The organism is Marivirga sericea (genome assembly GCF_900177665.1).
In the GTDB taxonomy this organism is placed as follows: Bacteria; Bacteroidota; Bacteroidia; order Cytophagales; family Cyclobacteriaceae; genus Marivirga; species Marivirga sericea.
Genome location: NZ_FXAW01000009.1, coordinates 115,344 through 173,014, shown reverse-complemented (window position 1 = coordinate 173,014; position 57,671 = coordinate 115,344). Strand labels below are relative to the sequence as shown.

Below are 57,671 nucleotides of genomic sequence, written 5' to 3'. Positions count from 1 at the left end.
TCCTTGGTCAAACGTTCTTATCTTTCGAGAATTATCATAATCGAAAAGGGATGTACAATTAAAGATGCCGCAACGTTCAATGGTTGGTAGATCGTTGCAATACATGGTCATTAAGAAACACATGAAAGAATTAAAGCACTTAAATAAATATCTTTTAAAGTATAAATATCTGTTATTGCTAGGCATTCTCTTTATGATAGTGTCAAATTTCTTTGCAGTGTTCCCAGCCCAAGTTGTTAGATATGCTTTCAATTTGGTAAAAGAGAATATCGAAATGTATCGGATGTTTGAAAACTTTGATCTACAATCTGATTACTATGAGATTTTTGCTTCTGCCATTCTTATTTATGGGGGCTTAATTATCCTTTTGGCATTAGGTAGAGGTTTGTTTCTTTTCCTAGTACGGCAGACCATTATTGTAATGTCAAGGCATATTGAGTATGATTTAAAAAACGAAATTTATAATCATTATCAGAAGCTTCCTCTAAGCTTTTACAGAAGGAATAATACAGGAGATATTATGAACAGAATATCTGAAGATGTAAGTAAAGTCCGGATGTATTTAGGGCCTGCTATCATGTATTCAGTGAATTTGGTTACACTTTTTTGTATTGTAATTCCGATCATGTTTTCGGTAAATGCCACCTTAACTTGGTACTCTTTAATTCCATTACCTTTTTTATCGATTAGTATCTATTTTGTAAATAATCTGATCAATAAGCGTTCAGAAGAGATTCAAAGAAGCCAATCGCAACTTTCAACTCTAGTGCAAGAAGCTTTTTCAGGTATAAGAGTTTTGAAATCCTTTGTCAGAGAAGATGATTCTCTTCAGAATTTCAGCAAGGAAACTAATAACTACAAATTCAGAGCATTGAAATTAACCTTCATACAAGCTTTGTTCTTTCCTTTAATCATGGGAATGGTAGGATTGAGCATTATTTTGGTAGTTTATGTTGGAGGTGTTGAAGTTATGAATGGAGCCGTAAGCGCTGGTAATATCGCAGAGTTTATAATATATGTAAACTTATTGACGTGGCCTGTAACTTCTGTGGGTTGGGTCACCAGTATTATTCAGCGAGCAGCTGCTTCTCAGAAACGTATAAATGAATTCTTGAGTACCAAAACTGAAATTGTATCAAACAAAAATCTAGATAAAGAGCTCGTAGGAGAGATCGTTTTTGATAAAGTGAGTTTTACCTACCCCGATAGTGGCATAAGAGCCTTAAAAAAAGTGAGTTTTTCAGTTAAGAAAGGCGAAACTTTAGCCGTGATTGGGACTACGGGTTCTGGAAAAAGTACGATCGCCAATTTAATTACTCGAATGTATGATCCCAATGAGGGAACAATTACGATTGATGGTATTCCAATTGCAGATTACCGAGTTGAAAATCTAAGGAGTCAGGTTGGCTATGTACCGCAAGATGTTTTTCTATTCTCTGATTCGATTCGAAACAATATAACCTTTGGAAGTACTGGATTGAGCGAAGAACAGATGTTGAAAGCTTCCAAAGATGCCGATTTGCATGGTAATATATTAGATTTTCCGAGAGGATATGATACCGAATTAGGCGAGAGGGGTATTACATTGTCGGGTGGGCAGAAGCAAAGAGTTTCCATTGCTAGAGCGATTGCACGGGATCCCAAAATCATGATATTGGATGATGCATTATCTGCTGTAGACACCAAAACGGAAAATGCTATTCTTAATGCGCTAAAGAAAATAATGGAAAATAGGACAAGTGTTATCATTTCTCACCGGGTTAGTTCGGCAAAATTGGCGAATCATATAATTGTTTTAGATGATGGCGAAATAGTGGAGCAAGGAACTGAGCAGGAACTATTGGACAGAGAGGGACCCTATAAAGCATTGTACCAGAAGCAACTTCAAGGAGATACGGTGGAAAAGGATTGACTCAAGTTTTGAAATAAACAGTTAAGGCAAATATATTGCGTTTGTTTGAATTCTCTTGAAAAATACCGATATTTGTCAAAGAGAAAAAAGCCATGGAAATCGCAATTAAAGCAGAGAATATATTAAAATCAAATGGTTTGCGCAAGACGCAAATCCGCTTGGAAATGCTCCAGATTTTCATGGGCTCCAAACACGCTCTGTCTGTAAATGATCTTGAAAAGGATTTAAAGTCAAGTCATGACAGGGTTACGATTTATAGGGCTTTAAATTCCTTTGAAGAGAATGGAATCCTCCATCAGACACCTGATCCCAATGGGAATATGCGATATGCCATTTGCTCAGAAAGTTGCCCTGAACATGTGCACCAAGACAAGCACGCACATTTTATTTGTGAAGAGTGTAATCAAACCTATTGCTTGGAGGATGTTAAAATACCAAATGTTGAATTAGAGAATGGCTATCAACTGAATAGTATAAGTTATACCATGAATGGCATTTGTAAAGAATGCCAGCCAGCTTAGCTGTTATCTAAAAGCCACTCCTTAGCTTCTTCCTCATTCTGGAAAATTTGATAATCGAAACCTCTTTTACGGCATATAGATTCCCAAAAGCCTCCGATTTCTGCAGTTCTTGGATTAATAATTGCAGCCATTTTTACTTCCTTAAACTCAGTTAATTTCAGTTCAAATACCTTCAGTAGATTAAAAGCTTCATTGTGAGGCATTTTGAAAATTGTAAGCCGATAGTCTAAAAGTATTAATCTTTTATCAGAAGCTTGAATAGCATTATGGATTTTCTCGGCATTTTGTAATACCACGCCAAACTCAGTTCGCTCTCCCTGACTAATGACTTTGAGGAAATCCTTTTCTTCACTGATTTTTATGCTTCTTGTAAAAAAACTGTTCACGGATAAGTTGATAGTAATGGAAAATCAAAATTAGAGATAAATTTTGGATTTTATGAAGATTGATTGGCTTTAAAATGACAGATGTAATTTTTTTGAAATTTTATCATTACTTCTTTCTTTTAATATTATTTGAAGGTAATGATACTATAAATCCAGCTTTTTCAAATAAGGAAAGGCTCTTTCTATATCTCCATTCTTAATTAACTCATTAGGGGTTCCACATTTCATATTTTCACCACAATTAGCCAACCAAATTTCATCGGCCATTTTAAGTGCTATCTCTACTTGGTGTGTACTTATGAGAATGGATTTCTGCGTTTCGTCAACTAGGTTTCTTAGTAACTTTAGTATAGTATAGCGATTATTGGCATCTAAATGAACTGTTGGTTCATCTAATAACATCAATTCTCCATCTTGAGCTAATGCTCTTGCAATCATGGCTTTTTGTAATTGACCATCACTGATTTCTGTAATTTTTTGTTCTTTTAAATAGCTGATCTCACATAATTGGATTGCATTCTCGATTTTTTCTTGGTCCAATGGCATAAGCTTGCCTGTCCAGTTGGTGAAAGGAAAGCGACCCATCTCTACAAGTTCATAAACAGTCAAGTTTCCGCTTTGAACTGGGTCAGTCAATACTAAGCTTAATTGTTGCGCAAATTCTTTTGATGCATATTCTTTAATATTCTTGCCTTTTAAACAAATTTCACCTTTCAAGATCGGATGTAAATTAGCTAATGTTCTAATTAAAGTGCTTTTACCTACTCCATTAGCCCCTAAAAGCGCTATGAATTTCCCTTTTGGTATACGGAGGGTTAAACTTTCCATAAGGGTATTGACCGATTTCCCATTCTTATAGCCAACAGATAAATCAGTAGTAGTCATTATATGAGAGAAATTATCCAAAGGTTTTACTTATGTTTTTTCTCCTTAAAATTAGCCAAATGACCACAGGAGCACCAAAAAGTGAAGTTACCGCATTGATTGGTAATATCAAATCTGAATAAGGAACTTGAGCAATGATGTCGCAAACCAAAAGTAGACAGGCCCCTAAAAGCAAAGTGGCCGGAATTAGAACAAAATGATTGGAGGTCTTAAACAGTATTCTACTAATATGCGGAACAGCTATACCCAAGAATGCAATAGGTCCACAAAACGCGGTCACTATTCCCGCTAAGATGCTTGTAGAAATCACTAAAAATAAGCGGACATTCTTGATTCTCAGCCCCATGCTTTGGGCATAATAATCACCCATTAAAAGTGCATTAAGAGGTTTTGCTTGCCAATAACCGAGAGAAATCCCGATAATAATGATGGGGATAAATATTTGTAATTCGGTCCAGCTTAGATTTCCAGTGGCACCAAAGGTCCAAAAAAGGAAATTTTGAATATCTTCTGCAGTGCTGAAATACTGCATCACGCCCACGATAGCTGAAGTAAAGGCGCCAAACATTAAACCAACTAATAGTAACGACATGCTGTCTTTTAATCTAACAGAAACCAAAACAACCATCAAAAGTACGGTTAAGGAACCTACTATTGATGCAATAGCCATACCCCAATAAGCTAACGCACCATTTATACCGACACCTAAAAGAACCAGTAGTGCAACCCCTAGGCTAGCACCAGAGCTTATACCAAGTACAAAAGGACCTGCTAAAGGATTTCTAAAAAGTGTTTGCATTTGTAAACCAGCAAATCCTAATGCCGCACCGGCAAATACAGAAGTCAAGGTTTTTGGCAAACGATAAGAGAATAGAATATTATAATTGGCAGTATTCTCAGTTGGACTGCCTAGCAATATCTTTGCAATCTCAGCTATAGAAATGTTGACAGATCCCAAACTGATGGAAAGTATTATTAGTACCAACACAAATGGAATTAGTAATCCAATGACTTTATATGAAGACGTTTTTCTCAAGGGTTTAGTACTTCAAAGTAGGTGGTTGTCGAATCATCCAATAAGCGAGGATGCAATAGGTTTACATAATCTTTTAGGACTAAGTCTGCACGTAAAAAACCAGATTCTAAGTAATCATTTGCACCATTTTGATTTACTCTTTTTGTATAGGAGTAGACTTTTTGATGCTGGAAGGCATCAAACAGGGTATATTTATTGTTTGAGTTTTCTAAATCTTTTAAGCTGGTAAACGAAGCCGCACCTATCCAGTACTTTGCGTTCTGGGCAGTGGATAGTACACTTTCGAAGCTGAGTTCTAAACTACCGGATTCGGAATTTTCTGACCACAGATAGTCACCCCCAGCATCTTTAATAAAATGAGCGGCAAAACTTTCTCCTCCCGGCACATACCAGATATCTCCATACATCATACCCGCTAAAACAGAAGGTTGATCCGCAATTTTTGCCACTGAAGATTTAATTTTATTATAGGCTGCTTCAATAGTTCGGAATAAGCTGTCACCCGCATGATATTGATTCAATAAAACAGCTGTTAGTTTTAACCATTCGGTTCTACCAAGAGGGGAATTTTCTAAGTAGTCGACATTTAAAATAATGGGAATTCCTGCTTTTTGTAAAGGCTTTAATTGCTCCATGCTGCTACCCATAGAAAATGCCATAACTACATCTGGTTGAATTGTCATTGTTTTTTCTACATTCACTCCGTTTTTACGACCCACATCTTGAATTTTACCTACATCTACCAATTGCAATAGCTCTTTATTAAAAATAAGATTAGTGTTTGGAAAACCTGCTAGAGCACTTTTGTTTAGGATCGTGAAGGGGGGGAGATGGGAGGTTGATAAGCAAACAGCCTTTTTGATAGGGATTTGAATGTATGCATCTCCTTCTACTTTCGGTTTTTCATTTGGATGCAGTATGTAGGTGAAAAAGCTGCTATCAGTTGAGCTAGAGTTTAGAACCCTTACTTTATAGTAGTTTTCAAATTCATCAATACTTAATTTTTTACTGTATTGTATTAAAGGTTTTCCAATTTCAGTTTCATCTACACGCTTGGGTTGACTGCAGGCCAAAAAGAGAATCGGAATAATAAATAGGTTAAAGCTTGGTCTCATGTGAGGTAAAATTAATCAAAATGATTTGATTGTCTATTGAATGCAACACAATTCCCTGATTAAGCCTTAATTTCAAAATATTTTACAATTTTTGCAGTTCAAGAAAGTTAAAAAGATCAAATGAAACAGATAGATGTTTGCCTTACCCCGGATTTACTGCACCAGTACGAATTAAAAAATAAGATCGTAGTAGTCGTAGATATTTTAAGAGCTACTTCCTGCATGGTGAGTGGCATGGCAAATGGAGTAAAGGAAATTGTACCCGTAGCCACTCTAGAAGAATGTAAGGATCTACAGGATTTAGGTTATTTGGCTGCAGCAGAACGTAATGGGAGCAAGGCGGATGGTTTTGATATGGGGAATTCTCCTTTTGAATATATGGAAGAAAAAGTAAAAGGGAAAAAAGTGGCGGTTACTACTACAAATGGAACCTTGGCAATCCATAAGAGTTTAGCTGCAAAGGAGATTTTAATCGGAGCATTTTTGAACTTAAAGGCAGTATCAGAGTATTTAAAAAACAAAGAAGAAGATGTTATAGTTTTGTGTGCCGGATGGAAAGGGAAGTTTAATTTGGAAGACACACTTTTTGCAGGAGCTCTGTGCCATCACTTAAGAGGTGTGTTTGAATTTGCTTGTGATGCCCCTTTAGCTGCGGAAGCAATGTATCTTATTGCTAAGAATGATATGATGAAGTATATGCAGGATTCTTCTCATGCTAAAAGGTTAGCGAAGTTGAATGTGGTAAAAGATATTGAATTCTGCATTCAAGAAAGCATTTACGATATTATTCCTTACCTATCAGGTAAATCACTTTTGGGCAAGAAATAAATTTAATTGCAACTGCTAATGCTTTCGATATTTCCTTTTATATATGACTATAAATGATAAAATTGGCTTTTTGATATGTTAAACACCACCAATTCTCCTTATTGGCTAATTTTATTTATAATTCTGGGACTAGGATATGCGTATTTACTTTACAGTAAAACGAAAACGCCATGGACTCCTATTTGGAATAAGGCATTATTTGTACTTCGTTTTTTAGCTGTCGCTTTCATTTCATATTTACTACTCGAACCATTTATAACTATACAAAAGACAAAAAGTGAGCCTGCCAATATTATATTTATTTGGGATAATTCAGAATCAGTTGTTAGAGGTAAATCGGAACTGCCAGAATACTTCCGCTCATTGAAGACAATCAAGCAAGCAATAGAAAAGGAAAAGGAAGTATCTATTCCCATTTATGGGCTAAATGGAGATGAATTAACAGATGTTGACAGTATAGATAATGATTTAAGGTTTAGTCCTCTAAACAGTGCCTTGAAAAATATTACCGATAAGGTTGATAAAAAGCTTATTTCAGAGGTGGTACTTTTTTCGGATGGAATTTATAATCAAGGAATTGCCCCTGATTACTATGCCTTTCCTTTTCGTCTATCAACGGTAGGTCTAGGCGATACAACCCAGAAGAAAGATATAATTTTACAGCAAGTTCGTTACAATAAGGTAGCATATGAGGGCAATAAATTTCCAATAGAAGTAGATGTTTTACAGAATGGCTTCGCAGGCTCAAACATTACTGTAAAATTAAAAAGGAGGGGGGCATTGGTTAATTCGAAATCAATTAGGTTTAAGGAAAATGATGAAATGGTATCTGTTCAATTTCTAGTGGAGGCAAATAGCACAGGTTTCCAAGATTATGAGCTTGAGGTAGAGCCACTGATTGATGAATTTAATCTTAATAATAACAGTAAAACTGCATATGTGAATATAGTGGAAGGTAAAAAGCGAATCTTATTGCTAGCACCGTACCCTCATCCAGATATCAAAGCCTTGGCTGCTTCAATTAATCAAAATGATAATTATGAATTTAAGATGGTTATTGATGGAATTGATTCAAAATCTGTTCAAAATATTGAAGAGTATGACCTAGCGATTTTATTCCATTTACCATCTTCCAAAAGCGCTTTTAATTCAGAAATCACTAAACTCAAAAATTTAGCTACTCCCTTGTGGTTTATAACTGGGCCAAAAATGAATTTCAGTTTGCATAATCAAATGAATAAATCAGTTGATTTGCGTCCTTCTGATGAAATTGATGAAGCATTTACATACATTAATCCAAAATTTGAGCTTTTTGAATTGGATAAGGAACAATCAGAGGTGATGGATAAGTTTCCGCCAGTTTATTTACCATTTGCGAATCATCAGTTTCATCCATTGTCCAAAGCATTTATGATGAAACAAGTTGGCAAAGTACTAACTCAACAGCCTGTTTTTGTTTTTTTTGATGATGGTGATATCCGACAAGCTACTACACTTATTCAAAATTTTAGAATTTGGCGCATGGCGGAATATTTGAATACACAAAGCTTTGAGTTTTTCGATGATTGGGTCATGAAAACTATTCGTTATCTGACGGTTAAAAACCAGAAAGATAGGTTTAAAGCGTTTCCTATTAAAGATGCTTTTGCTGATAATGAGGTAGTGAAATTTCAAGTCGAAATGTACAATCAGGTTTTTGACAGAATTTATGGGAATCCAGTACGTTTGACACTGCAAAATGAGCAAGACAGCAGTTTTAATTTCGAGTTTACTCCTGATCGTCTCAAGCCGAATTTTGAAATAGGTAATTTGCCAGGAGGAGTTTATGAGTACATGGCGACTGCCAGTATACAAGGCAAAAAATTTGACGTTAAGGGGCAGTTTGTGGTAGACGAATTCGATATTGAAAGCCAAAACCTGCAAGCTGACTATAATTTATTGAGAAGGTTAGCCCAGAAAAACGATGGGAAATTTTTTAGATCAGAAGACTTGGACCAACTCAATGCTTATTTCTTATCAAAAAGCTATCCAAAAGTATTGAGCGGGGAAAATGAAGTAACTCCAATTACTCAAAGTATACTTCCCTATGTGTTGATTTTTCTATTATTATTTAGCGAATGGTTTATTAGACGTTACTTCGGTTCTTATTAAAAGGTGTTTTACTTGGTAGGTCTATCTGAATAAATAGCTTTCAAGGATGAATATTAAGTGAAATACGCATAGCTAAACCGTAAATTGTTTTTACATTTGGAAATATATCAATAAAAGGCTTTAAATTTTAAATAATAACTTTAAAATATAGTGTCTAATCCATTGAGTTTTAATAAAATATAGTAATATTGCAAGGAGCTTTAAGAAATTAGAATAAAATGATGAGAAAAATTTTTAGTGCGGTCGTAGTTTTGGCAGTTATGTCTCTTGCTTATTTTTATACTTTTGAATACAGTGCACTGAGTGTAGTTGAATTAAAAAAGGAAGTTAAATCTGACTCGATTTCCAAAGAAGTACTCCAAGTTGCTCCCACTATTTTATACGGCATTGTAGTAGATTCCTTTCAGGTAGAGGAGCGTTCTGTGCAGCGTAATCAAAGTATCTCTGATATCCTGTTGGCCTATAATGTTTCACATCAAACCATCTATCATTTAGCAAATGTGGCTAAAAACGTATTTGATGTTCGAAAGATAGCTCCAAATAAAAAGTATACTGTCATCTATCAAGATGAGGATTCTTTGCCGTCTGCCACGGCTTTGGTTTATGAACCTAATCCTGAGGAATATGTAGTATTCAATTTGAAAGACTCTATTAATGTTTATGTAGAGAAAAGACCAGTGGAGATTAAAGAAAAAGCCATTAGTGGTACTATTCAGTCTTCTCTTTATGAAGAAATATTGAAAAATGGAGGTACTCCAGAACTTGTCGATTTAGTAGCAGATATGTATGGGTGGCAAATTGATTTCACAAAAATTTATCCTGGTGACCAATTTAAAGTATTATTTACTGAGAGAACTATTGAGGGAAAAGCTGTGGGCGTTGAAGAAATTATTGGAGCAGAATTGATTCATTATAATAATCCATTTTTATCCGTTGCATTTGATCAAGGCGATGGCGTTGATTATTTTGATGAAGAGGGAAAGAGTTTACGAAAAGCTTTTTTAAGGTATCCTGTGAAATTCACGAGAATCAGTTCCCGATATACTGCAAAACGGTTCCACCCTGTGCAGAAAAGATATAAAGCACATTTAGGAACAGATTATGCAGCACCTACAGGGACTCCCATTTATGCAGCAGGTGATGGTGTAATTACTAAAGCAGTTTATGAAAAGTTCAATGGCCGAAATGTTAAGATTCGTCATAATTCAACTTATTCTACTCAGTATTTACACATGAATGGTATTGCAAAAGGAATAAAGCCTGGAATGAAAGTTAAACAAGGGCAATTGATTGGTTACGTTGGTAAGACTGGCTTAGCCACTGGGCCACATTTATGTTATAGATTTTGGAAAAATGGCAGACAAGTGGATGCTATGAAAGTTGACTTACCTCCTTCGGAACCTATCAAAGAAGATTACTTATCCAATTTTAATCGCTACAAAAGCTTTGTTAAGGAAAAATTGGATAAAATAGCTTATCCAGAAAGTGATGAGGAAGTTTTAATGGCTGGTATGCAATAAATGTGCATTCAGTTCTTTATCTTTTGATTTAATGTGTTAGAAGATAAAAACTGAGTCTAATGAATGTCATTAAAAAGCTTCTATTTTTTATAATTTTTTTAAGCCTGCACCAAGTTGTTTTTTCTCAAAAGGTTGGTTTAGTTTTAAGCGGTGGTGGTGCCAAGGGATTAGCTCACGTAGGAGTATTGAAAGCCCTGGAAGAAAATAATATCCCTATTGATTACATAATGGGTACCTCCATGGGAGGTGTAGTTGGAGGTTTTTATGTTTCAGCTTATAGCCCAACAGAGATAGATTCTATTGCTCGCTCCAAAGATTTCCAAAACTGGATTGATGGTAAATTCCCTGATAATTTTAATACGTTCTACTACAAAAATGATCCAAATCCGCAATGGTTTGAGATTAATTTAGGTGTAGACTCCACATTTGATGCCAATCTAAGACCCAAACTCGCTAATGATTTAATATTGAATTTTGCATTGGGTGAATATACCGCAAATGCAAATCAGGTAGCCGATGAAGATTTCAGTAATTTATTTGTGCCCTTTACAGCTGTAGGATCAGAAATATTCACGCAAAAATCTGTTTATATGGATAATGGAAATCTAGGGCAAGTATTAAGAGCTACCATGTCTGTTCCTTATGTTTACAAACCTGTTAAAATTAAGGGAGAATTTATATTTGATGGAGGGATTTACGATAATTTTCCTGCTTCTCGTTTGAAGGAAAAATTTGATCCCGATGTTATGATTGGCGTTAATGTCGCTACCAAGATTTTTGAAGAATATCCAGAGGATGACAAAAAGTTGATTTCAAATTCTCTTTTATTTATGATAATGGATAAGGTTAATCCTAATGACTTGGGAGATTCAAGCATTTTTATTGAGCCCAATACGGATGATATTACTGGCTTTGATTTCGATAAAGCCGGTGCAATTATAGATAGCGGCTATGCTGAGGCGATGAGGTTAATGCCGGACATCTTGAATAAAATAGAGAGACGAAAAAGTGAGGAAGAATTCAGTCGTGCTCGGCAAGAATTCAAAAGCCAATATAAGCCTCTGAGGTTTTCAGAATTCAATTATGAGGGATTTCGGCCAGGAGAGGTGCGGTATATTAATAAGATTCTCAATCCTGGAAATAAATCGCAAGTTGACATAAAGGAACTAAAAGCTAATTATTACAAACTAATAGCGGATCCATACTTTAGTGGTGTCTTCCCAAAAATTGTATACGAGAATGAAAAGGAATCTTATGCGTTTAGGCTTAAATCACAAGGTGAACAGAATATTAGGCTTCAATTTGGTGGGAATGTAGCCACAACGGGTTTGAGCAATTTTTATATGGGAGCAGGTTATGATCACCTGAATTATTTTTTATTCAATCATAATACATCTTTAAATATTGGCCAATTCTATAAGTCTTTTAGATACAATGCTAAAATCCACTTTCCATTTGGATATCAATTTTATGCAGAACCTTTTTTCTATTACAACGGATGGGATTATTTAAATACAGGAAATTTTCTTGATAACAGGAGGGTTTCACCCATCAATCAGTTCGATAGAAATTACGGAGTGAATATAGGTGCTCCGATTTTTAATAAAATGAAGATTGCCTTGAGGACTAGTTTTCTTCGAAAAGTTAATGAATTTACAAATCGAGAAGAGTATGTATCTTCCGATACTACTGATTTCAGTAGGTTTTATGGTTTGCATCATCAACTTTCATTTAATTACTCAGATTTGAATGAGAAACTATTTCCTACTAAGGGCTTTGAAATGGGGTTGTATTTTACTCATAATTATGGAGATGAATTGTACATTCCTGGCTCAACTTCAGAAATAGATCGAAAAGAAGAGCTTCATAATTGGATTCAAATTGAAGTCGGGGTCGAGAAATATTTTCCGCTGAAATATGGAGATTTTGGATTTTCATTAACGGGTAAAGCCAGTAGTATTCAGGCATTCAGTAACTATCGAGCTACGATGCTAAATACACCTGCTTACCAGCCAACTTTTGAAAGTCAAGGACTATATTTGGAGAATTTTAGAGCTCCTGTCTTTATAGCAGGAGGATTAAAATATCAGATCGAGTTGTTTAAAAATTTTAATTTTAGAGTAGAAGGACATGCGTTCAAACCATTGTTTAGATGGGAAGAAAACGAAAACATTACTAGTTTTTCAGGTTTGATACCCGACTACCATTTGTCTGGGATGGGTGCTCTCTTTTACAAGTCTCCGATCGGCCCAATTAGCTTATCAGCTCATTATTATGATGATAATTCACCTTTCTTACTTTTATTTAACATTGGCTATTTGATGTTTAATAGAAAGCCACTCGAATAGAAATCATATATTTTCATCGAATAATTTTATGGATTTCGATAATTACACTTAGTTTTGCACAATTATTTTCATAAAAAATCAAAAGAAATTACCACATGAAAGGTTTGTTCTTTATATTAAATATTATATTTATCCTTTGCATTCAAAATGTTATTGGGCAGCCAGGGTCTAAATGGATTGACCTAGAGGGAAAAGTCATTAATGAAGCTTTAGAGGGACCCATTAAAGCTACAATAAGCTTAGAAAGTCTTCCTTACGGGGCAGACATTAGAGTCTTTCATTCTGACCAAGAGTCGGGTGAGTTTTCTTTTAAAGTTAAAGAAAATAAGGAGTATAAAGTAAAAGTCGAAGCCAAAGGTTACATATCCATAGAGGAAGTAATATCCATCGAATCGGAAAGTAAAACTAAGCTATTTAGCCTCATGCCATCTGGTTCAGGCTCGATTTTAAGATTAGATATAAATTTCAAACAAAGTAAGGCAGAAATTTTAAAGGAATCGTATAAGGAATTGGATAGATTGTTAAATATGCTTGAGAACTATCCAAAAATGGAGATTCAATTAGAAGGGCATACAGATTTTAGAGGTAGTGCTTCAGCAAATATGAGGTTAAGCGAAAAAAGAGTGAAAGCTGTAAAATCCTATTTGACATCCAAATCCGTAGATTCTGATAGAATTAAAACTAAAGCATTTGGAGGTACCCAACCATTAAGTAAAAACAACACCGAAGAGGCAAAACTTAATAATAGACGAGTTGAAGCTCGGATATTAAAGACCGAATAAGAGAAAATGAAAAAACTATATTTAGCACTACTGACATTATTATTTGTTCATTTTTCACAAGCTCAAGAGACAATGTGGGCTGATAGAGTGATTGAATTTTCATCCGAATTAGAGGAAACTCAGTACTCCGTAAAACAATTATTGGGTAAACCTAATGTTTACCCTTGGGGTGATGGCAGCCCAAGCGCTTGGACTCCAAATCGTCCTGGAAGGGAAGAATTTGTGAAAGTGGGTTTCGATAATCCAAAACCTATTAGGCAAATCGCTATTGCAGAATCATATAATCCAAGTGCACTAACAAAGATTTATTTTTATGATGAAGCTGGGAATGAATATTTAATGATCGAACGGGAGCCGGTAATTGTCAATCAACCAGGACGGTTCTTAAGATTATTTACGGAACTCACGGAGTTTAATGTAGCTGCCGTGAAATTGGAATTTGATGGGGGAGCAGTGCCTGGATATTATAGTATTGATGCTGTTGGAATTACAGATTCTGAAACACCCATTGATTTACAGTTGGAGCTAGTACCCAACGTTAAGAAAGAATTGGTTTCTGAACGTTTAGATGAAAGAGTTAATAGCCCATATGAAGAACTGAAACCAATCTTAAGCCCTGATGGTAAGCAATTGTTTTTTGGGCGAAAATTTCACCCTGACAATGTAGGCGGAATTGAAGATTACGAAGATATTTGGGTAAGTGATTTGGATACTATAAACAATGAATGGCAAGAAGCTATAAACATAGGTGCTCCATTAAATAGTGATGGACCAAACTGGGTAAGCTCAATCACTCCTGATGGGAATACATTGGTTTTACTCATAGGAAATGAGTATGATGAGAAAAGAAATAAGATGTTTTCGGGAGTATCAGTTTCCTCTAAGGAAGGAAAAAGTTGGTCAAAGCCTGAAAACTTAGAAATAGATGATTTTTATAATATGTCTGAAAAGGCAAATTTCTATTTAGCCAATAGCAGAAAGACTATGATCATGTCCGTTAAGAGAGATGACTCATTTGGCGATAGGGATTTATATGTAAGCTTTGAGAAGCGAGATGGGACTTGGACAGCTCCAATGAACTTGGGAGAAATAGTCAATACCGCTACTGATGAAACTTCTCCATTTTTAGCCGCTGATGATAAAACCTTGTTCTTTTCTTCCTCCGGTTATATAGGTTTTGGAAAAAGTGATATTTACATGACTCAGAGACTAGACGATACTTGGCAGAATTGGAGTGAACCATATAACATGGGTCCTCAAGTAAATTCTGCGGGAGATGATTTGTTTTTTAGTATGCCAGCGGAAGGAAATTACGCTTATTACACTAAGGAAGACTCGGTTGGTGATATGGATATCTTCCGCTTAGCGATGCCATTATTTAACGAGCTAAATCCTGTTATCACTATTTCAGGAAGAGTGGTAGATGCGGAGACTCAAGAGCCTCTTGATGCAATAGTTTCTTACGAGACTTTGGACGGTACCGAGGTAGGTAAAGTGCAGACAGATCCTACAACCGGGGAATATAAGATAGCATTACCTGCAGGGAAGGAGTATCAGTATATTGCTAAAGTGAAGGGGTACTTGCCGATTAGTGAAAACGTAGATTTGACAAATCAAAAAGAATCAAGAAGCTTTAACAATGATATGATTTTAGTCCCTGTTAAGGAAAAAGCTGAAATTGTATTGAATAATGTATTTTTTGCTTTTGATAGCTACGAGCTATTAGCCAGTAGTAAATCAGAATTAGATAGAATGGTGGACGTAATGAATGATAATGGTCAGATCGAAGTAGTGATTATTGGGCATACTGACAGCACAGGTCCAGAAGAATACAATCAGCAGCTTTCTGAGAAAAGGGCTCAATCGGTTGTTAATTACCTAACGGGAAATGGTATAGATAGGGATCGATTAGAATATTTAGGAAAAGGAGAGAGCGAACCTGCTTACTCTAATGATACTAAAGAAAATAGAGCTAAAAATAGAAGAGTTAACTTTAAGGTAGATCGAGATTAAAAGATTTCCTTAACTTTTGAAATAAAAAAAGCCGTTCAAAAACGGCTTTTTTTATTTTATTATTTTTTCCTTTTGAACCTACTGAATGTTTTTTTTACAAAGCCAAGAAAGAATTTACTTTGACCAAAAATGAAACCGTAGAAGAGTAGTATTATAAAATATACGGGAAAAATCAGGATATAATAAATGGTCGTGAAAATCCAATTTCTTTCTTCTTTAGCAGCAATTAAGGACAAGATGGGTTCCTTCAAGAACATTACAGTGAAGCCAGTACAGGTAAAGACTAATAATACAATAACTACCTGCCAACCTGATTTTAGATTCCACCTGTTTTTTAATTTATTTAGCATTCATGCCCGTTTATATGCAAATATATAATTAGATCAGGAAATATTATGTTGGCACATTGATTCTTTAGAATTTGAGTTTCCTAGCCGCTTTAGTCTAGTTCTTCTTTACTCAATAGGTTGCCACTAATAGCTAATAGATTAACTTCAGCTTGCTTTGCTAAGAAAATTGCGTTTAGCAATCTACTCTCCGCTTCAATTGCATTAAGCTGAAATTCGCGCAATTCAATAGCATTTGACCGTCCGACCCTATATCTTTCAATTGCTATATCAGCATTTTCTTTTGCAACTTCTAAATTAACTTTTTCTAATTTAATGAGATCTAGCTTATTGCGATAGCGGACGTAGGCAGATGAGAGATCACCAGTTAGTTGGTTCTCAAGCTCTGCCATGGCAATAGTATTATTTTCTACAGCAATCTGAGTTGTTTGATTTCTTCTAGAGCGGTCCAATCTATCAAAAATACGCCAAGATAGACTTAAACCGTAGCTCAAGCCAACTGATTGATTCTGAAGTAAGAAGCCAGCCTGAGATTCGAAATTTGTATAACCGTAACCCAAATTGAAGTCAAGTTGAGGCAGTAATTCGGTCATTACTGATTTATTTTGTAGCTGCAATATGTTTTCTTGTTGCATCAGCCCTAATAATTGTTTGTTTCTAACCGATAAGTCCTCTATTAATTTATTTAATTGAAGCGTTTCATCAATTTGAATACTGTCTGAAGCCATAAATTCTTGATTTGGATCTTCTCCCAGCAGGAGATTGAGTGAGACTCTCGCTTGTTGCATTACTTCGTCTTGATTCAAGAGATTACTTTTATCAGTGTTGAGATCTACTTTAGCAGAGAGTAACTCGGTCTTTGAAAATTTCCCTACTTCGTAGTTTGCTTTGGCAATTTCCAATCTTTTTTCAGAAAGCTCTACAGCAGATTCCAAAACAGAATATTGATACTGTTCAAAAACTAGTGCAAAGTAAGATTGAATAATGCTTCCCAGTGTATTCTCAACAACTGCTTGAGTTTCAAATCGACTTTGATTTCGTTCTACTTGAAGTGATTTGTAATCCAAAAACATTTTGGTCCCATCGAATAAGGTCCAGGTTAGATCACCTCTGATATTGAAATTGTTTGATCTTGCTCCATCTAAAGCATTTACATCTCCAGATCTAAACTGTTGTTCTACATTTTCAACATCAAAATTTCGAGCACCTGTTATATCGATTATCGGCAAAAAACCTGCAAATGCATAGTTAGAATTTGTCACAGCCTCTTTCTCAATATTTTTGGCAGTTCTTATAGAAAAGTTTTTTTCCATTCCGACTGCAATAGCTTCGTTTAAACTGATTTTCTGGGCATTAAGAGAGAAGCCCCAAACCATTAAAAAAAATATACTAATATACTTTGTCATAAAAATTAAGATTCAACACGTGCTGCACGTGCTTGTTTACTTGCGAAATAGGAATAGATAGCAGGAATTACATATAATGTTAAACCAGTTGCGAATATCAGTCCACCAATGATAGCAATACCCATGGATACTCTACTTTCCGAACCTGCACCTAATGCCAGAGCAATTGGTAAGATTCCTAAAATAGTAGATAATGCCGTCATTAGGATTGGGCGGAATCTAGATTTTGCTGCCTCTGATATAGATTCATTTAGACCTAAGCCTTGTGCTTTTTTCTGGTTAGCAAATTCTACTATAAGTATGGCATTTTTGGAAACCAGTCCGATCAGCATAATTATTCCGATCTGGCTGAATATATTTAATGTCTCTCCAAATAGGTAAAGTGAAAGAAAAGATCCCCCCACTGCTAACGGCACAGTAAACAAAATAATGATAGGGTCTCTGAAACTCTCAAATTGAGCCGCCAGAACCAAGTAAATCAGCACAATTGCAAAGCCAAAAGCAAACAATAAGCTTGATGAACTTTCAAAATAATCCAATGAGGCTCCCGATAGTGAAGTGCTATAAGTTTCATCTAAAATTTCAGCTGCAATGGCATCCATTGCTTCTACTCCATCACCAATTGTTTTGCCTGGTGCTAAACCTGCTGATAAGGTAGCAGAAATATATCGATTATACCTGTAGAGTGATGGAGGTGTTGAGCTTTCCCCTAAAGTTACTAAATTATCCAGCTGAAGCATTTGTCCATTTTCGGCACGAACATATAATGATCTTAAATCCACTGGTGCGTTTCTGTCATTTCTTTGAACTTGCCCTATTACCTGATATTGCTTTCCATCCATGATGAAATAATCGAATCGCTGACCACTTAAACCCAATTGAAGTGTTCGGGCGATATCGATCACTGAAATCCCTAAGGATCTAGCTTTTTCTCTATCAATTTGAATATCGATTTGAGGTTTCGTGAATTTCAAATCCTGGTCTACTACGGTAAATGTAGAGTTGTTGCTAGCTTTTTCAACAAATTCAGGTAATACCGCTTGAAGTTTATCTAGAGAAGTAGCCTGAATAACATATTGAATTGGTAGGCCACCTCTTCTTCCACCAATAGTTTGTTGTTGAAATGCAAATGCTTTTGCAGCAGGAAATTCATTGAGAATTGGAGTGTACTCATCATAGAGTTGTTGCTGGGTTTTTTCTCTTTCTGAAGCATCCACTAGCATTATTCTCATAAATCCAGAATTTGTTCCTTGAGTACCAAACCCTGGAGAGGTCACAGATATTAGGCCATCGGTAGGTAGGGTATCCATGGTGACCTCTACCAAATTATCAATATACTCCCCCATATATTCGAACGTAGCACCTTCTGGGCCGGTAGTACTGACTGAAATCATGCCTCTATCTTCTAAGGGGGCTAATTCAGAAGGAAGAACTTTAAATAATCCATATATTAAACCAATTGCACCTAAAAATAATAAGATTCCCATCCATCTTACTTTCATGAATGCATCCAAACTTCGAGCATAGCCGTTGTTTAGCCACACAAAAAATGGTTCTGTTTTTCTGTAAAACCAATTTTGCCTTTCTCTTTTTTTCAGTATCCGACTACTCATCATAGGGGTAAGTGAAAGAGCAACAAAAGAAGAAATCATAACTGCAGTGGCTACTACTACACCGAATTCGCGAAACAATCTTCCGGTAATGCCCTCCAAGAATATTACTGGCATGAATACGGCTACTAAAGCGACAGTAGTGGCAATTACAGCAAAGAATATCTCAATAGCTCCTTTTTTGGCAGCCTCCATCGGTTCCATACCATCTTCTACTTTAGCATAGATATTCTCTAATACCACAATGGCATCATCTACTACCAATCCGATGGCTAAGACAATACCCAACAAAGTCAACACATTGATTGAAAAGCCTGCCAAGTACATGACGAAGAAAGTACCAATCAGTGCAACTGGGATGGTCGCAATTGGTATAACAGTAGTTCTCCAGTCCCTTAAAAAGGCAAAAATTATAAAAATCACCAAAAGAAATGCTATGATGATGGTTTGTTGAACCTCATTTATAGATTCTCTGATATATTCGGTTTGATCAAATCCAATACCTAAATTTATGTCGGCCGGGAGGTCTTTTTTAATATTTTCAACTCTTTTATAAAATTCATCCACAATGTCAATACTGTTTGAACCTGGCTGCGGGATTAGCACTACACCAACCATTGGAATACCATCTCTCTTCAAAACCGTACGCATATTCAATGGACCTAATTCAGCATATCCTACATCAGAAAAACGCACAAAGCTGTTGTCACTTTCCGACACGATTAAATCGTTAAAATCCTTTTCAGAAGCGAGTTGACCTTGAGTCTTAACCACCAACTCAATCATTTCACCTTCAATACTTCCTGAGGGCAATTCTACGTTTTGGCTTTCTACTGCATTTAAAACATCTAAAGGGGTTAACTGATAGGCCGCTAACTTAATAGGATCCATCCACAAACGCATTGCATAACGCTTTTCTCCCCAGATTCTCACCTCACTTACCCCTGAGATGGTTTGCAGTCGTTCTTTAAAAGTATTTTCTGCGATAGCTGATAATTCTAGCAAGTTTCTTTCCTCACTATTAATGTTTAGAAATACGATGGGATCAGAGTCAGCATCTGCCTTATTAACTGTAGGTGGTTCCGCATCTTCGGGAAGCCTTCTTCTAGCACCAGAAACCTTATCTCTTACATCATTGGCAGCAGCTTCTAAGTCCTCGCTCAAATTGAATTCTATCGTAATTCTACTTCGGCCTTCAGCACTCGTAGAAGTAATAGTTCTAATTCCTGCAATTCCATTGACAGCTTCCTCTAGCGGTTCTGTTATTTGGGACTCTACAACATCAGCATTTGCGCCCGCGTAGTCAGTAGTTACAGTAATAATGGGTGGATCTACAGAGGGATATTCCCTCACTCCGAGAAAATTAAATCCAATGAAGCCAAAAATTAATATAACCAGTGATAGCACGATGGCTAAAACCGGTCTTTGAATACTTATCTTCGATAATGATGCCATTTTCTTATTTTTCCAGCTTTTTAATTTCTATTTCTGCTCTATTTTTCAATTGAGGAACCCCTGCAATTGCAACAGTATCGCCTTTACTTATCCCTTTCAAGATTTCAACTCTGGTAGATGTTCTAGCCCCTAGTTCCACGTCTTTCAGTTGTGCTCTTCCTTCTTTAATAATGAAAACTGTATGTCCATTAGCTTTAGGCATTATCGCTGTAGTTGGAATTAATATCGCATTTTCTCGGTTTTCTAAGCTTAAATTAATTCTTATAAATTGGCCCGGAATCAATGAATTATTAGGGTTTGCAGTCTGTGCTCTCGCAGACAATGTCCTCGTTACAGGGTCAATTTGAGGTTCAATGGCATAAACTGTAGCTTCTCTTTCCGTATTTTCAGCTTCAGAGGAAAACGTGATTTTACTTCCTTTTTTTACCAGTCCACTGTATCTACTTGGAACTGAAAATTCAATTTTAATGGGATCAACATTGTATAAAGAGGCGATTTGGCTAGTTGGCGTGATATAACTACCCTCGCTGACATATCTTAAACCGATAAAACCTGAGAATGGTGCTCTGATTCTTGATTTATCAATTTCAGCTTCTAGGGCATCAATTTCAGCCTGAGTGGTTTTTAAGTTAGTGAATGCAATATCATATTCTTCTCTGCTGATCGCTTCTTTTTCGAGCAGTTGTTTTTGTCTTTGCTCTGTTTGCGAATTTAGCTTGGCAGTATATTTTAGCCGCTGTAAATTGGCCTGTAAATCAGCCACGTTTGTTTGGACTAGTAATTTACCTTTACTGACAAATTCGCCTTCATCAAAATAGATGTTCTCTATTTTACCTGATATTTCACTTGCTAATTCTACAGATTCATTGGCAAGTAAAGAACCTGTTAAAACTATATCATTTTCGAAAGTCTCGTATTTTACTATTTGAGCATCAATGGCAATTTTAGAGCTTTTAGGCTCAGTTTGAGTTTCTTTTTTATTTTCCGAATCAGAAGAAAAAAGAGAAGGGAAAACCAAATAGATTATAATAGCTAAAACGGCTATCGAAGCTATAATTCGAATGATAATTTTGTTCATGATGTAATTTTAAAAAAAATGCTTAGCTAAATTAATGTACAAACATACGAATAGATAGAACTTACTTAAAGTGATAAGGTTACTGAATAAGGATGCTTTGTCTCTAGCGGTGGGAAATGGGGATGATTGGGAATTAAAAACCGACTATAGGGAAGAGTCGGCTTTTAATTAAACAGGGTATTTTCAGTGCAGAAATATCCTGACTATTCTAAAATAATTCGCTGGACTTCTTGTCTTGATTTTGAAATAATTTTTATTAGATACATTCCAGGACTTAAATTACTTAGGTCAATTCGCTCTAGATCACTTTGAAACTCTATTAATTTTATACCACTTACAGACCATAATTCAATTTTTTGAACATTACTTAGATTTTGGAAATATAGAATTCCATTAGTAGGATTGGGATAAATCGTTGCCAAAGCTTTAAGGTCTTCCTGCGCAGTAAGAATGCTTTCTCCGGACAGTAAGAATCGCGCTTCAACTGGAAAATGATCTGAAGTTGTAGTGTTAAAATCCGGAATTGAAGAATAGGGAATTACTACTCTTTCAGCTCCTAGTATATGATCATCAAATAAGTTACGATTAATCATCACATGATCAATTACATTTTCTCGAGTTATAAAAGACCTTAGTCCAGCTTTACTTAAGGGCATAGTTACACCTAAATAGTTATCAGGGTCTGAAGTGAATTTGACATAGCTGGATTCACCATTGTCTGGTACAGTAGGCTCGTTGATTGGAGCAACAGTTTGCAAAATATCATCGTTATAGTCTCCTAGCAAAATGACACTTTTATCAGCATAATATTCCTGCAGTGAGTCGTAAAGTACTTCTACATCATATCTTCTCAGTTGATATCGCGGAGTAGATGCGGATTCGCCTCCTCCATTTGATCTGGCATGAATATTCACAAGAGTTAAGTCACGTTTTATCCCACCAATAGTAGCGCTTATATCCATAGAGAAGGGATACCTGCCACTTGCCCAAAATAGACTACTATTCGATGTTGGAAAATCTTGTAGATCATTAGTATTGATATTGTTGAATAAAACTTTGGTCTGGAGTGTATCCACTGTGGCTTTCTTGTACAGAAAAGCTAGTTTCTGTGCTGATCCGAAATTACTAGATGACCCACTGGTAGCAGGAGATAGGATACCATCATAATCTTGTAGCTCAGCTACTAACAGATTCCAGGCTGGGATAGACGTTATTTCTTGGAAAGCATAAACATCAGCATCCAGCTCTTGTATCATTTGCCGTACTTTTTCTCTTTGCAAATCAGTACTAGGTGTAGTAGCATTTGTAGGATCGCCAAACCATTCAATGTTCCAAGTTACTACATCAAAGGTTTCTTCTTTATCAATAGTAGTGTGGTTAAAATATCCGAAAGAGCTTAGCTCTAGTCCATCGGTAGAAATAGAAATGCTGCCCGCTTGGGCCAAGACGGATTCGTCCTCACTCGCAATCATTCGGGTTTGAACATTTAATGTTCCCGATTCGGGGAAGTCCTCCCTATTCAGCGTTAGCTGAGAACTATACTCTTCACCAAGCGATATTTCTATTCCAGGATCGGCATTTAAGATTAATGGCGATGTTAGATTAGATGCGGAAAGCGAGAAAGATCTTGAATCCGAAGAGACCCCTGGTTCTAAAACTCCGAAGTAATAGTCTTCTAAATACCATTCATTTGTGCTAATAGTAGGTTCTGGTGCATCATTTATTGTAAAAACCGCAAAATTATCTATCATCCATTCAGCTGCACCATTTGATTCGCTTGTAGATTCATAAATAATTGCAATTGATATATTTTCTTCTTCTGCAAATGAGGTTAAATCAACTTCTCCTGTGCTTTGCCATACACCTGTTTCATTTGGGAATGAGGCTGAAAGTTCCGTCCATGTAAAGGCTTCATCTGTAGGGTCTCCAGATTGATCATAGTTGGTAGAGACAAAAATGCGTAGCACGGGCGTTCCATCAGCAAAAAAGGATCTGGATTCAAATTCCATAACTAAAAATTCTTCTGCAGATACTGTATTAGTTTCTATTGCAGGGCTTATTAGCCATGTTCGATTCTCCTGAGGTGCAGAAGTAAAACCATTCATTCTTGCTGAATATGGGTTATCTGAACTGAAGTTTTCCTCCGTTATCATCCAGTTTTGCTCTCCAATTTCTCTAAATCTTTGCCAATCAGGTAAAGTAAATAAATCAGGATTATCAAAATTTTCCTGAAAAGGAATGGTGTAAAACTCGCCTTCCAATGCAGCTGTTGAGGAAATGCTTTGCGATGGATCAGGATTGAATGATACAGATCCTTCTTCATCACCTTGGGGAACCAGACTACCAGTTGTTTCGTTGGTCTTGAAACTTTCCTGATCTAAATCAGATCCACTAAAAGTGGTTAGGGGACGATCGACATCAGCACTGAATGTAAAGCTCACTTCAGAGCTGCCCTGATTTGCAAGGATGGGATTGGACCACGATGAATTGGCTTCTAGGCGATCAGGGTGATTAAAATCCCAAAACACAAGACTTGAATTATCATGTGAATAGATGAACTGGTTTGCATTAATCCAGATACATATTAAAAATATCAGGCTTTTCTTAAGAGAAGGTAATAGTGTAAGGGACATTGTAAAGAACTTGATCATTGAGCTATATTAATCGATAAAAAACGACTTACCAACAAAGTATTTCTATAAATAATTGGCGTTATGTAAATCTGGTTAGGGATTCATAAAAATGAAAACCCGAAGTAAAAATACTTCGGGTTTTCATTTTTTCAAAATTCTACTAAGTGAGAGTTTCTTATTCTTCTCCTACTTGAATATTATCAATAGTAACTCTAGTCGCACCAGCTCCAGATAAATATCTGAAAGCAAATCTGTAAGAACCGGAATTAAAATCAGAAGGTATACTTACCGATAGGTCCGAAAATACATTATTTTCGCTAGCTGGAGGTGGGAAATTTACTTCTAAATTAGTCCAAGCTTCCATATCAAATGCAGCCTCAGCATCGTAATCCTCTTCAGCAATAACCCAAACTTCTGGACTAGGGCCGTCAAATCTACTAGCATATTTGAATTTTAGCGTATTAAGAATTACATCATTCGACTGAAGAGATGGTGAAATAATCCAAGAATCTACAATTTGAGCACCGTCAGAGAAACCATTAGCTTGAATTCCTTGTCCTTCAAATCCAAAACCAGTACATCCCCATCCAGAACCACCTTCAAGTTCAACGTTTACTACGTTCCAGTTATCCACTACAGCATTGCAAGCATCAAAATCAGCACCGAAATCTGCAGAAAACTCAATATTAAATCTGATTGGTAAAATAACTCTTGAGATTACATGAACAGTACCGTTACCTTCTGAATTAGATCTTAAAATTTCTAAATCTTCATTGGCATTGATAACAACTTCACCAGTGTTTCTGGCAATAGGAATGTTTATTCCAGATAATGTTGTAATAGATCTGAAATTACCATTTTCAATTTGGTCAAGAGATAGATTAGCCACAGCTATATGTGTTTCAAGAATCTCAACTAGATCCACATCATCATCTGCAAGTAAATCCTCAACACTGTCGTATCCGAGCTGGGCTGCTAATATTTCAAATGCATTATTAGTCGGTGCAAAAACGGTAATCTGATCTTGTGTTCTTCTACTTGTCAATGCTCCTGTTAAGCCATTTGCTTCAACAAGTGTTAACAAATTACTCAATTCACCTGATTGGTTTTCATCATTTAAGACATTGATCAACAAGTCTTTGTCTGAGATACCTACATCGGAGCTATCGTCATAATCTTCATCTATACAAGAGGTAGTTACCAAAAGTAACCCTGCAAATAATAGAGATGTATATTTTAATAAATTTTTCATTTGACTATTTATTTAATTTTTTATGTCTATTAAAAGATGTATCTAACACCAAATTGAGCTCTCCATGTTTGACTCAAATCGAAATCAGGGATAGTTACATCGGTTGGATAAGTAGACTCCCCTTGAATTGAATTGATAGTGAATTCTGCATTTCCGTTTGCATCTGTTCCTTCAAAATTCATTAAGTTTCTTTGAACAACTACTCTGCTCACTCCCCATGAGTCATTAACTAAATTTAAAACATTTTCTACGTTAGCCTCAAATTGTAATTTATGCTTGCTAGGATCTTTTGTTAAGTGAATATCTTGAGTGATAGACAAATCAAGTCTATGTAACCAAGGTAAGATAGCACCATTTCTTTCTGTTACTGAACCTCTATTTTCGCTTAAGTAAGGATCATTCTCTATGTAATTGTTTAATATATCCCACTGTTGCTCAGCAGTTTGAGTAATTGAACCTCCACTTACTCTGTCAATTAACTGCGCTTCTTCAAAGTTTGAAGGCACATACATTAGAGAACTTCCCGAACCTTCGCCATTTAAGTTGCTACTGTAAGTATACGAGAATCTGTTTTGCTCTCCGCCAGAGTAAATTAAGTTGAAAGAGGTATTATTCGTTTCATTTAATCCTTTTGTGTTAAATGTAATCAAACCTACTACTCTATTTGGTTGATCGTTACGAGAGAAACCTTCTTCAGGATTGTTTCTTCCTTCTTGCACTTCACCTGGCCATAAAGAGGCAGCTTGTGAACCACCGCTTAAACCAAAGTCTCTACTCTGACTTCTAGTATAAGCTAAGCTTGTAAAGATACCTTTGCCCCAGTTCTTTTCAACACCTAAAGTTAAAGCAGCATACGTACGGTCATTAATATTAGTTAAATAGTACAACTCATTAATGGCACCACCTAGTGCTACTTGATCATAAGTTGGATATGCATTACCTGCGATATTAATTGACTCTCCAGTAGGTACACTTGACAAATTAGCACTGAATGGAGTATTGTAATCCTTAGAGAAAATACCTTCTACAGTGAAAATGAATCCGTTATAATTGTAATCAGCCGCTAAATTACTTCTCCAAGTTTGTGGTAATCTAAAGTCTTGATCAGTAACTGATAATGAACTAGAAACTGTAGGTTCTTGCTCTGCTGGATTGGGACGGTAATAATTGATATCATCTTGGAAGCCTTCCCACTCAGGATTTCCATCTTGACCCCAATCATCCTCTAAAAGGCCTATGAAACCTCTTGTTACACCATTACCATTAATTTGGTTTGATAAGTGAACAAAGATTGGACGTCCTGCGAAAAGACCTGTTCCACCACGTACTTGCAAAGTTTTATCACCCAATGCATCCCAGTTAAAGCCGAATCTAGGAGAAAATATCGGATTAACTGATGGAAATTGATCTACTCTAGGTTCAACAAATTCACCAGCATTTCTTGGATTTTCAACACTAATTCCTAAGTCTTCTACTCTTGTATTTCTTGGAGCATCGATAGGGTAGAATGGCATTTCAACACGCATTCCTAATGTTAATTTCAAATCATCAGTAGCTTGGTATTCATCTTGTACATAAAGACCTACCTGGCCGAATTGAGTTCTATCAGTAGGAAGTGTGAATGGATTATCTTCATCATAAGTAAAACCAATAGCAAAACCAGCTGGACGAACGCTAAGATCACGATCAATTACTGCAGATACGAAATCATCATATGAATTCCATCTGTACCAAGAATCCCAAGTTGGGTTAAAGGCATTGTCGAAAGTCATGTATTCGAAATTAACACCTGCTGTGAAGGTGTGATCACCCATGAAGTAATTAAAGTTGTTGGTGATGTTGAAGGTTTTATTGTCCAATAAGTTTCCTCTAGTGAAAAGTTCAGTACCCAAAGAGGCAAAATACAATGGAGTAGAACCATCAAATTCTAATATCTCTGACATTGGGAAATTTTGATCACCAGGGATGAATCTTTGGCTAACATTGCTAGTATAACCAATGTTCAATTTATTAGCCATGTTACTACCTATAGAAGAAGACCACTCACCAACAATTGATTGAACATTTTCTTCACTTCCATAATTTCCATTTCTAAAAGTAAGCGCCTCATTACCAAAGCGGGCAGTATTTCTGAATCTTTGACTTGCAGGAAGTCCACGAATACTATTGCCGTTTATTCCAACATCTCTTCTTTGTTGAAAGCTGTTGTACCGGAGCATGATTTTATTATTTTGATCCAAATTATAGTCTAATCGGAAATTCAATCGTGTAGCGACATCTTCGAAAGGGTAATTCTCAAAAGCGCCTGTTTCATAGCCGTAAATTTCTTGCATCTGCTGCTGCACAAATTCAGCCTGGTCTGCAGTCATTCGGGCAATTCCTAACTCTAAATCAGGTAGTAATCCTTCCTCAGGTCTTGCGGCTCTACGAGTATCGCCTGGTATGGCCCTATCTTCAAACTCAAAAGCTCCAAAAAAGAACAATTTATTTTTTATGATTGGCAAGCCTAAAGTTACACCATGAATCTGTCTTGTAGATTCTGAGAAAGGCACATCTTGTCCACCATTTAAAGTGGTACCCTGCGTATTCTGATTTTGAAAAAGAGTATAGGCAGATGCTTCAACTTCATTTGTCCCTGATTTTGTAATAGCATTTACACTAGCTCCTGTAAAACCACTTTGAGTGACATCATAAGGGGCAATATTTACTTGAACCTCTTCAATAGCATCAAGTGAAATAGGATTTCCTCCTGCAAATTGCGCACTTCCTAAACCAAAGTTATTATTGTAAAGGTTACCATCAATAGTATAGTTATTATATCTATTGTCTGCACCACCAAAACTAGTCCCACTCGATTGCGGAGTAAGGGTAGTGAAATCATTTATACTACGGCTAATGGTAGGAATTGCCTCTAATTTCTCTCGAGACAAATTTGTAGAAGCACCTGTTCTATCACCATCAATCACTTGGCCTCTTGTAGAGCGCACAACAACTTCCTGTAATACAGTAGACTCTTCATTTAACTCAATATTGAGGTTTAAAGTCTGACCTAAAGAAAGATTGATATTCTCGATTACAGATTCTTGAAAGCCAACGAAAGTAACCGTTACCGTATAGGGGCCACCTACTCTTACATTTGGCATTCTAAATCTACCACTTACGTTGGTTACGGCACCGTAAGTTGTTCCTGTGGGAGTGTGCACAGCCTGGACAGTAGCGCCAGGTAATCCCTCTCCGTTATTGTCATTTACCACACCAGAAAGGCCTGATGAAGTCACACCTTGCGCAAAAGCCGATACTGTTGCAAATGCCAACAGAATCGCTATTCCACATAAACTTTGTAAAATTTTTTTCATTTTGTCTGAATTTTATTTTTTTAAAATGTGTGCAAAAATAAACCTCTAATAATTCTGTACCCGAATTACAAGGTTAATTATTGATTATAATTCACTTACTCAAAATTAACATTAAGTTAACATTAAACATGGGTTCAGTAGATTTATATTTATAAAAACTAGAAAATAGCCGCTCAAACAATTAAAAATGGCTGTCTCAGAAATTATAAGTAATTTGAAATCAAACTTTATTTATGATGAAAAATATAGCAACTATTATTTTCTATTTGGTTTTAGCGAATTCTTCTTTCGCCCAAAAATACCTGTCTTATTTTATGCCCGATAGTGTAGAGTACGACTCCTCCATACCTACCCCCGAAAGCATTATAGGGCATCAGGTGGGAGAATGGCATGTGACGCACGATAAGTTGGTGTACTACATGAAAGCATTAGCCAATGTTTCCGATAGAATCACTATAATCGAAGCAGGAAAAACTTACGAGGATAGGCCACAATTACTATTGACCATCACTCATCCTGATAATCATTCAAATATTAAAAAAATTCAACAGGAACATAAGCAATTGACAGACCCTAACTCTTCATCTGATTTGAATATTGCTGAAATGCCTTCTGTAATAATGATGGGTTTTTCCATTCACGGAAATGAACCAAGTGGAAGCAATGCTTCGATGTTGACCGCTTATTATTTAGCTGCAGCTCAAGGAAAAGATATTGAAGACAAATTAAAAAATGTGGTGGTTTTACTCGATCCATCATTTAATCCAGATGGGCTTAATCGATTTGCTACATGGGCAAATATGCATAAAAGTGAAAATTTGGTTACTGATCCGAATGACAGAGAATTTAATGAAGTTTGGCCCGGAGGAAGAACGAATCATTACTGGTTCGATATGAACAGAGATTGGTTACCCGTTCAATTAGCTGAATCCCAAAATAGAATTGCACAATTTCATGCTTGGAAACCCAATATTTTGACGGATCATCACGAAATGGGGACTAATAGTACCTTCTTTTTCCAACCCGGAATTCCGGAAAGAACACATCCGATTACACCTCAGAAAAATCAGGATTTAACAGGGCAAATTGGTGAATATCATGCTAAGTTTTTAGATAGAATCGGCTCGCTTTATTATAGTAAGGAAAGTTTTGATGATTTTTATTATGGTAAAGGCTCTACTTTCCCAGATGTACAGGGTGCCATCGGAATATTATTTGAGCAGGCCAGCTCAAGAGGACATGCCCAAGAAAGCGTGAATGGAATTCTGGAATTTCCTTTCACCATTAAAAATCAGTTCACAGCCTCATTGAGTACTTTGCAGGCAGGCTATGAAATGAGAGAGGAGTTATTGGGATTCCAACGGGATTTTTATAAAAACTCGATCAATATGGCTTCCGAAGCTGATGAACAGGCTTGGGTAGTTTCAGATCAAGATGAATCGAAATTATTTCGTTTTGCTGAAATGCTGGATAGACATGAAATTGAGGTTCATAAATTAGCTAAAAGTACGAATGGCTATCAAACCGACAATAGTTATATCATCCCTATGAATCAGTACCAGAGTAGGTTGGTAAAAGCGATTTTTGATGTGCGAACCAGCTTTACAGATAGTCTTTTTTACGATGTATCTGCCTTTAACATGGGGATGTCCTTTAACTTGGATTATGAAAGCCTTGATAAGAGAACTTACAATACATCACTTTTAGGTGATAGATTTGATGTTTCGATGAGACCTACCGGAAATATTCAGGGTGGGAAAAGCGAATATGCCTATATCATGGAGTGGCATGACTTCTATGCCCCTAAGGCATTATATAAAATTCAGAAAGCAGGCTTGAGAACAAAAGTAAACACCCAAGAGATCATGCTAGAAAACGGTACTACTTTGGCAATTGGATCTGTTTTAATTCCTGTTAAACAGCAAGAGAAATCAGCGATTCAGGTTTATCAGATCTTGGAGGAGGCAATTGAAGAGTCTGCGGTCTCTATTTATTCTGTAAAGACAGGGAATACAAATGGGATAAATTTAGGAAGTCCTTCCTTTGAATCATTGAACCAACCCAAAATAGCCATGATTATTGGAGATGGAATCAGTCCGTATGATGCGGGTGAGATTTGGTTCTTGCTAGATCAGCATTATGAAATGCCAATTACTAAAATTGATGTTAATGACTTTGGAAGGGCCGATTTAAGTAGATATAATGTTTTGATCATGCCAAATGGCTGGGGTTATGGAAGTATCGGAAGTCAAAAAAATAAAATTCAAAGCTGGGCGCAAAATGGAGGAACCATTATTGCCTACAAATCAGCAGCTAAATGGCTTTCAGATCAGAAGCTGACTAAAGTTAAATTTGTCGAAAGCAAAGCAGACACCACTGGATATGAGGCCTACGAGGATTTGGGCAATAATAGAGGCGCTCAAGTAATCGGTGGTGCTATTTTTGAAGTAGAATTGGATTTAAGCCATCCGCTTACATATGGATTGAAAAATGAGAAAATGCCTATTTTCAGGAATAGTACCTTATTCATAGAGAAATCTAAAAACCAATATGCTAATCCGCTAAGATATACAGCATCTCCCTTATTGAACGGCTATGTTTCAGAAGAAAATGCTGAAAAATTGAAAGGAACTTCTGCTGTTACGGTAAGTAGAGTAGGAGGAGGTAAAGTCATTTCGTTCACTGACAATACTAATTTCAGGGCTTTTTGGTATGGTACCAATCGTTTGTTGATGAATGCCATTTTTTACGGTCAGACGATTAGTGGCAGAGCAGGGGAGTAAGATGTTTTATTAGAGGAAATTTTAAAAGGATGGGAGCAACCCCATCCTTTTTTTGTTGTTAAGATCAAACTTCAGCATTCTCCCCAAAGTAATCTGTCAATTCTTGCAATGTTTGGTTTGTCACAGGAATATCCTTTACAATCTCGCCTTGATCCAAAATCACGATTCGTTCGCAAATTTCGGTAACATGGTTAAGATCATGGCTGGAAATCAGAAAGGTTACTGATTTCTCAGCTTGAAATTGTTGGATTATTTTTTTTAAGCGTATTTGGCTAGTAGGATCCAAGTTTTCAAAAGGTTCGTCTAATATCACTAGCTTTGGGTCACCTAAAAGTGCAGCAGCAACTCCCAGCTTTTTCTTGTTTCCTTTCGAAAGATCTCGGATGTATTTTTTCTTTCCAAAAATCTCGTCATTGAATAGCGGTTCAAATAATTTTAGATGCGATTCAACATCTCCATCACTTACGCCTCTGATTCTCCCTATAAACTGAAAGTACTCCTCCGGAGTTAAATAGCTGATCAAGAACTTTTCATCTATAAAAGAACCGGTAAAATTCTTCCATTCTTCGCTGTCAGTAACGGCCTGTCCATCTATTTCCACATATCCCTCGCTTGCTCGGATTAAATCCAATAGAAGTCGTAAAAGAGTAGTTTTACCTGCTCCATTGTTTCCTACCAGGCCGAATGATTGTCCGGCAGGTATAGTTAGTTCAGATATATTTAAAACGCTTAGTTTTTTATAGCTTTTTTGAAGGTTGTTTAGTTTAATCACAGTGCTAAATGGTTAAATCGTGAATGAGTTTGTATTTATCTTTTTTGAGCTTTTTGGCGATAGCGTTGAAAAATGTTTTTCTGAAAATTATGCCAATCAATCCTGTCACAGCTATTGCCAAAACGCCAATCTGTGGATACCAGATGTTTGCAAATAAGGAATAAACGGCTATTGGTCCTAAAATCAAAGGGATACCGACTACAAATTGAGCAGCTCCTACTCCCTGGTAATTCATCATAGAGCTTTTATCTAATTCAATTGGTTTTGGTCCCCACAAACTCATGCGCATGATCAACATACTGTTTATTCCTACATTATAAATTGCCGTGGCACCCATAATCATCATTAATTCATAACCGAAATAAAAATAAGGAAGAGAAAGAACTGATGTAATCAAAACGGAATACACTAACAAGCGGTATCTTGATTCTACCCATTGGGTATACGGATTTATTTTGGTCAGAAAGAAATCCATTTGGTTGGTATTCCAGCTCCAAAGAAATTGTCCGTATTGGATAATGAAAATCCCTGTAAAGAAAATGCTGACAAAAATAGGCATCACGTTGGATTGAGTTTCCTCTCCCATGCTGAGTATCAGTAAAGGATAAAACAGAAATATACCCGCAAAAATAATACTCTGCTTACTCCTTTTGTGTCTTAGAATCAATTTTAATTCTTGAACAATAAGCGTATTCATTAATCCTTTATTTTCCCAGCCACTTAATCTGCTAGTAAATTGCTCACCTGACATCATTTTTGCATCAAATAAATCTTCTACATATAAGTTTTGGATGAAAAACTGGAAGCTGGTATATATTAAATACCCCAATAAAGCTAAAGGTATTACTAAAAGCCAGGGAGCTTGATAAATAGCTATTGCCCAATCTCCTAAAGGGATTAATGTGAAGTTGAAATACTGGTTTCCAGCGTAATTAGCAATGATTAATGAGATAAAAATAACCCAAACTATATTCTTGCTCTCCAACTTTTTCTTTAAAAGGATATTGAAAAAATGAAGACAAAGAGAAATTAAAAGTGTAAAAGTTAACCATATTAAGCCTTTTTGTATCCCGACAGCAGGAATGAAAGTGCTGATGCTGAGCGGGATGAAAATTGCAGGGGCAATGAGGTTGTACGGGTTGATAATTGATTTGAAAACTAAAAATCGGGTAATTAACTTCCTTCTTACAGGCAAATGCAAATAAGGCTCTATATCCAAAACGGGTACAGTTTGCATGATATACCTTATCGCTAATTCACTTACGAAATAATAAAGTAAGAATTGATTCACCAATTGAGTGGGTTCCGTTTCAATACCTAATGCCGCTATCATTTCATTTAGATTAGCACTTACTACTATCAAGTTCATTATCACAAGAAAGCCAAGCAACGCAAGGAAAATCTTAATCCCTAGATCCTTTTCAAAGGAAGGAGATCTTCTGAAACTGAGCCATTGGTGTCTTAAAATCCATTTCATGTTAATAGGGGTTGATAGCAATGTGAAAATTAATTGAAACAGCCTTATGATCAAAGAATTTTTTTGATAATCGAAAGCTACGGATTTGAAATATGACCCATTTTAATTCAGAAATGTGTTTAGTAATCAGAACCAATAAATACAAAAGCCATGAAACAATTAGCTCGAATAATATTATTTCTAATCTTAGGGTTCGCCTTTAGCTCATGTGGTGGGGATGAAATTGATGCATGTGTAGGTGCTGCTAGTGATCCTGTGACTTATGACATTGATTGTGACGACTGCTGCAGAGATAATGGATATAAAAGGGGAGTCATCACCACAAGTAGTTCTGCAGGGACCACTACCACAAGGAAATGTAAATGTAGCGGAGATGCCGACTGAGTAAGTAGATACTGTCATTGTAGCTTCTTAATGAATCTACAATGACAGCTTTTGGTTAAATTAAATCACGCCCTGCGCCTTCATGGCCTCAGCTACTTTCAAAAAGCCAAAGATATTAGCTGAAGCTAAATAGTCGTGATCATTCAAATCATATTCTTCAGCAGTTTTGACACAGTTATCGTGAATACCTTTCATGATACTCTTTAATTTTTCGTCCACTTCCTCTCTTGACCAGTATACGCCAATTCGGTTTTGACTCATTTCCAAGCCGGAAACTGCCACACCTCCAGCATTAGTAGCCTTGCCAGGAGCATATAATATTCCTGATTCACAAATAATATCAATAGCTTCAGTGGTTAAAGGCATGTTTGCACCTTCAGTCAGCAGTTTAATACCGGACTTTTTTAAATTTTCAGCATCCTTTTTGTTGATTTCATTTTGAGTGGCACAAGGGAAAACACAATCTGCCTTGACCTTCCAAAGTGGATTATGATCTTTCTCTGAATCCACCTCTTCATATTTAGCATCAGGATATTTTTCTAGGTATTCTGAAATCCTGCCTCTATTGATATTTTTTATCTCTTTGATGAATTCCAATTTTTCGTTGTCAATTCCATCCTCATCAAGTATGTAGCCAGAAGAATCTGATGCGGTGATGGGTTTGGCACCTAGCTCAATTAATTTTTCCAATGTATATTGTGCCACATTTCCTGAGCCAGAAACCAGGCATTTTTTATCCTTTAGTGTGTCCTCAGCTTTCTCTAGCATATATTGAGAAAAATATACCAAGCCATAGCCAGTTGCTTCAGGCCGAATCAAACTACCGCCCCATTCTCTTCCTTTTCCTGTAAGCACCCCCGTGAACTCATTTTTTATTTTTTTATAAGCACCGAAAAGATAGCCTATTTCTCGTCCACCAACGCCAATATCACCTGCCGGTACATCTGTGAAATGCCCAATATGGCGTGATAATTCTCCCATAAAGGCTTGACAGAATCTCATGATTTCAGCATCTGATTTTCCCTTTGGATTGAAATCAGCTCCTCCTTTTCCACCCCCTAGTGGCAAGCCGGTCAGTGCATTTTTAAAAATCTGTTCAAAGGCCAAAAACTTTAAGATGGATTGATTTACGGAAGGATGGAATCGTAAGCCACCTTTGTAAGGGCCTAATGCACTGTTCATTTGCACCCGGAAGCCTCTGTTGACTTGCACTTCACCATTATCATCCAACCAGTTCACTCTGAAGGAAATCAGTCTTTCAGGTTCCGCCATCCGTTCTAGCAATTTCAAGCGGTGATATTCAGGATTTTTTTTTAAAACAGTTCCTATAGAGGAAATCACTTCTTCCACTGCTTGAATGAATTCGGGTTCATTCGGGTTTCTTTGCTTGATTGTTTCGAGTAGTTCGTTTTCCGACATAATATGTGATTGAATATCAATTAATATTTAAAGATGAGAAAAATTATTAAATCTATTAATCTTGTTCTTGAATTAGTATTTAAATGTATCTATTTGCTAAAACACAATCACATCTAAGTACTCTCTGAACACATTATTGTTCCACTTTGGTCCGATTTTTGATTTTGTCAAATAAGTAATCAAAAATCAGCCCTATGAAAAAGCTATCATTTTTACTACTGATTGTTATAGTGATCACCTCTTGTACCGATCGCGGGAGACTAGAAAGAAGAGAAGACAGGATTGAAGGCAGCTGGTACTTCGATCGAGCTTTTTACAAAGAAGATTTGGCCTTGTTCAGGGATAATATTATTAGAGATTTCAGGGGAGACCAAATTACTTTCTATGAGGAGGGTTATGCCGAATATTATGATGCCTCACTAGATGCCTATTTTAGTGGAGATTGGTTTTTAACACTACATAAAACCCAATATCACGATGGAAATGAAAGACTTTATACTCTTGATATGGAGTTCTTAGATCATATCCATCGTGAAAGGTTTAGTTTTTATAGCAATGCCACTAGAATTGGTTTTAATAACCTTAATCTAGAAGTTTATGATGATTTTGGCTTTTATACATTTAGGCTCAATAAATTAGACTAATAAACCTTGTTGTATTATCAGCCAAGCCCATCAAGTATCAGTACCCACTTTGTCAAGGTTAGGTGAATGCAGTTGTAAGGAAAAATAAGTAAGTGAAATAATCACTCTTTCTCTGATAATTTTTTGACTAATGCCGTCACCCAACTCCTAGGAGTAAAACGCACACTAAAGGCCATCAATTTATTTTGAAATCCATGGATGGCAACTCTTTTTCCTTTCATCATGGATTCAAAACCGTACTTTGCTACTTGGGCTGAGGTTGGTAATTTCTTACCCTTAACTAATTTAGAGTCTCCTAAATCTGCGGCATTCTGAAAACCCGAAGCGGTTGGACCAGGGCAAAGTGCTGTAACCGTGACACCTTTTCCATTCAACTCCTCCGCTATCGCTTCCGAAAAAGCTAAAACATAATGCTTCGTAGCGTAATAAACAGCCATAAGTGGACCAGGCTGAAAAGAAGCTGTGGAGGCTAGTTGCATAATTTTTCCTGATTTTCTTTTAACCATACCATCTAAATAGAGCCTAGTCAAAATAGTTAAGCTTTTAATATTGAGACCTATCATTTCTAAAGCTTTGTTTAAGTCTGATTTATGGAATTCCTCAAAATCACCAAAACCAGCATTATTGATCAAGTAGTCAACTTGAATATTGTCCTTTTCAGTTAATTCAAAAAGTTGGTGGGCAGCTTCAGGATTAGAAAGATCCGATGATATAACAGTTGCTGTGATTTTGTACTGACTTTCTAATTCCTTTTTGAGGTCATTTAGCTTTTGTTCTGACCTAGCGACTAAAACCAGATTGTGCCCTTTTTGTGCGTGAATTTTTGCTAGCTCCAAGCCTATGCCAGAGGAAGCTCCTGTAATTAATGCAGTTTTCATGATATTATTATTTTGTGATTGAATGTTCATTCGGTTTAAAGACAAAATTTTTATGCTTTGGCTGCTTGCCAGGCAAATTGTGCTAATTCGTTAATAGCGATTTTGGAGAGCTCTTTTTGTTGATGAAATATTTTTGCGGCCGAAACTACTGTTCCATGCACCATTTCAGTTAAGATTTCTACATCTATTGATTTTAAATATCCTTTTCTTATTCCTTGTCCAAGAAAATCAATGATCGGCTGATAGTGCTTTCGTTGCTCTTCTTTAGTTTCTTTTCTGATAAAAGGAGATTGAGCATATTGCTCCAAAAACTGAAATGTTTTGCTATTGTCCGCATAGAAGATAAATAGTGAAATCCATATGGATTTATAATCAGCTTCATAATTCTCTCCATTAACTGTAGCCAATTGCATGGCTCTTCCCATTTTTCCCTTCGATTCTGTATACAATGCTTCTAACAGAATTTCTTTGTTTTCAAAGTGATGATAGATTGTACCAGCCGCTACTTTAGCTTTTTTGCTAATCATTGACATAGGAGTGGCATGAAAACCATGTTCAGTTATTAAATCTAGTGTAGCTTCTAATATGAGTTCTCTTTTATTCATTGATGCAAATATACGAATGAATGTTCATTCGGTTTTGTTAATTGCTAATTTTTTGATTAGAAAATGCTTTAATTCACTTAGTTTTCGATCAAGGCTTTATAAAAGATCATGAAATGACCAAATAGCAGGTACAAAAAATAAGTGTTCATGCTTGAATTTCTGGAAGAGCTATGCTGATTGCTACTTTGTAATTTATAATTTCTCTTTCAAGAATTTGGCGGTATGATTATCCTTTAGCTTAGCCATATCCTCCGGAAGTCCTTCAAAAACCACTTCGCCACCTTTTTGACCACCTTCTGGCCCTAAGTCGATGATCCAATCGGCTGTTTTTATCACTTCCATATTGTGCTCGATGATGATGACTGAATTGCCTTGTTCTATCAATGCGTTTATGGATTCCAGCAGTTTTTTTATGTCGTGGAAATGTAAACCTGTGGTTGGCTCATCAAAAATAAAGAGATTGTGATCATTTTTTGTACTTCCACCTTTACCCAAATACGAGGCTAATTTCACTCGCTGTGCTTCTCCACCACTCAATGAATTAGAAGATTGACCCAAACGAATATAGCCCAAGCCAACATCAAATAATGGTTGTAATTTATTGATAACGGGATTATTTCCTGCGAAGAATTCTAAACTTTCCTCTACGGTCATATCTAAAACATCCGCTATATTCTTATCCTGATATTTTATCTCCAGGATTTCGTTTTTGAATCGCTGGCCTTTACAACTTTCGCAGGTGAGCTCTATATCGGCCATAAATTGCATCTCAATTTTTTGGATACCCTCTCCTTGACACATTTCGCATCTACCGCCATCCACATTGAAACTGAAAAAGGCAGGTTTGTAGCCTCTCTGCTTCGCTAATGTCTGATCAGAAAACAACTGCCGGATAGCATCATAGGCTTTCACATAAGTCACTGGATTAGATCGAGAAGATTTTCCGATCGGATTTTGGTCAACGAATTCTATGGATTTTACCTTTTTGTAATCTCCATCAAGCTTTTCAAATTTTCCTGTGGCTTCACTGCTTCCTTGCCCAATCATTTTGGCCAATGCCGGATTTAAAATCTTTTTAATTAAAGTAGATTTACCAGAGCCACTAACTCCTGTTACTACAGTCAAAACTTCCAATGGAATTTTGACTTCCTTGATATTCAAATTATTTTCCTTTGCTCCTTTAATGGAAATGCTGTTTTTCCATTTTCTTCTACTTTTGGGAACGGCTACTTCATTACTGCCATTTAAGAATCGGGCAGTGTGTGTATTATCGGCTTTCTTTAATTCTTCCAGATTGCCTTGAAACACCAACTCTCCACCATGAGCACCGGCATCCGGACCAATATCAATGATTTCATCCGCTTCAATCATCACTTCTTCCTCATGTTCTACCACGATAACGGTATTGCCCAAATCCCGTAAAGTCTTGAGCACTTTCACCAATCGAGCAGTATCCCTCGGGTGCAAACCAATGGAAGGTTCATCTAAAATATACATAGAGCCTACCAAAGCACTTCCTAAAGAAGTGGCTAATTTAATGCGCTGAAATTCGCCTCCTGACAAAGTGGAAGTCAAGCGGTTTAAGGTGAGATAACCTAGCCCCACTTCTAGCAAATATTCTAATCGGCTGTTAATCTCTTTTAGAATTCTACCTGCTATTTTCTGTTCATTTTCAGATAATTTGATTTTCTCGAAAAATTCCAGCAATTGGTCAATAGGTTTCAATACCAATTCAATAATGGAAGCATCATTAATTTTTACATAGCCTGCATCTTTCCTTAATCGTGTTCCTTTGCAATCCGGACAAGTAGTTCTTCCTCTGTAGCGGGAAAGCATAACCCTGTACTGAATTTTATGCATTTTGGACTGCAAATGCTCGAAAAAAGCATTAAGTCCTTTGAAGTATTTATTGCCTTCCCAAAGTAGGTCGTATTCAGCTTTCGTTAATTCTTCAATAGGTCTGTGGATAGGAAAATCGAATTCAATTCCGTGTTTTAATAGTGGTTCTGCCCATTTTTTCATGGTTTCGCCCTTCCAGGGAGCTACAGCTCCTTCATAAACCGAAAGTGTTTTGTCTGGAATTACTAAATCTTCATCAATTCCCAATATTTTCCCAAAGCCTTCGCAAGTTCTGCAGGCTCCGTAAGGGTTGTTGAAACTGAATAAATTTATGGTCGGCTCTTCAAATTGAATTCCGTCTAATTCAAAGCGATCGTTAAATTCCTTTTTCCCGTCTGATGCTACATAATCAATAATACACTCGCCATGCCCTTCGAAAAATGCTGTTTGGATCGAATCTGATATTCTGAATTGATTATCTTCATCTTCTTTTTGCACGGAAGTTCGGTCAATCAGAATATATAAGTCTTTTCTTTTCAGAGATTGGTTTTCCTCTAAAATATCTTCTATCTGTAAAACCTCTTCTTTATGAACAACTCTGGTATATCCCTTGCTCAATAGCAATTCCAATTCTTGCTGCAAGGTTCTGCCTTTGGGAACAATCAAAGGAGCCAATATCATGAATTTTTCTCCTTCTTGATGATGATGGATTTCATCTGAGATACTTGAAACCGTATCTCTCGTTACTTTTTTTCCGCTTTTAGGAGAATATGTAGTCCCTATTCTAGCGAACAGAAGTTTCATGTAGTCGTAAATCTCAGTAGTTGTTCCTACCGTAGATCGAGGGTTTCGGGTATTTACCTTCTGTTCGATGGCAATGGCCGGAGAAACACCTCGGATAAAATCTACTTCAGGTTTCTCCATTCTTCCTAAAAACTGGCGAGCATAAGAACTTAAACTTTCCACATACATTCTTTGGCCTTCAGCAAATAAAGTATCAAAAGCTAAAGAAGACTTTCCGGAGCCCGAAAGTCCAGTAACGACTACTAATTTATTTCTAGGAATGGCAACGCTCAAGTTTTTTAGATTATTAACTCTAGCGCCTTTAATGATAATATATTTTTTAGGGTCAAGATTTTCGAAATCAACTTGACCATTAATTTTTTCGACTACTTCCATAAGTTTACAAAGATAAAAAGCTAACCCGAGAAAAGTGAATTTGTTGGGAGGATTAGTTAAAGGACTCCAAACTATGAGAAGTAAGATTTAAATTCAAATATAAGTCTGGTGTTTTCGTGTTACATATCTTGGACTAGCAGCTTGCCAATTTTATAATGAAGATTTATCATTTTTTCGTTAATATAGCACTTGACAACACCCCATATTTTCAAAGATAGGAATGGATTATAATCAACTTAATTGGGATGACCTTATCAACATTGGTTTTGTAGGCATTATGTTTTTTGTCCTCTTGTATGCGCTAGGCGTATATGCATACGAGAAAAAGGTAATTTATTTCTATTATTCTCTCTATATTTTTGTGCTTGGTATTTATCTGTTTTCAAGATCTGAATTTGTGTACAACAATATAATCAGTGGAATAGAAGCTTATTTGCCTAGAGTAAATTTTTTAATAACGGATACTTTTCAATATATAGCTCATTTTGCAGCACTTCAATTTGGAATATTGTTTTTGCATGCAAAAAAGGATTATCCTATTTTCTACAGAGCTGCTTACTACGTCAGAATTTTCTTTTTTACCGCCATAGTATTATCTATTCTTAATATAGGAACTTCCAATAATTTGGTATTTAATGATTGGCTATCAAATATAGAGCGGACCATCGCTACTATTGCAACCATATATATGCAAATAGTAATTTTGGCGCAGCGCAAGAATAGACTTGTTATTTTTTATATGGTTGGGTCCATTTTATTTTTAGTTGGAGCTGTTGTATCTGTTTTTGCTTTGGATGTAATTTTCATGCGAATCGGTACACTGTTAGAAATACTGTTGTTTTCACTAGGTTTAGCTTATAGATCTAATTTGATTCAAAAAGAGCGAAATATATTTAAGGAGCGGATGATTTCTGAAACCCAGGAAAAAGAGGAATTGTTGAATAGATATAATGAGGATTTGAAAAGACAGGTGCTAGAAAGAAGTGAAGCTCTCATTAATGAGCAGCAGCTTTTTGAAAGGGAAAAGCAAAAGGTTTTGAAACTTTCGCTTGAAAAGGAAATCGATAGGGTGAAAATGACTGCTCTAAGAAGTCAAATGAAGCCCCATTTTCTATTTAATGCTCTAAATGCCATCAGAGCTTTAATAATTAAAAATGATGCACATCAGGCTTATGATTACTTGACGGATTTTTCTAGACTTGTGAGGTATATTCTAGAAAGTAGTGAAAATGATTATGTAAGTCTAGAAGAGGAATTGAAAATGCTTAAAATATATGTTAGAATCGAGCGAATGCGCGCTGATAATGGTTTTGAGTATTCTGTTAATGTAGATAGTTCCATTGATAAGCGAGCGATTAGCATTCCACCCCTTATTCTGCAACCTTTTTTGGAGAATGCTATAGTACATGGGGTAGATACTGCAAAAGAAAATCAAATAATTAGCCTAAAAATAAGCTTATTATCTAGTTCTATTATTAAGTTCGAGGTTCAAGACAATGGTAGGGGACGGGAAAAAGAGAGTAATGAAAATAAATTTACTGAACTAGGGAAGAAAAAATCGATGGCCGTGGAGCTCACAAAAAAGCGTTTAGATTTGCTCGATAGTGATCAGGCAAAATTAGAAATAGAAGATATTTATTTAGAAGATGGATCAGCCGGAGGAACAAAAGTAGTTTTATATTTACCATTAATTAAATATGGAAAGAAAATTGAAAGCAATATTAGTTGATGATGAACTTCATTGTCTGGAGACCTTAAGATTTGATCTCGAAAGATTTTGCAGTGATCAAGTTAGTATTGTTGGAGAAGCGCAAAATTTAGTAAAAGCTACAGCGATGTTGATTGCTGAAAAGCCAGATGTTCTCTTTTTGGATATTGATTTTCCCGGAATGAATGGCTTGGAATTTTTAGAAACTATCGGAGATATTAAGGTGCGTGTTATTTTTACAACTGCACATAGTAAATATGCGATTCCAGCTTATAAATTTAAGGCAGAAGCTTTCTTATTAAAACCCATTGAAGCATCAGAATTGAAAGAAGTAGTGTCAAAACTTTTTCATGAAACTAGTAATGAAGAAAAGCATTTTATTCATGACAGATTGGCTATAAATGATATGCATGGCACTACCTATATTCCCTACCAGCAGATAATGGCCTGCGAGTCGAATAATAATTATTGCATCATTCACCTGAAAGGTGGAGCAAGTCAAACAGTAAGTAAAACGTTGAAACACATAGAACAGACGATAAACTCCACTACTTTTTTAAGAATCCACCAATCCTATCTTATTAATACAGAATATATTAATAGATACCTCAAAAGTGATGGTGGTTCAATAGAAATGATAAATAAAGAAATTTATCCTATTTCAAAAAGCTATAAGGAAAGAGTTCATAAATTTTTGGAGCTTTAAACAGCATACTCACTCAAGTGCACCGCTGACTCAGTGAGACCAATCATGCACTATTTATAAGTTGTAAGATACATTTTTAACCTCTATAATTGTTATATATTTAGATTAATTTGCATTAATAATATATTTTATGAGGACTCAATTAGATAATTTTTGATTATCCTTGACCCGATTAAAGAATTATTGGTGTGTAGCTAAATGAAAGGAAAAACTATATCTAAACAATTATGAAAAATTTAAAATTATTCAACAAATGGACAGTGCTTTTATTAGCACTAGTATTCACGCTTGCGTGTAAAAAGGATGATGAACCTAGTGTTGGTGAACCACCAAGTGCAGATGCGGGGACAGACGCTGATGCTTTTGTGGGAAGCACCGTTTCATTAAATGGTAGCAATTCTTCAGATCCTGAAGGCGGAACATTAACTTTTAGCTGGGAATTGACTTCCGCTCCAACTGGAAGTGACGCGAGTATAAATAGTGCTTCAAGTGAAAGAGCGACATTCATTCCAGATGTAGCAGGTGATTATACCGCGACATTAACGGTAGAAGACCCTGATGAGAATACAGATACAGATGATGTAATAATAAGTGTAACTGAAAATCAGAATGAGGCTCCTGAAGCTATCATAAGGGATGCTGAAAATGATGCAATATCTCCAGATAATAATAACAATGTAGTGAATGTTGGAAATGTATTCCAGTTATCTGGCGCTAATTCAACTGATCCGGAGAACGATGCATTAAGCTACTTATGGGAAGTGACAGCAGCTCCAAGCGGTAGTGCACCTATTTTAGAGAATGCAGAGACTTCTACTTTAGATTTTACTGCTGATGTTCCGGGCGAATTTACGATTGCGCTAACTGTAGATGATGGAAATGGCAATCAAAATACAACAGATGTAACAATTGAAGCTGAGGTTTCACCTGTTATTATTAATTCGAATATTACGGAAGATACAACCTGGGAAGACATTTATGAAGATCCTAGTTTACCAGATTATCGTGTTACAAATGCCATTTCAGTTAATTCAGAAGTTACACTAACTATTGAGCCTGGCGTAGTAATAGAGTTTGAAAGTGATAGAGGTTTGCAGGTTAATGGAGCCCTGATTTCAGATGGTTCAGAGTCTAGTAAAATAGTTTTTACAGGTACAACAAAAGAAAAAGGATTTTGGAAGGGTATAGCCATTTATTCGCCTAACATAAACAATCTACTGAACCATACTATAGTAGAGTATGCCGGTAGTTCCGAATTCGGTTTTGGAGTCCCTAAAGTAAATGTAGGAGTAGAAAATGGTGATAAACTTAAAGTGACCAATTCCACATTCAGCAATGGTGCAGGATACGGATTGTTCTTTGAGAACGGTTCGGATATAGAGGATTTTTCAGGAAATACTTTTTCTGATAATGATGGCTTTCCTCTTGGACTTCCTATCAACAACGTAGGTGAACTTGACATAGCTTCCACATTTAGCGATAATGGTGATAACGAAGTAGCTGTATTCGGTTCTACTTTAAACCAAACGAATGAAATTGAGTGGAAAAACTTCGAAGATAATACGTCCTTCCGGGCCCTTGGAAACTTAACTGTTAATTCAGGTTTATTGATTTCCGAAGGGACTACTATCAGTTTCGCTTCAGATGTTGGTCTCGAAGTGAGTGGTGATGGTTATTTAATTGCAAAAGGAACAGAAACTGAAAAGATTACATTCACGGGAGTCATAGAAGAGGCCGGCTTTTGGAAAGGAATTGTAATTTATAACAATAACATTAATAATGAACTTGATCACACCATTGTATCTTATGGAGGTAGCACAGCCTTTGGCTTTGGTATTCCAAAAGTAAATGTTGGTATCGAAAATGGGGATAGGTTAGCTATTACTAATTCAGAGATTTTCGGCTCAGCGGAATATGGTGTATATGTGGAATTGGGTGGTGAATTGTTAGACTTTGCAAATAATGACCTGCACGATAATGGTTCATATCCTATAGCTTTATCAACTTTTAATGCTGCGAAAATTGACGCTGCATCTGTTTTTAATGTTGGTAATGGAGATAATGTTGTCAATATCTTAGGAAACACATTAAATGAGGGTGCAACTGAACTGAGCTTGGTTGAATTGTCAAACGGGACAAGCTATTACCTTACTGATAATTTAGACATTAATTCAGGACTAGTGTTGCAAGATGGTGTTAAAATTGAGGTTGCAATTGATAAACTGATTGAAGTTTCAAATGATGGATACCTAATAGCTGATGGTACAGCAAGTAAAGGAATCTCAATTACTGGAAAAACAAAAAGCCCAGGTGCATGGAAGGGTATAGCAATTTACACCAATGATGTTCGAAATCTTTTGAATTATGTAACTGTTTCGCATGGAGGCAGCACAGAACAGGGTTTTGGTATTCCAAAAGTCAACATTGGAGTTGAAAACGGAGATCGATTAACGGTTACAAACTGTACAATTACAGATTGTGATGGTATTGGATTATTTGGAGAGGCAGGATCAACTGTGACTCAATCTGATAATACTTTTAGCAATAATGTAACTGATATTGAAATAAATTAATTTAAAAAAAGAAGAGGAGATAGTAGATATACTCTGCTTTTCTCCTCTCATAAAATATAGCTATGAAAAAACTAACATTACTATTAGCGTTCATTAGTATCGTTTCAATTGTTGCAAAGGCACAAGATGACGATAGCGATGGAGTTGTCCACCAAAAAGGAAATAATTTATTCAATGCAGGAATTGGATTAGGTTATTATGGATACGGATTACTGGGTAATCAAACTTATAGTTTACCTGCTCTTACTGCCAATTATGAAATAGGGGTTCATGACTATTTTGGAGTAGGACCCTACGTAGGTTATAAGAGTTATAGGTACTCCTATTTGAATGATGATTACGGTTTCAATCTAATCGCTTTTGGAGCACGAGGCTCTTTTCACTATAGTACTTTACTCAGAGAAGAATTAGATATTGATATTGATGACTCCAAGTGGGATTTATATATTTTAGCAAATTTTGGGTTTGAGATTACAACTTTCTCAGGCGATACTAATTTTGAAGGAGATGTAGATTTTATATTTCTTAGACCAGCACTTGGTGTAAGGTACTACTTCAACAAAAATTTCGCAATGTTTGGGGAAGGAGGAAGAGGAGCTTTAAGTTATTTGACTTTGGGTATTACCCTAAAAATGTAATTGAACATGAAAACGAGACCTAGACAAAACAGGTGTTTGTTTAGGTGTTGTTTTTTCATTTTAAGCCGGAAAGCCGTCTCCTTTGGAGGCGGTTTTTTGTTTTTGTTGTAAATAGAATTCTTCCTTTCATCAAAATTTGTTTTTACCTCTTCTCATAAAACTGTAGTTTAAAACTTCAGTTTCTATAACTCACATCCTTATGAGGAAAATATATTTAAGTTTTTGTTGTATTATTTTCAGTGTTTCAGTCACGCTTTCTCAAGAGCTAGATGAATTGAGTGTGAAGAAAATCATGCGTGATCCTGCGTGGATTGGTCATTCACCTGACAATTTTTATTGGGGCGAGAAAAGTAACAAACTTTTTTTCACTTGGAACCCTGATTCTAATCCATCTGATTCGCTTTATTCCTACGATCTTGAATCTGGAGAGACCAAATCCATCAATTATAAGCTGGAAATGAGCTATCCTGAAAGGAATGGAGTTTACAACAAAGCGAGAACAGAAAAGCTGTTCATTAGAGATGGAAATTTATATTTAGCTGATATCAATTCAGGGAAAATAGAAACTCTGATTGAAAGTTCAGAAAGAATTTCAAATGCAGGATTTTTCTCGAATGAAGAAAAAGTGCATTATACAATTGCTAACAATATCTTCAGCTGGGATCCGAGAAGTGGAAAAACCAGACAATTGGTGGAGTTTAGTTCAGAATCTGAACCCAAAGAGAAATCAGCTAAAAAATCTGAAAAAGAAAAGTGGCTCAATAATCAGCAAATTGAGTTAATCAGTGTATTAAAGGAAAGAAAAGAGAAAAAAGAAAAGTCTGAAGCATACAATGAAAGTATTAAGCGAGCAGGAATCCCGACGGTTTATCTAGATGGAAAAAGGCTAATTGAATCTAGCTTCAGCCCGGATGGGGAACATATCATTTACAGACTGTACATTTCACCCAAAGATAATGATAATACCATAGTACCTGATTATGTAACAGAATCTGGAAATACTGAGGATCTTAGGGCCCGATCAAAAGTAGGTGGAGAACAGGCTTATATGGAGTTGGGTGTTTTTAATCTCAAAACTAGAGAGAATAAAATAGTTAGCATTGATGAGGTAGATGGACTCAAGCAAATCCCTGAATTCTGGAGTGATTATCCTGAAAGAAAAGAAGAAGATTATGAAACTAGGAAAATGATTTTTCAATCACCTTTATTTTCAGAGGATGGAAAATATACTGTGATTGATGCAAGAGCTACCGACAATAAAGATCGATGGCTGTTTTTGCTTAATCCTGAAAGTGGGGAATTAGAGCTTATCGACAGACAAAGGGAAGAAGCGTGGATTGCTGGACCCGGTGTTGGTTATGCTTGGGGCGGTTCCACCAAAGGGTTTTTAGCAGATAATAGAACGCTTTACTATCAATCGGAAGAAACTGGATACAGTCATCTCTATTTTGTGGATTTAAGTAAAACTAAGAAGAAAGAGAAACAACTGACCAAAGGTGATTTTGAAATTTACGATGTGAATTTATCCAATGATAAAAGTCATTTCTATTTCTTGGCCAATCCAGAAAGTCCAGGCATCAGGAATTTATATAAAATGCCAGTAGATGGAGGAAAAATGGAGCAATTGACTTCTGATAAAGGCGGAATGGAATATGCGCTGTCACCCGATGAAAGTAAAATTGCTTTGAGAAAGAGTACGGCTAATCAGCCTTGGGAATTATATGTAATGGATAATCAAGCTGATGATGAAGCCAAAAGAATTACCAATTCAATTTCAGATGAATTTCAATCTTACGAATGGAGAACTCCCGAATACATCACTTTTGAAGCAGAAGATGGGGCAGAAGTTCATGCGCGATTATATCAGCCAGAAGGCGGAAGCAATGGAAAGCCAGCTGTAATTTTCGTGCACGGAGCCGGATATTTACAAAATGCGCATCAATGGTGGAGCTCGTATTTTAGGGAATATATGTTTCATAATTTGTTGGCGGATAATGGTTACAGTGTTTTGGATATTGATTATAGAGGAAGTGCCGGCTATGGGAGAGATTGGAGAACCGGAATTTATCGCCATATGGGTGGAAAAGATTTAAGTGATCAGGTTGATGGAGCCAAATTTTTAGTGAATGAATTCGGTGTGGATAAGGATAATGTAGGAATCTACGGAGGTTCTTATGGTGGTTTTATCACCTTGATGGCCTTGTTCAATGAAGCAGAAACTTTTAAATCAGGGGCGGCTCTCCGATCAGTTACTGATTGGGCACATTATAATCATGGTTACACCAGCAACATCTTAAATACGCCAGTGGAAGATCCAATTGCTTACGAAAGAAGTTCCCCAATTTACTTTGCAGAAGGCTTGGAAGGAAACCTATTGATTTGCCATGGCATGATCGACACCAATGTACATTTTCAGGATGTAGTTAGACTCTCTCAACGATTAATTGAATTGGAGAAAGAGAATTGGGAGATGGCTGTTTTCCCTCTTGAAGGTCACGGATTTGTCGAGCCTAGCAGTTGGACAGATGAATACAGAAGGATTTTTGAGTTGTTTGAAGAAACCTTGAAAGAGTAGAAAGTATTAAGGTTTTAGTTGATTTTTATTAAAACCCTAAATATCTTTGTTAGAGACTCGAATGGTTAATAAAATTTTAATTCAATAATTCATAATGAAAAATAAATTTTTCTTGTTTATAGCATTTGCACTTTTGCTATCATGCACAGAGGATGAGGTCTATACAGATAGCGAGCTTGTGGCTCAAAAAATTCAATCTGTCATTGATCAAGAGAATGTTACTCACGTACTTATAGCACGACTGAATTCTAATAACAGCTGGTTTACAGTAGATTCATCTACTGATTTCGAAATAGATGGAATTTTTATAAGAATCAACGATAATGTACCTAGTTCTTATAATTTGGATAAGTTGTTTGAATATGAGATTAGGAGAAATTTTGACGATACCTTGATTGAGCTTGTGTTATATTTTAGTATATAGGCATATTACTAAATTATAACATTTGGGAAAGTAAAGAATGATGTAGGCTTGCCTTATGAGAGTCAAGATTTCTTGTTTTGACTATACTTGCTATTTTTGGTGCAAATTTTAGTCTTGGAATGAAGGTTGAATTTTTAATTTCTTCGACTTCTTTTTGTTATTTCTACTGGTTCTTTAATTCCAATAGGTTCCTGAATAAATTCTTCCTAATCCCAAGAATCTATTAAATCTTTGAGCGTTGCTGTGTGTAATCTTCTTGATTTTTTAGACTTTACTATTGCAAACGACCCCGGAATTATTTGATTTTTTTCTCATTCTTCGCAAGCATAGTCTCAGTAGGCGGATTATTTCATAATGAGATGAGCTAAAACCGAAGAATACCTACAACTTCCTAATCCTAAAACTCCATAAAATAATCACCACAATCCCAAGCGCATTTCTCAGAAATACTTCATTAAAACTGTAGCCTTCATCTACTAAAACTCCGAAAAACAAAGGACCTAAAGCAGTACTTAACACCATAACAGTCACAAATAAACTCCTGACTTTCCCGATAATGTCGGCTCCAAAAATCTCCACAAAAAGTGCGTTTTTCACTGTTCCGCCAAATCCATTGGCAAAGCCCATAAGTGCTAATGATAAAGGGTAAATGATGGGTGCGTCACTAACCAATAAAGTGAGAACTCCAATGACATAAGGAATGAGGACAAATGGAAATAACTTTTTAGCTGTCAGTTTATCAATATAGGGGCCTGCCATAAACATACCTAATGCACTGGCGCCAGCAAAAGCAGCAAGTGAGGTAGAAACCCAAGCAGCGCTCCACCCTTTAGCCGCACCTAACTTTAACTGGAAAAAGAAGATGGCTGTATTGGTAAATCCTAAAGCAAAAACAGCGGGAGCAATAATTAAAAATGCTTTATGGCTTAAGATCTTCCAGGCACTCACTTTAGTTGTACCCAAACCAAATTCCGGCTCAACCTGGACTTGTTCTTTCTGTTTTTTGCTGTATAGCCAATAAACTAGTGGCATGATAAACACAAATACAATAGCCGCATTTAACTGTAGCGATCCTCTCCAACCTAACCACCCTATTACTAAAGTAATAACAACAGGCATAGTAGCTTCTCCAAATGGGTGACCAGTAGTAGCAATTCCTATGGCTTTACCTCTATTGGTGTCAAAATATCTTGACATGGTGGAAACGGCTGTATGACTCATTAATCCTTGACCAAAAAGGCGCAGCATATAGAGCCCGACAAATACCATGATGATGTGCATAGAGAAAGATAAAACGAGGAGAGCAGTCATCAAGCCAATCAAAATCATGGCCATGTAACTGCCTAGTTTCATACGATCGAATAGGCTTCCTAAGGTGGGCAAAGTAAAAGCTGATGCAACCGTTGCCGCAGCGTATAAGCTTCCCATTGAAGTGTTATTGAGCCCCAACCAACTTTCAATATCAGGTACATAAAGCGAAATCAGGAAAGTCTGCCCAAAACTGGAAAAATAGGCAAATACAAACCCTAAGCTTAAAATGTATTTATATTCTTTAAATAATGTTTTCCACTTACTCATTTGATAGATTTTTAGTAGTAGCGAAGCGAAGATCCCGAGACGTAGGAATCAGGAAACCTAGAGTCTAGACTGCTTTAAATCTAATTCTCGCTTTTCCTGACAATTCTATTTAAATAGACAATTGACAAAAGTTCTCTATTTTTTTACTGCCTAGTTCCCCGCCAGCTGGCGGGCTACTTCCTCCTTTTATCCTTCGGCTTATTCCCAAAAGCTTTATCCCTAGCCTTACCACTCAAGTTCTTCTTTTTCTTTTCGTGGAATGCTCCCTTGAAGTCAGGGTTTTCTAAGTGCTTTTGACGATCGATTTCTTGTTCCATATCTTTTTTCTCTGACGGGAGTGTTTCCATCAGTTCAATCTCTTTCGGCAGTTCTAGGACCTTGATTTTCTTCTGGATTAGTTCCTCAATTTTATCGATATGGTAAACGTCCGAAGGGTCAACAAAGCTAATAGCAATCCCATGATGTGCTGCACGTCCGGTTCGCCCGATTCGGTGAACATAGTCTTCATATTTATTAGGGACTTCGAAGTTGATCACATGGCTAACTTCTTCTACATCTATTCCCCTGGCCGTCACATCCGTGCTTACGAGTACTCTGACATTTCCAGATTTAAATTCATTGATCGCATTAATCCGAGTTGATTGTGCTTTGTTGGCATGGATCACTCGCACTTCCTCGCTAATTCTTCGCTCAATAAAACTGTATACATTATTGGCATTCTTTCGAGTCCTTACAAAAATTAAAACCCTACTGAAATCTTCATTCTCAAAAAGGTATTTCAATAAATTTATTTTGGTTAAGAAATTAGGAACATGATAAAGCGACTGCTCAATTAATTCTGCAGTCATGGTTTCAGGTGTTACTTCTACTTTTTCCGGGAAGTCTGTAAATTCGTAAGCATATTTTTCAACCTTCTCAGGAAAAGTAGCGGAGAAGAATAAATTCTGCTTTTTCATGGGTAGAAGCTCCAGCACCCTACGGATCTGAGGCATAAATCCCATATCCATCATGCGATCCGCTTCATCCAACACAAAAGTTTTAATTTGCTTGGGTTGTAATACGCCAGCACTATAAATATCTAAAAGCCTGCCTGGAGTTGCTACAATAATATCGCAACCTGCAGCTACTTCTTCTGCTTGTTTTTTCGGGCCAATTCCACCATAAAGACAAACAGTTCGTAAATCTGTATATTTTCCTAACTCCAGAATATTTTCATATACCTGCATCACCAATTCGCGGGTAGGAGCTATGATCAGAGCCCTAGGGTCGTGACCTTGAGCATATTTCAATTTCATTAAAAGGGGCAGGACAAAAGCAGCGGTTTTACCGGTCCCTGTTTGGGCAATTCCAATTACATCATGTCCATTCAAAATCCTAGGAATTGCTTTTACTTGAATTTCAGAAGGTTTTTGGTAACCCAAATCATCAATGGCATTGAATAATTGTTTGTTGAGTTTAAAATCTTGAAAGGATGCGGTATCTTGCGACATGAAGTCTGTTCTTTAAGAAAAAATTAACTGAAATATGAAAACCATTCTGATTGTCAATGCAAATATAGTAAATGAAGGGCGAATTCAGCAGTTAGATGTGCTGATGAAAAATGGACGCTTTGAAAAAATTGCATCCAGCATTAATGCTGAAGAGGCTGATGAAGTAATCGATGCTGATGGAAAGTACCTTTTACCAGGCTTAATTGATGATCAGGTGCATTTTCGTGAACCAGGCTTGACGCATAAAGCAAATATATTCACAGAGTCAAGAGCAGCTGTTGCAGGAGGAATTACTTCATTTATGGAAATGCCTAATACTGTGCCCAACGCATTAAATCAAGAATTACTCGAAGATAAATATCAGATTGCCGCTAAAAACTCTATTGCCAATTATTCTTTCTTCATGGGGGCAAGCAATGACAATATAGAGGAAGTCTTAAAAACAGATCCTAGAAAAGTGTGTGGCGTAAAGGTTTTCATGGGCAGCTCAACCGGAAATATGTTGGTGGATAATGAAGATACACTCAATAATATCTTTTCTAAAGTTCCGATGTTAATTGCTACACATTGTGAAGATGAAGCCACAATCAGAGCCAATACAGAAAAATTTAAGAAAGAATACGGAGAGAATGTACCGATTGAAATGCATCCCATAATCCGTTCTGAAGAAGCATGCTATTTGTCTTCATCTTTAGCGGTTAAACTGGCAAAAGAGCACGGTTCAAGACTTCATGTGCTCCATATTTCTACTGGAAAGGAAACGGAGCTATTTGACAATTCAATTCCATTAGAAAAGAAAAAGATCACAGCAGAAGCTTGTGTTCATCATCTTTGGTTTAGTGATGAGGATTATAAGGAAAAAGGAACCTTGATAAAATGGAATCCAGCTGTAAAAACTGCTGAGGATCGAGAAACCATATTTCAAGCACTTTTAGATGATAAAATTGATGTGCTAGCTACCGATCATGCTCCACATACATTGGAAGAGAAGCAAAACAAATATTTTTCAGCGCCTTCCGGTGGACCATTAGTTCAGCATAATCTAATGGCACTTTTAGATTTTCATAAGCAAGGAAAGATATCCTTAGAGAAGATTGTAGAAAAAGCTTCACATAATGTAGCTACTCTATTTAGAATAGAAGAGAGAGGCTATATCCGAGAAGGCTACCATGCAGATTGTGTATTAGTAGATTTAGGGAAGGAATATACAGTATCCAAAAGTAATATTTTAGCCAAATGTGGTTGGTCTCCTTTTGAAGGGCATACTTTTCCTTCATCTGTTCATAGCACTTTTGTAAATGGGAATAAAGTTTACGAAAACGGAGAAGTAATTGAAGCAGGAGTGGGAGAGAGGATGTTGTTTAAAACCAATGGAATTTAATTTATTTGATTTGAGTTTTATAAATGATAACTTGAAAGTATGAAGAATACCACAAAAGAGGATTTAAAACGAGATCTGATAAGCTGGATTAATGCCCAAGAAAATGATGCCATATTGCGTCAAATTGAGGATATAAAAAGATACTCAGATAAGGATTTTTGGGCGGATTTATCTGAAGCCGAAAAAGAGTCTATTAGGTTGGGACGAGAAGATGCTAAAAAAGGAAACTTAATTTCTCAATCGGAAGCAAAAAGGCGCTATGGAAAATGGCTATAAGGTCTTATGGACTGAAAAAGCATTAAGTGAATTAGAAGAGATTTCAAATTATTTAAAAAATAGATGGCCTGATGTAGTTACTGTTAACTTGAAAGAAGCCATTGACTTCACAATTAGTCTCATTGAAGAAAATCCAAGATTATATCCCAAATCTGAAAAAGAGAATATTCACAAAGCTGTTATCTTAAAATATAATAGTCTTTATTACGAGATAGATGAAGGCGAAAAATCTGTAATTATTTTATCCTTCTTCAATAATTATAAAAATCCAGTTGATAGAAAACTGTGATTATAACCTTAATTGAACTAAACAGCTTTTTATGAAAAGAATAACAGTATTCTGCGGATCAAGCGCAGGTAAAAATGGAAAATACAGTGCGCAAGCTTTTCAATTGGGAAAGCTATTAGCTCAAAAAAATATTGGAGTTGTTTATGGTGGAGCCAAAATCGGCTTGATGGGCGCAGTGGCGGATGGCACTTTATCAGAAAATGGAGAAGTAATTGGTGTTATTCCCGATTTTCTGCAAACCAAAGAAGTAGCGCATACCGAATTATCTGAAATGATAGTGGTAGAATCCATGCATGAGCGAAAACTCAAAATGCATGATTTGGCAGATGGTTTTATTGCTTTGCCAGGAGGTTTCGGCACTATGGAAGAACTTTTTGAAATCCTGACTTGGGGACAATTGGGATTGCATAGCAAGCCGGTAGGCTTATTGAATATAGAGGATTTCTATCAACCTCTCTTGGAAATGCTTTCTCAAATGACTGCTCAGGATTTTTTAAAAGAGATTAATAGAGATATGTTACTGAGCGATCATGATATTGATGCTCTGCTCAGAAAGATGGAGCAATATCAAGCGCCTGAAACGCCCAAATGGATTCGGGAAACTGAGACTTGAGAGATTCAAAATCGGTCATCTGCTGATTTCAGTATTTTATCATTCTATTTCAGTATTTAAAGAACTTTCAGCGAATCTTTGATTTAGAGTAACAATACCTTTCTCATTCGTAGTGCTATCTGTAGTTTTATTATTTAAACAAAAATTATAAAATGATGAAAATGAGAGTTTTTGCAACCGCTATTTTGTTAATTTTCGCAACCGCAGTATTTGCTCAGCAACAAATGCCAATGCCTCGGCAGCAAAAGCAGGAGGTTTCGACAGATTTTAGCCAAGATGAAATCGAGACTTTTGTGGAGGCAAATTTAGATGTTACTAAAGTTCAGCAAGAGGCACAGAAGAAGTCCATGGCCATTATTGAAAAAAATGACTTGGATTTAGAGAGGTTTAATGAAATTGTTGCTATCCAGCAAGGGCAATCCGAAGAGGAAGCAAGTGAAGAGGAAATGAAGGCTTTCAACGCTGCAGCGCAAGAGATTATGGCAAGTAATCAAAAAACACAATCAGATATGATTGCAGCTTTAGAAAAGCATGAAATGAGTCAAGAAAAATATCAAAAAATCATGATGGCCTATCAACAAGATGAAGAGTTCAGAAAAAAAGTTGATACAGTAGTTCAGGCTAGATCAAATGGATAAAAGTAGATTTTACCTATATTCAAAAAGCCATTCATTATTTAAAATGAATGGCTTTTTTTAGTTTGTCTATTAAATAGACGAAATGGACTTGATTTAGAGCGTAAGGTCAATATCGAAATCTAACTTAACTCCAGCGTCCAATTCCACGTCATTTTTTTGGGTTTTTACTTCTACGAAACTGCCCTCAGCATCGAAAGACACAACTACTAAATCATAAGTGCCAGATGGCAAAAATGATAAATTGTAATTATCCTCAACATCTACAATAGCACTAGTAACGGCATTTGCGAAGACAACTCCATCTTCATTTGGTTCTGTTTCGTTTTCATTGTATTGATTGCTCTCATAAGCATAAACCACTAGGTTAGCATCAATACCTCCGCTTATAGTACCTGAGACAGAACCAACTTCAGCATCTTCTATCAATCTTAATGTAGGCTTCAGGATGTATTTACCAGAGTTTCCAGCTTTCACGACAGACTTTCGAACATCAAAATCGATGATTACAGAGGTAACTCCACCATCAGGAATTGTGAAACCTCCCACTACTTTATAACCGGATTGAGTTCCGCTAGGAACTGTAATTTCTTCTATAGAACCGTCATTGAATTTTAAGTAATGAGCAGGGTCTTGACTTTCTTGTGATGTTGAAAGCCCAAGCCTAACTTGGTTATATTGACCACTAGCTAATTCTGTTTCATCCAAAAAGAAAGTCTCCCCACCTTGAAGTTCTAATAGATTAATAGCTTCAGGCGTTTCGAATTCTTTTACCATATTCCATCCCTCAGGTCCCGATACCTCAACTTTTGAAATACTTATAACAACCTCTGATACGTTATCAGCTTCTAAAGGGCCATCAGTTAAATAGAAGGAAGCTTTTCCGTTACCACTTTCAATTCCATCGCAGCTATAAAAAAGTACTAGTGCTGCTAATCCAAAAATTTTCCACAAATTCTTCATAATATTATCATTTTTATGATTCAAAGTCATAACACAAAACTGCCAATATTATTTCATTAATCGATTAAAACATAGCGTTTGCCAACACATATGTAATGTTTGTGTGGATTTAGTTGTTTATTAATGTGGAATGTTAAGATCATTTTGCCAATGCTTTTACAATTCGATCCTCCTGAATAACAACATCTTTCATTAGCAGATTATGAGGAAATTCTTTGTGCTTTTTAGAATCTTTAAAGGCATCCAAAATATTATATAGACTCCTAGCTTTAATAAGAGACAAATTCAATTCATATTCAAGATTACATTCAGAAACAAAATCATCGCTAAATTCTGGAGCAATAAGAAGAGATTTAATTATGTTATAACCATTCTTCTCTGCTAATTTTACGTATGATTTCAGTTGCCTTGATACAGTGCTAAACTTATTAAAACCCTTTTCTTTAGAAGTTTTACACTCAACCAAAATTAATTGATTATTTCCAAGGTTTAATAATATATCGATCTTGTCCTTATTAGTATTCATATCTTTTCGGAGCTGTTCATCTACATTGAACTTTAGCTCCTCAAAAATCTTCTTAGTTAGATCTTCAAATTGAATACCTAAATCCGCTTCCTTAACATTTAAACCATTTTCTTTAATCTTATTTACATCTCTATAAGCGAAATGCTCATAATTCTCTAAAGATAGATTTTCAGCATCTTTGTATGATTCTAATATATTAAGAATGGTATTCCCTCTTGTCTTAATATCTAGTTTGTCGCAGAATCTTTTTAATTCCTTACTGTCAATTACTTCCAGCACATCGCGCGGTTTGATATTAAAATCTAACAAATATTCGCTGCTCAGAACATTATTATCCTGCAATTCAAATTCGTTTTTTAATAGGTCATTGGATTTTGGAAGTGTAGAATTCAAGTCATTTAAGAGTTGATCATAACCCTCCAGTGAAATCCCAACTCTTTCATCTCTTTCTATTTCATCAAAATATTGAATTATATTGTCCACTTTTTCTTCTATAGTACTTCCTTTGAGACTTTTATTAGTGTTTAATCCATTTTCAAACAAATCATTTAAGAATGCTTTCTTATCAGATAATTTAGTGCCGTTTTTGTAAATATCTGTTGTCAATAATGCAGTAAAAGGAATTCCTTCTTTTATGATCTTTTTAATCTTTTGATCAAAACTTACATTTTGCCAATCTATA

43 protein-coding genes (1 of these 43 only partly in view) are annotated in these 57,671 nt (G+C 36.2%); 22 read left to right on the top strand and 21 right to left on the bottom strand.

The annotated features are described in order from the left end of the window. Positions 1 to 121 precede the first annotated feature (121 nt). Positions 122 to 1,912, top strand: a complete 1,791-nt coding sequence (locus tag B9Y84_RS18490) for an ABC transporter ATP-binding protein (protein ID WP_085518885.1) — start codon at positions 122 to 124, stop codon at positions 1,910 to 1,912. A 92-nt stretch (positions 1,913 to 2,004) separates the two neighbouring features. Beyond that, the gene (locus B9Y84_RS18485) at positions 2,005 to 2,433 is read left to right on the top strand and encodes a Fur family transcriptional regulator (protein ID WP_085518884.1); all 429 of its coding nucleotides are present in this window, start codon (positions 2,005 to 2,007) and stop codon (positions 2,431 to 2,433) included. Here the strand turns inward: B9Y84_RS18485 and B9Y84_RS18480 are convergent. The 4 genes from B9Y84_RS18480 to B9Y84_RS18465 all read right to left on the bottom strand — a co-directional run bounded on the left by B9Y84_RS18480 (position 2,430) and on the right by B9Y84_RS18465 (position 5,855). Beyond that, positions 2,430 to 2,819: a hypothetical protein gene (locus B9Y84_RS18480; RefSeq protein ID WP_085518883.1), complete on the bottom strand. Its 390-nt coding sequence runs from the start codon at positions 2,817 to 2,819 to the stop codon at positions 2,430 to 2,432. The genes B9Y84_RS18485 and B9Y84_RS18480 overlap by 4 nt on opposite strands. Positions 2,820 to 2,963: 144 nt before the next feature. Next, complete coding sequence (locus tag B9Y84_RS18475; RefSeq protein WP_085518882.1) at positions 2,964 to 3,704, bottom strand: ABC transporter ATP-binding protein; 741 nt, start codon at positions 3,702 to 3,704, stop codon at positions 2,964 to 2,966. A gap of 13 nt (positions 3,705 to 3,717) precedes the next feature. Continuing rightward, complete coding sequence (locus tag B9Y84_RS18470; protein WP_085518881.1) at positions 3,718 to 4,740, bottom strand: iron ABC transporter permease; 1,023 nt, start codon at positions 4,738 to 4,740, stop codon at positions 3,718 to 3,720. Next, entirely contained in the window at positions 4,737 to 5,855 is a 1,119-nt protein-coding gene (locus B9Y84_RS18465) for an ABC transporter substrate-binding protein (RefSeq protein WP_085518880.1), read from the bottom strand. The genes B9Y84_RS18470 and B9Y84_RS18465 overlap by 4 nt, the downstream gene beginning before the upstream one ends. Before the next feature lie 120 nt (positions 5,856 to 5,975). On the opposite strand from B9Y84_RS18465, the gene B9Y84_RS18460 reads away from it, so the two are divergent. The 6 genes from B9Y84_RS18460 to B9Y84_RS21005 all read left to right on the top strand — a co-directional run bounded on the left by B9Y84_RS18460 (position 5,976) and on the right by B9Y84_RS21005 (position 15,497). Further along, positions 5,976 to 6,683: a 2-phosphosulfolactate phosphatase gene (locus B9Y84_RS18460; RefSeq protein WP_085518879.1), complete on the top strand. Its 708-nt coding sequence runs from the start codon at positions 5,976 to 5,978 to the stop codon at positions 6,681 to 6,683. Between the two features lie 75 nt (positions 6,684 to 6,758). Next, positions 6,759 to 8,834 (top strand): hypothetical protein, encoded by a 2,076-nt coding sequence (locus B9Y84_RS18455; protein ID WP_085518878.1) that lies wholly within the window; start codon positions 6,759 to 6,761, stop codon positions 8,832 to 8,834. A 218-nt stretch (positions 8,835 to 9,052) separates the two neighbouring features. Next, positions 9,053 to 10,354: a M23 family metallopeptidase gene (locus B9Y84_RS18450; protein ID WP_245830885.1), complete on the top strand. Its 1,302-nt coding sequence runs from the start codon at positions 9,053 to 9,055 to the stop codon at positions 10,352 to 10,354. Positions 10,355 to 10,413: 59 nt separating this feature from the next. Then, complete coding sequence (locus B9Y84_RS18445) at positions 10,414 to 12,702, top strand: patatin-like phospholipase family protein (protein ID WP_085518877.1); 2,289 nt, start codon at positions 10,414 to 10,416, stop codon at positions 12,700 to 12,702. Positions 12,703 to 12,797: 95 nt separating this feature from the next. Next, positions 12,798 to 13,484, top strand: coding sequence for an OmpA family protein (locus tag B9Y84_RS18440; protein WP_085518876.1), 687 nt, complete (start codon positions 12,798 to 12,800; stop codon positions 13,482 to 13,484). 6 nt (positions 13,485 to 13,490) lie between these two features. Next, a complete protein-coding gene (locus tag B9Y84_RS21005) occupies positions 13,491 to 15,497 on the top strand; it encodes an OmpA family protein (RefSeq protein ID WP_085518875.1) in 2,007 nt (668 codons plus the stop codon). Positions 15,498 to 15,556: 59 nt separating this feature from the next. Here B9Y84_RS21005 and B9Y84_RS21000 read toward each other — a convergent pair whose 3' ends face one another. The 7 genes from B9Y84_RS21000 to B9Y84_RS18400 all read right to left on the bottom strand — a co-directional run bounded on the left by B9Y84_RS21000 (position 15,557) and on the right by B9Y84_RS18400 (position 28,634). Beyond that, positions 15,557 to 15,754 (bottom strand): DUF6787 family protein, encoded by a 198-nt coding sequence (locus B9Y84_RS21000; protein WP_394334694.1) that lies wholly within the window; start codon positions 15,752 to 15,754, stop codon positions 15,557 to 15,559. Positions 15,755 to 15,936: 182 nt separating this feature from the next. Continuing rightward, positions 15,937 to 17,250 carry a TolC family protein gene (locus B9Y84_RS18425; RefSeq protein WP_085518873.1) on the bottom strand — a complete coding sequence of 438 codons (1,314 nt, stop codon included), beginning with the start codon at positions 17,248 to 17,250 and terminating at the stop codon, positions 15,937 to 15,939. 5 nt (positions 17,251 to 17,255) lie between these two features. After that, positions 17,256 to 20,315 (bottom strand): efflux RND transporter permease subunit, encoded by a 3,060-nt coding sequence (locus B9Y84_RS18420; RefSeq protein WP_085518872.1) that lies wholly within the window; start codon positions 20,313 to 20,315, stop codon positions 17,256 to 17,258. A gap of 4 nt (positions 20,316 to 20,319) precedes the next feature. Continuing rightward, positions 20,320 to 21,393 (bottom strand): efflux RND transporter periplasmic adaptor subunit, encoded by a 1,074-nt coding sequence (locus B9Y84_RS18415; protein ID WP_085518871.1) that lies wholly within the window; start codon positions 21,391 to 21,393, stop codon positions 20,320 to 20,322. A gap of 203 nt (positions 21,394 to 21,596) precedes the next feature. After that, the gene (locus B9Y84_RS18410; RefSeq protein ID WP_176223838.1) at positions 21,597 to 24,026 is read right to left on the bottom strand and encodes a T9SS-dependent choice-of-anchor J family protein; all 2,430 of its coding nucleotides are present in this window, start codon (positions 24,024 to 24,026) and stop codon (positions 21,597 to 21,599) included. 175 nt (positions 24,027 to 24,201) lie between these two features. Continuing rightward, positions 24,202 to 25,278: a fasciclin domain-containing protein gene (locus B9Y84_RS18405; RefSeq protein WP_085518869.1), complete on the bottom strand. Its 1,077-nt coding sequence runs from the start codon at positions 25,276 to 25,278 to the stop codon at positions 24,202 to 24,204. A gap of 29 nt (positions 25,279 to 25,307) precedes the next feature. Beyond that, on the bottom strand, positions 25,308 to 28,634 hold the full coding sequence (locus tag B9Y84_RS18400; protein ID WP_085518868.1) for a TonB-dependent receptor: 3,327 nt from the start codon (positions 28,632 to 28,634) through the stop codon (positions 25,308 to 25,310). Between the two features lie 233 nt (positions 28,635 to 28,867). Here B9Y84_RS18400 and B9Y84_RS18395 point away from each other — a divergent pair, with 233 nt between their 5' ends. Continuing rightward, complete coding sequence (locus B9Y84_RS18395) at positions 28,868 to 31,417, top strand: M14 family metallopeptidase (RefSeq protein WP_317043253.1); 2,550 nt, start codon at positions 28,868 to 28,870, stop codon at positions 31,415 to 31,417. 64 nt (positions 31,418 to 31,481) lie between these two features. Here B9Y84_RS18395 and B9Y84_RS18390 read toward each other — a convergent pair whose 3' ends face one another. Both B9Y84_RS18390 and B9Y84_RS18385 read right to left on the bottom strand, forming a co-directional pair. Next, a complete protein-coding gene (locus B9Y84_RS18390; RefSeq protein ID WP_085518867.1) occupies positions 31,482 to 32,189 on the bottom strand; it encodes an ABC transporter ATP-binding protein in 708 nt (235 codons plus the stop codon). Between the two features lie 4 nt (positions 32,190 to 32,193). Then, a complete protein-coding gene (locus B9Y84_RS18385) occupies positions 32,194 to 33,666 on the bottom strand; it encodes a DUF5687 family protein (protein WP_085518866.1) in 1,473 nt (490 codons plus the stop codon). 150 nt (positions 33,667 to 33,816) lie between these two features. On the opposite strand from B9Y84_RS18385, the gene B9Y84_RS20450 reads away from it, so the two are divergent. After that, a complete protein-coding gene (locus B9Y84_RS20450; RefSeq protein WP_139828095.1) occupies positions 33,817 to 34,050 on the top strand; it encodes a hypothetical protein in 234 nt (77 codons plus the stop codon). Between the two features lie 60 nt (positions 34,051 to 34,110). On the opposite strand, the gene gdhA is transcribed toward B9Y84_RS20450, so the two are convergent. Beyond that, on the bottom strand, positions 34,111 to 35,469 hold the full coding sequence (gene gdhA, locus B9Y84_RS18380; protein WP_085518865.1) for an NADP-specific glutamate dehydrogenase: 1,359 nt from the start codon (positions 35,467 to 35,469) through the stop codon (positions 34,111 to 34,113). Between the two features lie 194 nt (positions 35,470 to 35,663). Here gdhA and B9Y84_RS18375 point away from each other — a divergent pair, with 194 nt between their 5' ends. Beyond that, on the top strand, positions 35,664 to 36,113 hold the full coding sequence (locus B9Y84_RS18375) for a hypothetical protein (RefSeq protein ID WP_085518864.1): 450 nt from the start codon (positions 35,664 to 35,666) through the stop codon (positions 36,111 to 36,113). A 101-nt stretch (positions 36,114 to 36,214) separates the two neighbouring features. Here B9Y84_RS18375 and B9Y84_RS18370 read toward each other — a convergent pair whose 3' ends face one another. The 3 genes from B9Y84_RS18370 to uvrA form a co-directional block, all read right to left on the bottom strand. Next, positions 36,215 to 36,991, bottom strand: coding sequence for an SDR family NAD(P)-dependent oxidoreductase (locus B9Y84_RS18370; RefSeq protein ID WP_085518901.1), 777 nt, complete (start codon positions 36,989 to 36,991; stop codon positions 36,215 to 36,217). Positions 36,992 to 37,041: 50 nt separating this feature from the next. Beyond that, entirely contained in the window at positions 37,042 to 37,596 is a 555-nt protein-coding gene (locus B9Y84_RS18365; protein WP_085518863.1) for a TetR/AcrR family transcriptional regulator, read from the bottom strand. Between the two features lie 192 nt (positions 37,597 to 37,788). Next, positions 37,789 to 40,614, bottom strand: coding sequence for an excinuclease ABC subunit UvrA (gene uvrA, locus B9Y84_RS18360; RefSeq protein ID WP_085518862.1), 2,826 nt, complete (start codon positions 40,612 to 40,614; stop codon positions 37,789 to 37,791). 220 nt (positions 40,615 to 40,834) lie between these two features. Here uvrA and B9Y84_RS18355 point away from each other — a divergent pair, with 220 nt between their 5' ends. The 6 genes from B9Y84_RS18355 to B9Y84_RS18330 all read left to right on the top strand — a co-directional run bounded on the left by B9Y84_RS18355 (position 40,835) and on the right by B9Y84_RS18330 (position 49,238). Then, positions 40,835 to 42,343, top strand: coding sequence for a histidine kinase (locus B9Y84_RS18355; RefSeq protein WP_085518861.1), 1,509 nt, complete (start codon positions 40,835 to 40,837; stop codon positions 42,341 to 42,343). After that, positions 42,312 to 43,028 carry a LytR/AlgR family response regulator transcription factor gene (locus B9Y84_RS18350; RefSeq protein WP_085518860.1) on the top strand — a complete coding sequence of 239 codons (717 nt, stop codon included), beginning with the start codon at positions 42,312 to 42,314 and terminating at the stop codon, positions 43,026 to 43,028. Before B9Y84_RS18355 ends, B9Y84_RS18350 begins: the two co-directional genes overlap by 32 nt. A gap of 227 nt (positions 43,029 to 43,255) precedes the next feature. Next, a complete protein-coding gene (locus B9Y84_RS18345) occupies positions 43,256 to 45,601 on the top strand; it encodes a right-handed parallel beta-helix repeat-containing protein (protein ID WP_085518859.1) in 2,346 nt (781 codons plus the stop codon). Positions 45,602 to 45,663: 62 nt separating this feature from the next. Beyond that, entirely contained in the window at positions 45,664 to 46,239 is a 576-nt protein-coding gene (locus B9Y84_RS18340; RefSeq protein ID WP_085518858.1) for a hypothetical protein, read from the top strand. A gap of 199 nt (positions 46,240 to 46,438) precedes the next feature. Further along, positions 46,439 to 48,814 carry a S9 family peptidase gene (locus B9Y84_RS18335; protein WP_085518857.1) on the top strand — a complete coding sequence of 792 codons (2,376 nt, stop codon included), beginning with the start codon at positions 46,439 to 46,441 and terminating at the stop codon, positions 48,812 to 48,814. A gap of 112 nt (positions 48,815 to 48,926) precedes the next feature. Further along, positions 48,927 to 49,238: a hypothetical protein gene (locus B9Y84_RS18330; RefSeq protein WP_139828094.1), complete on the top strand. Its 312-nt coding sequence runs from the start codon at positions 48,927 to 48,929 to the stop codon at positions 49,236 to 49,238. Positions 49,239 to 49,619: 381 nt separating this feature from the next. Here B9Y84_RS18330 and B9Y84_RS18325 read toward each other — a convergent pair whose 3' ends face one another. Both B9Y84_RS18325 and B9Y84_RS18320 read right to left on the bottom strand, forming a co-directional pair. Continuing rightward, positions 49,620 to 50,816 (bottom strand): MFS transporter, encoded by a 1,197-nt coding sequence (locus B9Y84_RS18325; RefSeq protein ID WP_085518855.1) that lies wholly within the window; start codon positions 50,814 to 50,816, stop codon positions 49,620 to 49,622. A gap of 173 nt (positions 50,817 to 50,989) precedes the next feature. Then, positions 50,990 to 52,306: a DEAD/DEAH box helicase gene (locus B9Y84_RS18320; protein WP_085518854.1), complete on the bottom strand. Its 1,317-nt coding sequence runs from the start codon at positions 52,304 to 52,306 to the stop codon at positions 50,990 to 50,992. 34 nt (positions 52,307 to 52,340) lie between these two features. On the opposite strand from B9Y84_RS18320, the gene B9Y84_RS18315 reads away from it, so the two are divergent. The 5 genes from B9Y84_RS18315 (at position 52,341) to B9Y84_RS18295 (ending at position 55,503) form a co-directional block, all read left to right on the top strand. Continuing rightward, positions 52,341 to 53,687: a dihydroorotase gene (locus tag B9Y84_RS18315; protein WP_085518853.1), complete on the top strand. Its 1,347-nt coding sequence runs from the start codon at positions 52,341 to 52,343 to the stop codon at positions 53,685 to 53,687. Positions 53,688 to 53,726: 39 nt separating this feature from the next. Then, positions 53,727 to 53,963, top strand: a complete 237-nt coding sequence (locus tag B9Y84_RS18310; RefSeq protein ID WP_085518852.1) for a hypothetical protein — start codon at positions 53,727 to 53,729, stop codon at positions 53,961 to 53,963. Then, positions 53,947 to 54,252, top strand: a complete 306-nt coding sequence (locus B9Y84_RS18305; RefSeq protein WP_085518851.1) for a type II toxin-antitoxin system RelE/ParE family toxin — start codon at positions 53,947 to 53,949, stop codon at positions 54,250 to 54,252. The genes B9Y84_RS18310 and B9Y84_RS18305 overlap by 17 nt, the downstream gene beginning before the upstream one ends. A 31-nt stretch (positions 54,253 to 54,283) precedes the next feature. Further along, positions 54,284 to 54,865, top strand: a complete 582-nt coding sequence (locus B9Y84_RS18300; protein WP_085518850.1) for an LOG family protein — start codon at positions 54,284 to 54,286, stop codon at positions 54,863 to 54,865. Between the two features lie 161 nt (positions 54,866 to 55,026). Then, positions 55,027 to 55,503, top strand: a complete 477-nt coding sequence (locus B9Y84_RS18295; RefSeq protein ID WP_176223837.1) for a DUF4168 domain-containing protein — start codon at positions 55,027 to 55,029, stop codon at positions 55,501 to 55,503. 93 nt (positions 55,504 to 55,596) lie between these two features. On the opposite strand, the gene B9Y84_RS18290 is transcribed toward B9Y84_RS18295, so the two are convergent. Both B9Y84_RS18290 and B9Y84_RS18285 read right to left on the bottom strand, forming a co-directional pair. Continuing rightward, positions 55,597 to 56,463 (bottom strand): DUF4382 domain-containing protein, encoded by an 867-nt coding sequence (locus B9Y84_RS18290; RefSeq protein WP_176223836.1) that lies wholly within the window; start codon positions 56,461 to 56,463, stop codon positions 55,597 to 55,599. Positions 56,464 to 56,602: 139 nt separating this feature from the next. Further along, positions 56,603 to 57,671, bottom strand: partial view of a hypothetical protein gene (locus B9Y84_RS18285; protein WP_085518847.1) — the 3' portion only. It continues 788 nt past the right edge of the window; the window shows 1,069 of its 1,857 coding nt (coding positions 789-1,857); its start codon lies off the right edge, out of view; the stop codon is at positions 56,603 to 56,605.

Excerpts from the sequence above, each read along its gene's own strand:
- B9Y84_RS18490 (WP_085518885.1), top strand. The coding sequence starts at position 122 with ATGAAAGAATTAAAGCACTTAAATAAATATCTTTTAAAGTATAAATAT.
- B9Y84_RS18485 (WP_085518884.1), top strand. The coding sequence starts at position 2,005 with ATGGAAATCGCAATTAAAGCAGAGAATATATTAAAATCAAATGGTTTG.
- B9Y84_RS18475 (WP_085518882.1), bottom strand. The coding sequence starts at position 3,704 with ATGACTACTACTGATTTATCTGTTGGCTATAAGAATGGGAAATCGGTC.
- B9Y84_RS18465 (WP_085518880.1), bottom strand. The coding sequence starts at position 5,855 with ATGAGACCAAGCTTTAACCTATTTATTATTCCGATTCTCTTTTTGGCC.
- B9Y84_RS18460 (WP_085518879.1), top strand. The coding sequence starts at position 5,976 with ATGAAACAGATAGATGTTTGCCTTACCCCGGATTTACTGCACCAGTAC.
- B9Y84_RS18455 (WP_085518878.1), top strand. The coding sequence starts at position 6,759 with ATGTTAAACACCACCAATTCTCCTTATTGGCTAATTTTATTTATAATT.
- B9Y84_RS18450 (WP_245830885.1), top strand. The coding sequence starts at position 9,053 with ATGATGAGAAAAATTTTTAGTGCGGTCGTAGTTTTGGCAGTTATGTCT.
- B9Y84_RS18445 (WP_085518877.1), top strand. The coding sequence starts at position 10,414 with ATGAATGTCATTAAAAAGCTTCTATTTTTTATAATTTTTTTAAGCCTG.
- B9Y84_RS18440 (WP_085518876.1), top strand. The coding sequence starts at position 12,798 with ATGAAAGGTTTGTTCTTTATATTAAATATTATATTTATCCTTTGCATT.
- B9Y84_RS21005 (WP_085518875.1), top strand. The coding sequence starts at position 13,491 with ATGAAAAAACTATATTTAGCACTACTGACATTATTATTTGTTCATTTT.
- B9Y84_RS21000 (WP_394334694.1), bottom strand. The coding sequence starts at position 15,754 with ATGTTCTTGAAGGAACCCATCTTGTCCTTAATTGCTGCTAAAGAAGAA.
- B9Y84_RS18425 (WP_085518873.1), bottom strand. The coding sequence starts at position 17,250 with ATGACAAAGTATATTAGTATATTTTTTTTAATGGTTTGGGGCTTCTCT.
- B9Y84_RS18420 (WP_085518872.1), bottom strand. The coding sequence starts at position 20,315 with ATGGCATCATTATCGAAGATAAGTATTCAAAGACCGGTTTTAGCCATC.
- B9Y84_RS18415 (WP_085518871.1), bottom strand. The coding sequence starts at position 21,393 with ATGAACAAAATTATCATTCGAATTATAGCTTCGATAGCCGTTTTAGCT.
- B9Y84_RS18410 (WP_176223838.1), bottom strand. The coding sequence starts at position 24,026 with ATGTCCCTTACACTATTACCTTCTCTTAAGAAAAGCCTGATATTTTTA.
- B9Y84_RS18405 (WP_085518869.1), bottom strand. The coding sequence starts at position 25,278 with ATGAAAAATTTATTAAAATATACATCTCTATTATTTGCAGGGTTACTT.
- B9Y84_RS18400 (WP_085518868.1), bottom strand. The coding sequence starts at position 28,634 with ATGAAAAAAATTTTACAAAGTTTATGTGGAATAGCGATTCTGTTGGCA.
- B9Y84_RS18395 (WP_317043253.1), top strand. The coding sequence starts at position 28,868 with ATGATGAAAAATATAGCAACTATTATTTTCTATTTGGTTTTAGCGAAT.
- B9Y84_RS18385 (WP_085518866.1), bottom strand. The coding sequence starts at position 33,666 with ATGAAATGGATTTTAAGACACCAATGGCTCAGTTTCAGAAGATCTCCT.
- B9Y84_RS20450 (WP_139828095.1), top strand. The coding sequence starts at position 33,817 with ATGAAACAATTAGCTCGAATAATATTATTTCTAATCTTAGGGTTCGCC.
- gdhA (WP_085518865.1), bottom strand. The coding sequence starts at position 35,469 with ATGTCGGAAAACGAACTACTCGAAACAATCAAGCAAAGAAACCCGAAT.
- B9Y84_RS18375 (WP_085518864.1), top strand. The coding sequence starts at position 35,664 with ATGAAAAAGCTATCATTTTTACTACTGATTGTTATAGTGATCACCTCT.
- B9Y84_RS18370 (WP_085518901.1), bottom strand. The coding sequence starts at position 36,991 with ATGAAAACTGCATTAATTACAGGAGCTTCCTCTGGCATAGGCTTGGAG.
- B9Y84_RS18365 (WP_085518863.1), bottom strand. The coding sequence starts at position 37,596 with ATGAATAAAAGAGAACTCATATTAGAAGCTACACTAGATTTAATAACT.
- uvrA (WP_085518862.1), bottom strand. The coding sequence starts at position 40,614 with ATGGAAGTAGTCGAAAAAATTAATGGTCAAGTTGATTTCGAAAATCTT.
- B9Y84_RS18355 (WP_085518861.1), top strand. The coding sequence starts at position 40,835 with ATGGATTATAATCAACTTAATTGGGATGACCTTATCAACATTGGTTTT.
- B9Y84_RS18350 (WP_085518860.1), top strand. The coding sequence starts at position 42,312 with ATGGAAAGAAAATTGAAAGCAATATTAGTTGATGATGAACTTCATTGT.
- B9Y84_RS18345 (WP_085518859.1), top strand. The coding sequence starts at position 43,256 with ATGAAAAATTTAAAATTATTCAACAAATGGACAGTGCTTTTATTAGCA.
- B9Y84_RS18340 (WP_085518858.1), top strand. The coding sequence starts at position 45,664 with ATGAAAAAACTAACATTACTATTAGCGTTCATTAGTATCGTTTCAATT.
- B9Y84_RS18335 (WP_085518857.1), top strand. The coding sequence starts at position 46,439 with ATGAGGAAAATATATTTAAGTTTTTGTTGTATTATTTTCAGTGTTTCA.
- B9Y84_RS18325 (WP_085518855.1), bottom strand. The coding sequence starts at position 50,816 with ATGAGTAAGTGGAAAACATTATTTAAAGAATATAAATACATTTTAAGC.
- B9Y84_RS18320 (WP_085518854.1), bottom strand. The coding sequence starts at position 52,306 with ATGTCGCAAGATACCGCATCCTTTCAAGATTTTAAACTCAACAAACAA.
- B9Y84_RS18315 (WP_085518853.1), top strand. The coding sequence starts at position 52,341 with ATGAAAACCATTCTGATTGTCAATGCAAATATAGTAAATGAAGGGCGA.
- B9Y84_RS18310 (WP_085518852.1), top strand. The coding sequence starts at position 53,727 with ATGAAGAATACCACAAAAGAGGATTTAAAACGAGATCTGATAAGCTGG.
- B9Y84_RS18305 (WP_085518851.1), top strand. The coding sequence starts at position 53,947 with ATGGAAAATGGCTATAAGGTCTTATGGACTGAAAAAGCATTAAGTGAA.
- B9Y84_RS18300 (WP_085518850.1), top strand. The coding sequence starts at position 54,284 with ATGAAAAGAATAACAGTATTCTGCGGATCAAGCGCAGGTAAAAATGGA.
- B9Y84_RS18295 (WP_176223837.1), top strand. The coding sequence starts at position 55,027 with ATGAGAGTTTTTGCAACCGCTATTTTGTTAATTTTCGCAACCGCAGTA.
- B9Y84_RS18290 (WP_176223836.1), bottom strand. The coding sequence starts at position 56,463 with ATGAAGAATTTGTGGAAAATTTTTGGATTAGCAGCACTAGTACTTTTT.